This window comes from Amycolatopsis sp. WAC 01375, assembly GCF_003947325.1.
GTDB lineage: Bacteria > Actinomycetota > Actinomycetes > Mycobacteriales > Pseudonocardiaceae > Amycolatopsis.
Genome location: NZ_QHHW01000014.1, coordinates 57,672 through 113,619, shown reverse-complemented (window position 1 = coordinate 113,619; position 55,948 = coordinate 57,672). Strand labels below are relative to the sequence as shown.

60 protein-coding genes and 2 tRNA genes (2 of these 62 only partly in view) are annotated in these 55,948 nt (G+C 67.8%); 24 read left to right on the top strand and 38 right to left on the bottom strand.

Annotation, left to right across the window (positions count from 1 at the left end):
• The 4 genes in view from DL991_RS05575 to DL991_RS05560 are tightly spaced (each overlapping or abutting the next) and all read right to left on the bottom strand, a layout consistent with a single transcriptional unit that may run on beyond the window.
• Positions 1-393: the 5' portion of an AAA family ATPase gene (locus DL991_RS05575; protein ID WP_125781615.1), read on the bottom strand. It extends 153 nt beyond the left edge of the window; the window shows 393 of its 546 coding nt (coding positions 1-393); it begins with the start codon at positions 391-393; its stop codon lies beyond the left edge, outside the window.
• Positions 393-1,037: a hypothetical protein gene (locus tag DL991_RS05570; protein WP_125781613.1), complete on the bottom strand. Its 645-nt coding sequence runs from the start codon at positions 1,035-1,037 to the stop codon at positions 393-395. The genes DL991_RS05575 and DL991_RS05570 overlap by 1 nt, the downstream gene beginning before the upstream one ends.
• A complete protein-coding gene (locus DL991_RS05565) occupies positions 1,025-1,831 on the bottom strand; it encodes an ABC transporter ATP-binding protein (RefSeq protein WP_125781611.1) in 807 nt (268 codons plus the stop codon). The genes DL991_RS05570 and DL991_RS05565 overlap by 13 nt, the downstream gene beginning before the upstream one ends.
• Positions 1,828-2,472, bottom strand: coding sequence for an aminodeoxychorismate/anthranilate synthase component II (locus tag DL991_RS05560; protein WP_125781609.1), 645 nt, complete (start codon positions 2,470-2,472; stop codon positions 1,828-1,830). Before DL991_RS05560 ends, DL991_RS05565 begins: the two co-directional genes overlap by 4 nt.
• A 111-nt stretch (positions 2,473-2,583) precedes the next feature.
• On the opposite strand from DL991_RS05560, the gene DL991_RS05555 reads away from it, so the two are divergent.
• A complete protein-coding gene (locus DL991_RS05555) occupies positions 2,584-3,903 on the top strand; it encodes an FAD-dependent oxidoreductase (RefSeq protein WP_125781818.1) in 1,320 nt (439 codons plus the stop codon).
• 53 nt (positions 3,904-3,956) lie between these two features.
• Here DL991_RS05555 and DL991_RS05550 read toward each other — a convergent pair whose 3' ends face one another.
• Positions 3,957-4,625: a response regulator transcription factor gene (locus DL991_RS05550; protein ID WP_125781607.1), complete on the bottom strand. Its 669-nt coding sequence runs from the start codon at positions 4,623-4,625 to the stop codon at positions 3,957-3,959.
• Positions 4,565-6,415: a sensor histidine kinase gene (locus tag DL991_RS05545; RefSeq protein ID WP_125781605.1), complete on the bottom strand. Its 1,851-nt coding sequence runs from the start codon at positions 6,413-6,415 to the stop codon at positions 4,565-4,567. Before DL991_RS05545 ends, DL991_RS05550 begins: the two co-directional genes overlap by 61 nt.
• Positions 6,416-6,547: 132 nt before the next feature.
• Here DL991_RS05545 and DL991_RS05540 point away from each other — a divergent pair, with 132 nt between their 5' ends.
• The 3 genes from DL991_RS05540 to DL991_RS05530 all read left to right on the top strand — a co-directional run bounded on the left by DL991_RS05540 (position 6,548) and on the right by DL991_RS05530 (position 8,511).
• Complete coding sequence (locus tag DL991_RS05540; protein ID WP_125781603.1) at positions 6,548-7,258, top strand: ABC transporter ATP-binding protein; 711 nt, start codon at positions 6,548-6,550, stop codon at positions 7,256-7,258.
• Between the two features lie 15 nt (positions 7,259-7,273).
• Positions 7,274-8,008, top strand: coding sequence for an ABC transporter permease (locus DL991_RS05535; protein WP_125781601.1), 735 nt, complete (start codon positions 7,274-7,276; stop codon positions 8,006-8,008).
• Positions 8,009-8,118: 110 nt separating this feature from the next.
• Positions 8,119-8,511, top strand: coding sequence for an SCO5389 family protein (locus tag DL991_RS05530; RefSeq protein WP_125781599.1), 393 nt, complete (start codon positions 8,119-8,121; stop codon positions 8,509-8,511).
• 3 nt (positions 8,512-8,514) lie between these two features.
• Here the strand turns inward: DL991_RS05530 and DL991_RS05525 are convergent, their stop codons facing one another.
• From DL991_RS05525 to DL991_RS05515, 3 genes are read right to left on the bottom strand one after another with little or no spacing between them, the layout of a single operon-like run.
• The gene (locus tag DL991_RS05525) at positions 8,515-9,516 is read right to left on the bottom strand and encodes an LLM class flavin-dependent oxidoreductase (protein WP_125781597.1); all 1,002 of its coding nucleotides are present in this window, start codon (positions 9,514-9,516) and stop codon (positions 8,515-8,517) included.
• On the bottom strand, positions 9,489-9,644 hold the full coding sequence (locus DL991_RS05520) for a hypothetical protein (RefSeq protein ID WP_125781595.1): 156 nt from the start codon (positions 9,642-9,644) through the stop codon (positions 9,489-9,491). The genes DL991_RS05525 and DL991_RS05520 overlap by 28 nt, the downstream gene beginning before the upstream one ends.
• Positions 9,644-10,567: a class E sortase gene (locus DL991_RS05515; RefSeq protein WP_125781593.1), complete on the bottom strand. Its 924-nt coding sequence runs from the start codon at positions 10,565-10,567 to the stop codon at positions 9,644-9,646. The genes DL991_RS05520 and DL991_RS05515 overlap by 1 nt, the downstream gene beginning before the upstream one ends.
• Before the next feature lie 390 nt (positions 10,568-10,957).
• Between DL991_RS05515 and crgA the strand changes: the two genes are divergently transcribed.
• On the top strand, positions 10,958-11,224 hold the full coding sequence (crgA, locus tag DL991_RS05510) for a cell division protein CrgA (RefSeq protein WP_101613637.1): 267 nt from the start codon (positions 10,958-10,960) through the stop codon (positions 11,222-11,224).
• A 118-nt stretch (positions 11,225-11,342) separates the two neighbouring features.
• Positions 11,343-11,720, top strand: coding sequence for a PH domain-containing protein (locus DL991_RS05505; protein WP_125781591.1), 378 nt, complete (start codon positions 11,343-11,345; stop codon positions 11,718-11,720).
• A 205-nt stretch (positions 11,721-11,925) separates the two neighbouring features.
• Here DL991_RS05505 and DL991_RS05495 read toward each other — a convergent pair whose 3' ends face one another.
• A complete protein-coding gene (locus DL991_RS05495; protein WP_125781589.1) occupies positions 11,926-12,888 on the bottom strand; it encodes a rhomboid family intramembrane serine protease in 963 nt (320 codons plus the stop codon).
• A gap of 52 nt (positions 12,889-12,940) precedes the next feature.
• The gene (locus tag DL991_RS05490; RefSeq protein ID WP_199746195.1) at positions 12,941-13,501 is read right to left on the bottom strand and encodes a peptidylprolyl isomerase; all 561 of its coding nucleotides are present in this window, start codon (positions 13,499-13,501) and stop codon (positions 12,941-12,943) included.
• 89 nt (positions 13,502-13,590) lie between these two features.
• Here DL991_RS05490 and DL991_RS05485 point away from each other — a divergent pair, with 89 nt between their 5' ends.
• The gene (locus DL991_RS05485) at positions 13,591-14,307 is read left to right on the top strand and encodes a hypothetical protein (protein WP_125781587.1); all 717 of its coding nucleotides are present in this window, start codon (positions 13,591-13,593) and stop codon (positions 14,305-14,307) included.
• Positions 14,308-14,609: 302 nt separating this feature from the next.
• On the opposite strand, the gene DL991_RS05480 is transcribed toward DL991_RS05485, so the two are convergent.
• Positions 14,610-15,062 carry a hypothetical protein gene (locus tag DL991_RS05480; RefSeq protein ID WP_125781586.1) on the bottom strand — a complete coding sequence of 151 codons (453 nt, stop codon included), beginning with the start codon at positions 15,060-15,062 and terminating at the stop codon, positions 14,610-14,612.
• A gap of 167 nt (positions 15,063-15,229) precedes the next feature.
• On the bottom strand, positions 15,230-15,754 hold the full coding sequence (locus DL991_RS05475) for a DUF2020 domain-containing protein (RefSeq protein ID WP_125781584.1): 525 nt from the start codon (positions 15,752-15,754) through the stop codon (positions 15,230-15,232).
• A gap of 100 nt (positions 15,755-15,854) precedes the next feature.
• Between DL991_RS05475 and DL991_RS05470 the strand changes: the two genes are divergently transcribed.
• The 3 genes from DL991_RS05470 to DL991_RS05460 all read left to right on the top strand — a co-directional run bounded on the left by DL991_RS05470 (position 15,855) and on the right by DL991_RS05460 (position 18,587).
• Positions 15,855-16,574: a hypothetical protein gene (locus tag DL991_RS05470; protein ID WP_125781814.1), complete on the top strand. Its 720-nt coding sequence runs from the start codon at positions 15,855-15,857 to the stop codon at positions 16,572-16,574.
• On the top strand, positions 16,574-17,215 hold the full coding sequence (locus DL991_RS05465; RefSeq protein WP_125781582.1) for a pyridoxal 5'-phosphate synthase: 642 nt from the start codon (positions 16,574-16,576) through the stop codon (positions 17,213-17,215). Before DL991_RS05470 ends, DL991_RS05465 begins: the two co-directional genes overlap by 1 nt.
• A 94-nt stretch (positions 17,216-17,309) precedes the next feature.
• The gene (locus DL991_RS05460; RefSeq protein WP_125781580.1) at positions 17,310-18,587 is read left to right on the top strand and encodes a M14 family metallopeptidase; all 1,278 of its coding nucleotides are present in this window, start codon (positions 17,310-17,312) and stop codon (positions 18,585-18,587) included.
• A gap of 6 nt (positions 18,588-18,593) precedes the next feature.
• Here the strand turns inward: DL991_RS05460 and DL991_RS05455 are convergent, their stop codons facing one another.
• A complete protein-coding gene (locus DL991_RS05455; protein ID WP_125781578.1) occupies positions 18,594-19,778 on the bottom strand; it encodes a DNA glycosylase AlkZ-like family protein in 1,185 nt (394 codons plus the stop codon).
• Positions 19,779-19,831: 53 nt separating this feature from the next.
• On the opposite strand from DL991_RS05455, the gene DL991_RS05450 reads away from it, so the two are divergent.
• From DL991_RS05450 to DL991_RS05435, 4 genes are read left to right on the top strand one after another with little or no spacing between them, the layout of a single operon-like run.
• Positions 19,832-20,683, top strand: a complete 852-nt coding sequence (locus tag DL991_RS05450; RefSeq protein WP_125781576.1) for an ADP-ribosylglycohydrolase family protein — start codon at positions 19,832-19,834, stop codon at positions 20,681-20,683.
• 60 nt (positions 20,684-20,743) lie between these two features.
• Positions 20,744-21,808, top strand: coding sequence for a sensor histidine kinase (locus DL991_RS05445; protein WP_125781574.1), 1,065 nt, complete (start codon positions 20,744-20,746; stop codon positions 21,806-21,808).
• Positions 21,799-22,470 carry a response regulator transcription factor gene (locus DL991_RS05440; RefSeq protein WP_125781572.1) on the top strand — a complete coding sequence of 224 codons (672 nt, stop codon included), beginning with the start codon at positions 21,799-21,801 and terminating at the stop codon, positions 22,468-22,470. Before DL991_RS05445 ends, DL991_RS05440 begins: the two co-directional genes overlap by 10 nt.
• A gap of 59 nt (positions 22,471-22,529) precedes the next feature.
• Positions 22,530-23,504, top strand: a complete 975-nt coding sequence (locus DL991_RS05435; RefSeq protein WP_125781570.1) for an alpha/beta fold hydrolase — start codon at positions 22,530-22,532, stop codon at positions 23,502-23,504.
• Positions 23,505-23,513: 9 nt separating this feature from the next.
• Here the strand turns inward: DL991_RS05435 and DL991_RS05430 are convergent, their stop codons facing one another.
• The 15 genes from DL991_RS05430 to dnaA all read right to left on the bottom strand — a co-directional run bounded on the left by DL991_RS05430 (position 23,514) and on the right by dnaA (position 38,884).
• Positions 23,514-24,020 carry a YbaB/EbfC family nucleoid-associated protein gene (locus DL991_RS05430; protein WP_233598680.1) on the bottom strand — a complete coding sequence of 169 codons (507 nt, stop codon included), beginning with the start codon at positions 24,018-24,020 and terminating at the stop codon, positions 23,514-23,516.
• Positions 24,021-24,071: 51 nt separating this feature from the next.
• Positions 24,072-25,106: a hypothetical protein gene (locus DL991_RS05425; RefSeq protein WP_125781568.1), complete on the bottom strand. Its 1,035-nt coding sequence runs from the start codon at positions 25,104-25,106 to the stop codon at positions 24,072-24,074.
• Between the two features lie 4 nt (positions 25,107-25,110).
• Entirely contained in the window at positions 25,111-25,512 is a 402-nt protein-coding gene (locus tag DL991_RS05420) for a hypothetical protein (RefSeq protein WP_125781566.1), read from the bottom strand.
• Positions 25,513-25,578: 66 nt separating this feature from the next.
• A complete protein-coding gene (locus tag DL991_RS05415) occupies positions 25,579-26,019 on the bottom strand; it encodes a hypothetical protein (RefSeq protein ID WP_125781564.1) in 441 nt (146 codons plus the stop codon).
• Between the two features lie 76 nt (positions 26,020-26,095).
• Positions 26,096-26,168: transfer RNA gene (locus DL991_RS05410), tRNA-Ala, on the bottom strand.
• 37 nt (positions 26,169-26,205) lie between these two features.
• A complete protein-coding gene (locus DL991_RS05405; RefSeq protein ID WP_016330468.1) occupies positions 26,206-26,394 on the bottom strand; it encodes a DLW-39 family protein in 189 nt (62 codons plus the stop codon).
• A gap of 164 nt (positions 26,395-26,558) precedes the next feature.
• Positions 26,559-26,632: transfer RNA gene (locus DL991_RS05400), tRNA-Ile, on the bottom strand.
• A 47-nt stretch (positions 26,633-26,679) separates the two neighbouring features.
• The gene (locus DL991_RS05395; RefSeq protein WP_125781562.1) at positions 26,680-27,366 is read right to left on the bottom strand and encodes a DUF3566 domain-containing protein; all 687 of its coding nucleotides are present in this window, start codon (positions 27,364-27,366) and stop codon (positions 26,680-26,682) included.
• 36 nt (positions 27,367-27,402) lie between these two features.
• Positions 27,403-29,928, bottom strand: coding sequence for a DNA gyrase subunit A (gene gyrA, locus DL991_RS05390; protein ID WP_125781560.1), 2,526 nt, complete (start codon positions 29,926-29,928; stop codon positions 27,403-27,405).
• Positions 29,929-29,977: 49 nt separating this feature from the next.
• Positions 29,978-31,945 (bottom strand): DNA topoisomerase (ATP-hydrolyzing) subunit B, encoded by a 1,968-nt coding sequence (gyrB, locus tag DL991_RS05385; protein ID WP_125781558.1) that lies wholly within the window; start codon positions 31,943-31,945, stop codon positions 29,978-29,980.
• A gap of 218 nt (positions 31,946-32,163) precedes the next feature.
• Positions 32,164-32,754 carry a DUF721 domain-containing protein gene (locus DL991_RS05380; RefSeq protein WP_370305635.1) on the bottom strand — a complete coding sequence of 197 codons (591 nt, stop codon included), beginning with the start codon at positions 32,752-32,754 and terminating at the stop codon, positions 32,164-32,166.
• A gap of 175 nt (positions 32,755-32,929) precedes the next feature.
• The gene (gene recF / locus DL991_RS05375; RefSeq protein WP_125781556.1) at positions 32,930-34,084 is read right to left on the bottom strand and encodes a DNA replication/repair protein RecF; all 1,155 of its coding nucleotides are present in this window, start codon (positions 34,082-34,084) and stop codon (positions 32,930-32,932) included.
• 8 nt (positions 34,085-34,092) lie between these two features.
• On the bottom strand, positions 34,093-34,983 hold the full coding sequence (gene gnd, locus DL991_RS05370; protein WP_125781554.1) for a phosphogluconate dehydrogenase (NAD(+)-dependent, decarboxylating): 891 nt from the start codon (positions 34,981-34,983) through the stop codon (positions 34,093-34,095).
• A gap of 37 nt (positions 34,984-35,020) precedes the next feature.
• Positions 35,021-36,154 carry a DNA polymerase III subunit beta gene (dnaN, locus tag DL991_RS05365; RefSeq protein WP_125781552.1) on the bottom strand — a complete coding sequence of 378 codons (1,134 nt, stop codon included), beginning with the start codon at positions 36,152-36,154 and terminating at the stop codon, positions 35,021-35,023.
• A 1,095-nt stretch (positions 36,155-37,249) separates the two neighbouring features.
• Positions 37,250-38,884: a chromosomal replication initiator protein DnaA gene (gene dnaA, locus DL991_RS05360; RefSeq protein WP_125781550.1), complete on the bottom strand. Its 1,635-nt coding sequence runs from the start codon at positions 38,882-38,884 to the stop codon at positions 37,250-37,252.
• Positions 38,885-39,487: 603 nt separating this feature from the next.
• On the opposite strand from dnaA, the gene rpmH reads away from it, so the two are divergent.
• The 9 genes from rpmH to DL991_RS05315 all read left to right on the top strand — a co-directional run bounded on the left by rpmH (position 39,488) and on the right by DL991_RS05315 (position 45,752).
• Positions 39,488-39,631 (top strand): 50S ribosomal protein L34, encoded by a 144-nt coding sequence (gene rpmH, locus DL991_RS05355; protein WP_005154511.1) that lies wholly within the window; start codon positions 39,488-39,490, stop codon positions 39,629-39,631.
• A 23-nt stretch (positions 39,632-39,654) separates the two neighbouring features.
• Complete coding sequence (gene rnpA, locus DL991_RS05350) at positions 39,655-40,065, top strand: ribonuclease P protein component (protein WP_125781548.1); 411 nt, start codon at positions 39,655-39,657, stop codon at positions 40,063-40,065.
• Between the two features lie 4 nt (positions 40,066-40,069).
• Positions 40,070-40,375 (top strand): membrane protein insertion efficiency factor YidD, encoded by a 306-nt coding sequence (gene yidD, locus DL991_RS05345; protein ID WP_034321908.1) that lies wholly within the window; start codon positions 40,070-40,072, stop codon positions 40,373-40,375.
• A 4-nt stretch (positions 40,376-40,379) separates the two neighbouring features.
• Positions 40,380-41,483: a membrane protein insertase YidC gene (yidC, locus tag DL991_RS05340; RefSeq protein WP_125781546.1), complete on the top strand. Its 1,104-nt coding sequence runs from the start codon at positions 40,380-40,382 to the stop codon at positions 41,481-41,483.
• Positions 41,484-41,513: 30 nt separating this feature from the next.
• Positions 41,514-42,086 (top strand): R3H domain-containing nucleic acid-binding protein, encoded by a 573-nt coding sequence (locus DL991_RS05335; RefSeq protein ID WP_199753835.1) that lies wholly within the window; start codon positions 41,514-41,516, stop codon positions 42,084-42,086.
• Positions 42,087-42,297: 211 nt separating this feature from the next.
• Positions 42,298-42,978, top strand: coding sequence for a 16S rRNA (guanine(527)-N(7))-methyltransferase RsmG (rsmG, locus tag DL991_RS05330; protein WP_125781542.1), 681 nt, complete (start codon positions 42,298-42,300; stop codon positions 42,976-42,978).
• 64 nt (positions 42,979-43,042) lie between these two features.
• Positions 43,043-43,972 (top strand): ParA family protein, encoded by a 930-nt coding sequence (locus DL991_RS05325; RefSeq protein WP_125781540.1) that lies wholly within the window; start codon positions 43,043-43,045, stop codon positions 43,970-43,972.
• Positions 43,969-44,985, top strand: coding sequence for a ParB/RepB/Spo0J family partition protein (locus DL991_RS05320; RefSeq protein ID WP_125781538.1), 1,017 nt, complete (start codon positions 43,969-43,971; stop codon positions 44,983-44,985). Before DL991_RS05325 ends, DL991_RS05320 begins: the two co-directional genes overlap by 4 nt.
• A gap of 347 nt (positions 44,986-45,332) precedes the next feature.
• A complete protein-coding gene (locus DL991_RS05315; RefSeq protein WP_233598679.1) occupies positions 45,333-45,752 on the top strand; it encodes a hypothetical protein in 420 nt (139 codons plus the stop codon).
• Between the two features lie 48 nt (positions 45,753-45,800).
• Here DL991_RS05315 and DL991_RS05310 read toward each other — a convergent pair whose 3' ends face one another.
• A complete protein-coding gene (locus tag DL991_RS05310; protein ID WP_125781536.1) occupies positions 45,801-46,751 on the bottom strand; it encodes a D-alanine--D-alanine ligase in 951 nt (316 codons plus the stop codon).
• Positions 46,752-46,786: 35 nt separating this feature from the next.
• Complete coding sequence (locus DL991_RS05305) at positions 46,787-48,106, bottom strand: PLP-dependent aminotransferase family protein (protein WP_125781534.1); 1,320 nt, start codon at positions 48,104-48,106, stop codon at positions 46,787-46,789.
• Between the two features lie 195 nt (positions 48,107-48,301).
• Here DL991_RS05305 and DL991_RS05300 point away from each other — a divergent pair, with 195 nt between their 5' ends.
• Positions 48,302-48,946, top strand: a complete 645-nt coding sequence (locus DL991_RS05300) for an N-acetyltransferase (protein ID WP_125781532.1) — start codon at positions 48,302-48,304, stop codon at positions 48,944-48,946.
• A 371-nt stretch (positions 48,947-49,317) separates the two neighbouring features.
• Here DL991_RS05300 and DL991_RS05295 read toward each other — a convergent pair whose 3' ends face one another.
• From DL991_RS05295 to murJ, 7 genes are all read right to left on the bottom strand, one after another.
• Complete coding sequence (locus DL991_RS05295; RefSeq protein ID WP_125781530.1) at positions 49,318-50,466, bottom strand: N-acetylmuramoyl-L-alanine amidase; 1,149 nt, start codon at positions 50,464-50,466, stop codon at positions 49,318-49,320.
• Between the two features lie 251 nt (positions 50,467-50,717).
• Positions 50,718-51,041 carry a thioredoxin gene (trxA, locus tag DL991_RS05290; protein WP_007032253.1) on the bottom strand — a complete coding sequence of 108 codons (324 nt, stop codon included), beginning with the start codon at positions 51,039-51,041 and terminating at the stop codon, positions 50,718-50,720.
• 40 nt (positions 51,042-51,081) lie between these two features.
• Complete coding sequence (trxB, locus tag DL991_RS05285; RefSeq protein WP_125781527.1) at positions 51,082-52,077, bottom strand: thioredoxin-disulfide reductase; 996 nt, start codon at positions 52,075-52,077, stop codon at positions 51,082-51,084.
• 215 nt (positions 52,078-52,292) lie between these two features.
• Entirely contained in the window at positions 52,293-53,081 is a 789-nt protein-coding gene (locus DL991_RS05280) for a hypothetical protein (RefSeq protein ID WP_125781525.1), read from the bottom strand.
• Positions 53,078-53,737: an RNA polymerase sigma factor SigM gene (gene sigM / locus DL991_RS05275; protein WP_125781523.1), complete on the bottom strand. Its 660-nt coding sequence runs from the start codon at positions 53,735-53,737 to the stop codon at positions 53,078-53,080. The genes DL991_RS05280 and sigM overlap by 4 nt, the downstream gene beginning before the upstream one ends.
• Before the next feature lie 31 nt (positions 53,738-53,768).
• On the bottom strand, positions 53,769-55,328 hold the full coding sequence (locus tag DL991_RS05270) for a protein kinase family protein (RefSeq protein WP_199753840.1): 1,560 nt from the start codon (positions 55,326-55,328) through the stop codon (positions 53,769-53,771).
• Between the two features lie 120 nt (positions 55,329-55,448).
• Positions 55,449-55,948, bottom strand: partial view of a murein biosynthesis integral membrane protein MurJ gene (murJ, locus tag DL991_RS05265; RefSeq protein WP_233598685.1) — the 3' end only. 1,237 nt of this gene lie beyond the right edge of the window; only the last 500 of its 1,737 coding nucleotides appear in the window; its start codon lies beyond the right edge, outside the window — the gene reads right to left on this strand; it ends in the stop codon at positions 55,449-55,451.

The following is a 55,948-nucleotide window of genomic DNA, read 5'->3' as shown; positions in this document are numbered from 1 at the left end:
GTGCGCTTCGACGTGTTCGGGCTCGGCCGCCGCGCGGGTGCGTTCGGCGAACCGCCGGAGCACGTTGTCCTTGGTGTCGAGCAGCACGATCTCGTGGAACTCCGCGTCCGTCTCCCCGGCGAGCGCTTCGAGTCTTTCGAGAAAGCCTGCGCGGCCGAGGAATTGCGGGACGATGACGTCGTGGCCCGCGAGCAGATGGGTCCGCGCGGCGTTCACGGCGAGGTCGCGGGCGAGCAGGCCCGCTCGCGCGGCGTTGTCCCGCCAAGCGCCGAGCAGGCCGCGGATCCGGTCGATGTCGAGGTTCAGCGTCAACGGGTGGTCTTCGGCGTACAGCCGGGCGAGTGTCGACTTCCCGCAGGCGGGCGGGCCGTTGAGTGCGATGAGACGCGGCATCAGGCGTTGCGGCGGAGCAGGTATCCGACGGCCGTCGCGCTCAGCAGCAGGGCGGCGACCGCCGCCACCACGGCAACCGTGAACGGACCGGCCAGCGGTAGTTGCGAGGTCAGGGCACGCAGCAGCGGGTTGGCCAGCGGCAGCCATTTCACCAGGAGCACGGCCGCGAGCGCGAAGACCGCCGCCAGGACGGACCAGCCGACGCGCGGCACCAGCAGCCGCGAACAGGGCAGGCCGATCGCGATGCCGAAGAGCGCGCACAACGCGTGCGCCGCGGCGCCGAGGGCGAGGCTGCCGATCGGGAAGCCGCCGGAGCGGAGGCCCGACCACGCCAGCGTCACGACGATCAGCACGGTGGCGCAGCCGAAGACGGCCAGCGTGGCGCCGGCGAGGACAGATCGCCAGCGTCGTGCGTGGCTGAAGGTGACGAGCCGCTGGACCGGATCTTCGACGTCGAGCATCGCGATGGTCAGCCAGCAGGAGACCACCAGGAGCGAACCCGCGCTGATCCCGTACTGCGGCAGCAGTGGTGACTTCGGATCCGTGTAGAGCACGGTGTTGACCGCGAGGTAGGCGAGGATCGCGGGGAGATAGCGCTGGGAATGGCCGAGCAGCGCGAGGTAGTAGCGGGTCATCGCGAGCACGGCGCCACCTCCCGGACCGAGAAGCCGCGGTTGAGCGCGCGAAGCAGGACTGCGTCCGTGTGCCCCGCTTCGACCGTCAGGACGACCTTCTCGCCCTCGGTCTCGGCCTGGCGGACGCCGGGTTCCGAAGACCAGTCGCCACCGGGTCCGTGAAGGACGATCCTCGTCGCGCTTTCGGCTTTCGTTTCGACGCGAGTCAGGAAGCCGTCGTCCATCCGGTAGACGTCGTCGGCGTGGGCGTGCACGACGGCCGCGCGGTGGTCGGTGAAGACCACGCTCGCGCCCCGCTCCTTGGTCTCGGCGACGATTTCGCCGAGCACCGCGTGGGCTTCGACGTCGAGACCGGACCAGGGCTCGTCGAGGATCAGCAGTTCCGGCTCGGCCAAGACGGCCTGGGCGAGGCCGACCTTCTGGGCGTTGCCCTTCGACAGGGTCCGCAACGGCGCGTCCGGCCCGCCGACCAGCGCCAGCCTGTCCAGCAAGGGGTCGATTGCCGACAAGTCGACAAGACCGTCGATGCGGGCCATATGCCGCAGGTACGCCCTGGCGCTCATCCGCTGCCCCGCCGGGAAACGGTCGGGCAGGTAACCGACGCGCGGGCCGCCCACGACGGCTCCCGAGGTCTGACGGGAAAGGGCCGCGAGGATCCTGAGCAGCGTCGACTTCCCCGAGCCGTTCGAACCGAGGACGCCGACGACGCGGCCCGCCGGGACGTCGAGGTCGACGTCGACGAGCACGGGTTCACCGCGGCCGTAGCGCTTCCCGACTCGTTCGAGCCGGATCAGCGAGGTCACGCAGCAGCGGCCTTCTGCAGCGCGCGAGTCGCCTGTTCGAGTTCGTTGACCGTGGCTTCGGGGACCGGGTGCCCGGCGGAAGCCATCCAGTTCGCCAGCATCCGATGCCCGCCCTGGGTGAGCACGGACTCGGGGTGGAACTGGACGCCTTCGAGCGGCAGTTCGCGGTGCCGCATGCCCATCACGACCCCGGACTCGGTGCGGCCTGTGATCTCGAACACGGCCCCGTCGATGGTTTCGGGCAAAACGGTCAGCGAGTGGTACCGCGTGGCGGTGAATTCCGCGGGGAGCCCGGCGAGGATCCCTTCGCCCGAATGGTGGACTTGACTGGTCTTGCCGTGCAGCAGTTCCGGGGCACGATCGACGGTGGCGCCGAAGACGACACCCAGGGCCTGGTGACCGAGGCAGACGCCCAGCATCGGGATCCGCTTCTCGGCGCATTCGCGGACGACGTCCATGCTCTGACCAGCACGTTCCGGGGTCCCGGGGCCGGGAGAGACGAGCACCGCGTCGAACTCGGCGAGCTTGTCGATCTCCACCACGTCGTTACGCCAGACGGTGCAGTCGGCGCCGAGCTGGGCCAGATACTGGACCAGGTTGTAGACAAAACTGTCGTAGTTGTCGACGACGAGCACGCGCATGGAGCCAGCTTAGCGGCTCTCACCAGGTGGACCGTACGCCAGATCACAATGATTGTTAGGGCTGCCTAACTTACCGTGGTAGGAGTGAGCCGTTCTCTTCGTGTAGCCATCGTGGGTGCCGGTCCGGCCGGCATCTACGCCGCCGACATCCTCGACAAGTCCGACGCTGACGTGACGATCGACCTGTTCGAGCGCATGCCGGCGCCGTTCGGGCTGATCCGATACGGCGTCGCACCCGACCACCCCCGGATCAAGGGCATCGTCACCGCCCTGCACAAGGTCCTCGACAAGCCGAACATCCGCCTGCTGGGCAACGTCGACTACGGAACCGACCTCAAACTCGACGACCTCCGCCAGTTCTACGACGCGGTGATCTTCTCGACCGGCGCCATGGCCGACCGCGCGCTGGACATCCCCGGGATCGACCTCGACGGCAGCTACGGCGCCGCGGACTTCGTTTCCTGGTACGACGGGCACCCGGACGTGCCACGCACCTGGCCGCTGAACGCGACGTCGGTCGCCGTCCTCGGCGTCGGGAACGTGGCGCTCGACGTGGCGCGGATCCTCGCGAAGACCGCGGACGAGCTGCTCAGCACCGACATCCCGGACAACGTCTACCAGGGCCTGAAGGCCAGCCCGGTCACCGACGTGCACGTGTTCGGCCGCCGTGGCCCGGCGCAGGCGAAGTTCACGCCGCTGGAGCTGCGCGAGCTGGACCACTCGCCGAACGTCGAGGTCATCGTCCACCCCGAGGACATCGAGTTCGACGAGGGCAGCATCGCCGCGCTGCGGGCGTCGAAGCAGATCGACATGGTCGTGAAGACGCTGCAGGAGTGGGCGATCCGCGATCAGGGTGACCGGCCGAAGCGGCTGCACCTGCACTTCCTGCACTCGCCCTGCGAGATCGTCGGCGAGGACGGCCGGGTCACCGGCCTCCGTACCGAACGCACCGAACTGACCGGCGACGGCAACGTGCGCGGCACCGGCGAGTTCCACGACTGGGACGTCCAGGCCGTCTACCGCGCGGTGGGTTACCTGTCGTCGCATCTGCCGGAGATCCCGTTCGACCACACCACCGGGACCGTGCCGAACCAGGCCGGCCGGGTGCTGGACATCGACGAGGACCAGGTGCCGGGCGTCTACGTGACCGGCTGGATCAAACGCGGCCCGGTCGGCCTCATCGGTCACACCAAGGGCGACGCGGCCGAGACGATCGCGAGCCTGCTGGCCGACGCCGACGCCTTGGCGGCCCCGGCCATCGAAGACCCCGACGCGATCCTCGGTTTCCTGACCGAACGCGGCGTTCCCTTCACCACTTGGGAAGGCTGGGGCAAGCTCGACGCCCACGAGAAGGCCCTCGGCGTCCCGCACGGCCGGGAACGCGTGAAGGTCGTGGAGCGCGACGAGATGACCCGCATCTCAAGGGACTGAAAACTGCGCGTGAAGGCCCCCCTTCCCTCGGCTGAGTCGAGGGAAGGGGGCCTTCACGCGCTTTGGTCAGGAGCGCCCAGGTAGGCCAAGACCGCGAGCACGCGGCGGTTCGTGTCGTCCGAAGCGACGATGCCGAGTTTCGCGAAGATGTTCGCGGTGTGCTTCCCCACCGCCCCTTCGCTGAAGTGCAGCCGTCCGGCGATGGCGGCGTTGGAACAGCCTTCGGCCATCAGGCCGAGCACCTCGCGTTCGCGTGGGGTCAACGCCACGAGTGGGTCGGATGCGTTGCCGGCCACCAGTTTCGCGATCACCTCGGGGTCCATCGCGGTCCCGCCGCCCGCCACTCGCCGCACCGCGTCGATGAACTGGTCCGCGTTGAAGACCCGGTCCTTCAACAGATAGCCGATCGCGCCGGCGCCGTCGGCCAGCAGTTCCCGGGCGTAGAGCTGCTCGACATGTTGTGACAGCACCAGAATCGGCAGTCCAGGGATGTCGCGCCGCACCGCCAGCGAGACCTGGAGGCCCTCGTCGGTGAGCGTCGGCGGCATCCGGACGTCGACGACCGAAACGTCCGGCCGGTGCGTGCGCAGCGCGTGCTCCAGTTCCGGCCCGGTCCCGACCGCCTCGACGACGTCGAAACCGTGAGCGGTCAGCAAATGCGTCAAGCCGTCTCGGAGGAGGTACTGGTCCTCGGCGACGACGCATCGGGGTCGAGCTGGCACGGGATCTCCACGGTCGCCTTCGTCGGCCCGCCGGGCGGGCTGGTCAGGGCAAAAGTACCGTCGAACGCGCCCAGCCTGCGTTCGATCCCACGGATCCCGCTTCCACGGGCCGCGTTCGCGCCGCCCTTGCCGTCGTCGGTCACCTCGATCCGCAGCAGACCGTCTTCGTAGCCCAGTTCGATCGACACTCGCCGCGCCTCGCCGTGTTTCGCTGCGTTGCCAAGCAACTCGCTGACCGCGAAGTACGCGCACGCCTCGGCGGGCTGCTCCAGCCGGGGCAGGACGCCGTTCACCGAAGCCCGCATCGGACTGTCCAGCGCCATTGCCCGCACCGCGTCACCGAGACCCCGCTCGGACAACACCGGCGGGTGAATCCCGCGCACCAGCAGCCGCAACTCGGTCAACGTCTCGGACGACGTCTGCCGGAGCTCGGCGGCCAGCCGTTTCGCCGCGGCCGGATCGCTGTCGATCAGCGCTTCGACCGCGCCCAGCTTCATCCCCAGCGCGACCAGCCGCGACTGGACCCCGTCGTGCAGGTCCCGCTCGATGCGCCGGAGCTCGGCGGCCTGCGCGACCGACGCGTCGGTCCGTGTCTGCTTCAGCCGTTCGACGCGCTGCGCCAGCCGCGAAGCCTCTGTCGGCCCCAGCAGCAGCTTCGCGAAGCGCGCTCCTTGACGGGCGAGCCACGGCGTCGCGATCAGCCCGGCGACGAAGGCCGCCACCGCGACGGGAGTCAGCGCGAGCGCTTGCCCGTGCGTGGTCGCCTCGGGCAATCCGACCATCGAGAACCAGTTCGTGGTCGACCACGAGGTGCCCGTCCACTGGCCGATCGGCCGCCAGGCCCACAGCGCCAGCACGCCCCAGAAGCCGAAGAACACCAGCGCCGCCGTCGGCACCACCATCAGCAGCAGCACCACGGAGTTGACCACCGCGGCCGCCAGGTCGCGCCAAGTCGCGCGGTCGGATATCGCCCAGCGGAAGCGCGCCAGCCGCGCCGGCCACCACGGCGTGTCGTACAGCTGCCGTCCGTGCTGGTACATCCCGTCCGCCCGCGGGACGGGGAACGGCGGCTCCGGCAGGTACGGGCGGTCGATCCGCACGCCGGTCCAGTTTTTGGCCTCGCGGCGCAGGGTGTCGGTCACCGTACGACCGGCGACGACCATCGTCGGGAACAGCGGCGACGGCCAGATCAGGGCGAACAGCGTCGGGAACGCCATCCCGAGCTGTGCGGCCGAAAGCGCGAACAGGCCCAGCTGGAACCCCAGCGCCTTCAACCTGCTCTTGACCCAGCCGTCCCGGTCGCGGGCCGGGCGGGGCCCGAGCCACCAGCGCGTCCACTTCCCGTACAGCCGGAGCGCACGCGGCCCGGCCACCAGGACCGCGGGCACGAGCAGCAGGCCCGCGAGCGGATTCCACAGCTGCCAGCCGAGATCGCGGCCGGTCGCCGGATCGTCGGAAATCCACTCGAACCGTTTGGTCCACCGGATGAACCAGGACCGCTTGAACAGGCTGTTCCCTTCGCGGTACCAGCCGTCGCGCTCGCGTTCCGGCTCCGGCGGCGCCGGCCGATAGGGCGGCTCGACCTCGATCCCGCACCAGCGCCCGGACAGTCGCCGGGTGAGAGCGGCGCGCGGACGCGTCCCTTCGAGCGCCAGCGTGTAGGCGAAGACCAGGCCGACACAGAGCAGGCAGAAACCCACCAGTTCGAGCAGCAGGTCCAGCCAGCTCACCAGCGCCAAGGCCGCGAGCACGAAGCCACGGCGCACTGAAGTGAGGTGGGTGCGGATCATGCGACGAAGTCTTCCCCACCACCCCGGCAGGCACAGTGACCGCAGGCCCCCGATCAGGGTGGGTCCAGCACCACCCCGGTTGTGGGTTCAGCACCATTCTGGCCAAGTCCCTTGCGCCATAACGTTTTTCGCATGCCACTCATCGAAGTCACCAACCTCCGCAAGACGTACGGGGAGCGCGTCGCGGTCGACGACGTTTCGTTCCACGTGGAACAGGGCGAGATCTTCGGGATCCTCGGGACCAACGGCGCGGGCAAGACCACCACCGTCGAATGTCTCCAGGGACTGCGCTCGCCGGACTCCGGCACCATGTCGGTCCTCGGCCTCGACCCCGGCAAGGACCGCGGCGCCCTCAGGCAGCGCGTCGGCTCGCAGCTTCAAGAGAGCAGCCTTCCGGACAAGATCAAGGTCCATGAGGCGCTCGACCTCTACGCGTCCTTCTACGCGAACCCCGCCGACACCGGCGACCTGCTCGCGAAACTCGGTCTCACCGAGCAGCGGAACCAGTACTTCGGCAAGCTTTCCGGCGGGCAGAAGCAGCGCGTTTCGATCGCGCTCGCGCTGGTCGGCCGCCCCGAGGTCGCCGTCCTCGACGAGCTGACCACCGGTCTGGACCCGCATGCCCGCCGCGACACCTGGAAGCTCGTCGAGACCGTACGCGACACCGGCGTCACCGTCCTTCTCGTCACGCACTTCATGGACGAGGCCGAGCGCCTTTGCGACCGCCTCGCGATCTTCGACGCCGGGCGCGTGGTCTCCACCGGCACCCCCGGCGAACTCCGTGACCGCGCCGGTAAATCCACTTTGGACGAAGCCTTCGTGACCCTGACCGGCCGCGACTGATCGAGGAGACGAAAAATGAACACCCTCGCCAAGATCACTCTCACCGAAACGAAACTCGCCCTCCGCACGCCGGGCTTCGTCATCGGCGGGCTCGTCCTGCCGACGGCCATCACGGCCGTGCTCGGGGTGATCCCCGGCATTCGCGCGGAGAGCGGAACAACGTCGGGCATGCGCTTCCTCGACGCCTGGGTGCCGTCGATGATCGTGCTCACCATGGCCATGATGGGTCTGCAGGCGATCCCCGGCATCATCGCGTCGTACCGCGAACAGGGCATCCTCCGCCGCTACGCCACCACGCCGGTACACCCGGTCCAGCTGCTGGTGGCGCAGCTGATCATCAACGTCACCGTTACGATCGGCGGGGTCGGCATCCTCCTGGTGACGGCCGGCGTCGTCTTCGACGTTCCCAGCCCACGTCACCCGCTCGGCTTCCTGCTGACGTTCGTCCTCGGCACGATCGCGATCTTCGGCCTCGGCCTGATCGCCGCGGCGGTCGCCAAGACCAGCCGCGCCGCGGGAGGGATCGCGTTGATCGCCTACATCCCGGTCATGTTCCTCGGGGGCGTCTGGCTGCCGCGTCCGTTGCTTCCGGAGGCGATCCGGGACATCGGCGCGTACATCCCGCCGGGCGTCAAAGCCCTCGAAGACGCCTGGACCGGAACGGGCGCGCAGCCGCTGCAGCTCGCCGTTCTGGCGGCTTTCGCGGTGGGCAGTTGTGTCGTGGCGGCGAAGCTCTTTCGCTGGGAGTGACGACGGCTTCCGCCAAAGTGGTGATGATGATCGTTTTCTCTTGTGGCTTGGCCCGCGGGTGAGTAGTCAGGAAGACGGCCCACGTTCACTGTGTCTCTCTCGGAGGTCCGATGTCTCTGGATGTATCGCCCGCGCTGCTGGAGAAGGCCGAGCGCGGGGAGGTCTCCGACGCCGAATTCGTCACCTGTGTCCGGGAATCCCTGCCGTACGCCTGGACCGTGATCACCGGTGTCATCGCGGAGGCCGATGGCGCGGCCGACGGGTTCGCCGACAACGAGACGCCGCCGCCGAGCGAGGCCGAACGCGGGCAGCTGCTGCGGGCGCTGGCCTCGGACTCCATCCGCGGCGGACTGGAACGGCACTTCGGTGTCAAGCTGGCGTTCCAGAACTGCCACCGGGTCGCCGCGTTCAAACCGTCCCAAGTGGACAGTGACCGCTACCGCGCGTTCGTCTCGGTCCGCGGGCAGCTGCTGAACCAGAGCCCGGAACTGCGTGACTGCTGAGATCTAGCGCAGCGCGGGCAGCACTTCGGCGCCGATCCGCGCGATGTTCTCGAGTGTTCCCTCCGGCGTACCGGACGCTTCCACCATCATGATCACGTGGGAGACCCCGGTACGCCGGATGCTCGTTCCCAGCCGGTCGACGCAGTACCCCACGCCGCCGATCGGGTGCATCTCGCACAGCTTGTCGGTGTAGGACACCGGATCCTTGTCCAGCCCGCGTTTGCCGTCGAGGTACACGTGTCCGGCGAATCCCTCCTTCAGGGAACCCGGCAACGCGGACCGCACGACGTCCAGCGCGTCGTCCCCGACCTGGCACATCACCGTCGAAATGTGCTCGGCGGGGGAATCCCCGTACGCGGCAAGGGTTTCGATCTTGAGGTCGTCGTCGGCGTGCAGGCCGAGCAACATCGGCAGCCCGCGATCGGCGGCGAGCCGGACCGCTCGCGAGCCGGCGTCCCCGCAGGCCACGACCAGGCGCGGAGCACGCTCGGGCCGCGGCACCATCGGCACCTCACGGAACCTGAAGTGGTCGCCGCCTGCCGAGACGGTCTCCGACGTCATCGCCGCGAGCAACAGGTCGAGACTCTCTTCGAACCCCGTTTCGTAGCGGGACGCGCCGGTGCCGAAGACCTCGAGGTCCTGCCACGGCCCGCCCCTGCCGACGCCGATCCGCAGCCGTCCGCCGGAAACCGCGTCGAGCAGCGACCACTGTTCGGCGAGCGCCACCGGATGCGCGATCGACAGCACGCTCACCGCGGTGCCGACCGCGATCCGCTCGGTGCGGCCGAGGACGTGCGCGGCGAGGGTGATGGCGGACGGGCAGACGCCGTACGGCATGAAGTGGTGCTCGGCGAACCACACGTCGTCGAACCCGGCCCGCTCGGCGGCGATGGCGGCGTCGACCGACCGGCGCAGGACATCGGCGTCCTCCTGCCCGGGAAACCGCCCGGAGACGAGGAAGACGCCGAACCGCGCGGCTACTGGACGCTCACTTCGTTGAACCACAGCCTCGGTTCCAGCCAGGGGAAGACGACGAACATCAGCAGCGCCACGACCCCGAGAGCCAGTACGACCGCCGTCGCGAGCTTCACCGCGAAGGGGCCCGGCAGCTTGCGCCAGATCCAGCCGTACATCAGCGCGCCTCCGAGATCTTGGGCAGGAGTTCGGCGTAGGAGCCGACCTGGTTCTTCGGCACCTGCTGGGCCAGCACCGCGTGGATGATGAGCCGTTCCTTCGCCGAGAACTTCGGGTGACAGGTCGTCAGCGTGAGCAGCGAGACCTGCTCGGCCTTCGGCAGGATCTCCGGGTCCTTGTACGGCACCGGGTTCACCGTTTCGCCCTTGCTCGGGAACACGATGCGGCGGCCGTTGGTCTCGCCGTAGGCGCCGCCGTCGACGGCGTTCGGGTCACGCAGCGTCCCGACGTTCTTGCACTTCGGGTCGGCGCCCTTGCCCGCGGCCCAGCCCTCGACCTCGTCCTTGTAGGGCAGCACCTTGTAGATGTAGAAGTCGGTCTGCGTCTCGATGATGATCTGGTCGCACGAGCTGAGGTTGTCCAGGTCGTTGAACGGCGCGCCCTTGCCGACCCGGTGGCCGGCGATGGCGAAGTTGCCCGGCTCGCCAGGTAGCGCCGTGCCCTTGTAGTGGCCGGGGCCGACTTCTAGCGCGGCCTCGGTGGTGCCTTCCTGGATGGTGAAGTTGAAGTCGGCGCCGAACACCGGGATGTGGATTCTGGCGAACGCCTTCCCGTCGACGAGGTCGGGGTGCAGCTGCCGGTCCTTCGACCAGTCGCCGTCCAGCTCCGAACTCGCCTCGGACTGCTTGCCCGCGGAGAACAGGTCGGTCACGTAGACCTCGTAGACCATGAACAGCAGCACCACGAGACCGGCGGTGATGAGCAGTTCGCCCACGGACCGGATGGCGACGCCGCCCTTGCCCAGCTCGCGCGGCGGACGTTCCTCGGTCGCGGTGCCACCGCCGACCGGCTCGAACATGACGGTCTCTTCGGTCGATCCCGGCGGCGGCGCGGGGCGACGACGCGGTGGCGGCCCGTCCATCCGGCGGCGCGGCGGCGGACCTTCCGGCGGCCTCCGGCGCGGCGTGGGCGCCTCTCCAGGGGCGCGTCCCTCGTCCGGCCTACGCCGAGGGGCCTGGCCGCCTCCACCGGGGGGTCGTGGGGAGTACCGCCGTCGGTCCCCGCCCGGCTCTTCCCGCTCAGCCACGCAAGCTCCTCAGTCTCGAACCAAGCCGCAGTGTCGAACCAGCACATGTCGAACCAGCACAGTGTCGAACCGTGTGTGACACCATTGTCACAGTGCGGGAAATCGACCGGTCCCGGACGGTGCCCAGCGGCGCTCGTTTACGTTAACGTGTGCACGTGGCGCTGGTTGCGCACCCGAAAGCGGGTCATCGCCACCAGGGAAGCCGAACAGTACGCGAGGAACACGATGCCGAAGTCCAAGGTCCGTAAGAAGACGGCGTACACCCCGCCGACCGACCGCCGCACGCCGGTGAAGGTCAAGGCCGCGGGCCCGTCGAACCTGTTCTACAAGATCGTGATGTTCGGTCTCATGCTGGTCGGCCTGATGTGGCTGGTCGTCAACTACATCGCGGGCGACAAGATCCCCTTCATGGCAGATCTGGGCAACACGAACTTCGCCATCGGCTTCGTGCTGATGATCGCCGGGTTGCTCATGACGATGCGGTGGCGGTGAGCATTACCCCGGATGGCGGCTTGACGCCTAATTACACCGGTGTGACTCATCCCCAGTGTGGATAACCCCTGTGGATAACTACCCCACCTCGTGGGCGCCGCAGCGGAATGTTGTGGTAGTGGCCTGGGTGATCACCCTGTCGCTGCTGGCAGGAGCGCTGTGGCTGGCCATCGACGGCGACGTCGGCGGCACCGTGCTGACAGGGCTGGCCATGCTCTCCACTGGCGCGCTCGCACTCCACGGCACCCTGATCCGTCCCCGGCTGGCGGCCGGTCCCGGCGGAATCCTGGCCAGGACCGCCGGCGGCACGCACCGCTACTCTTGGACCGAAGCCCGGCTCCGGCTGCGCACGACGCGACGACTCGGCCGGGACAGCCTGACCCTCGAGGTCGAATCCGGCGAACACCTGCTGGTGTTCGGCCGGATCGACCTCGGCGAGGACCCCAGGGACGTCCTGGACGTCCTCACCGCCCTCAAGGGTCAGGCGTTGTCGTAGTAGTGGACGTCGCCGTTCGGGCCGGGTGACCAGCCCGGAACGGCCGGTCCCGCCGCGGGCGGCGCGTACTCCCCGAAGATCTCGTACGGCGAGGCCGGCGAGCAGATCGGGTTGATCTTGACGACGCACGTCCGCAGCGAACCGCTGAACTCGCCTTGACGTGCCGCGGCCGCTGGGCTTCCACCACTCGGTGGAAGCGCGCCTGCTACCGGTAGCAGAGGTACGCGGTCTGGCCCTGGAACGAGGTGAGCTGGCAGTACGCGGCGGACACCGTCTGCGCGTCCTTCCAGACGATGAGCCCGACCATCGCCACCACGACGATCGCCATGCCGCCGATCTGCCAGCGCAGCCTGTTCTTCTCCGGGGCGTACAGCAGGGCGAACGTCGCCAGCAGGCCGGCGGCGAAACCACCCGCGTGGGCGAGGACCGAGATACCCGGCACCTGGAAGGTGATGAAGATGTTCAGCCCGAGGATGACCAGGAGCCAGGTCGGGTTGAGCCTGAGTTTGATGACGATGACCGTGTACGCGCCGATGAGCCCGAAGATCGCGCCGGAGGCACCGACCACCGGGACGGCGTCGAGGTCCGTGAAGACCAGGTTCGCGGCCGAGCCGCCGAGCATCGACACGAAGTAGAGCGCGGTGAACGGCACGCGCCCGAGCGCGGTCTCCAGCGGGCGGCCCACGAACCACAACGAGAAGGCATTGCTCGCGATGTGCAGCAGGCCGTACTGCAGGAAGCCCGAGGTGAAGACGCGCCACCACTCGTTGTTCGCGAGCGTCGGCGGGTTCGCCAGCTCACCGAGCTGGAAGAGCGCGGAGAAGTTGTTGTCCGAGATGCTGCCGGACTGGGCGACGGTGATGAAGAAGATGATGACGTTGAGCGCCAGGAGCACCGGCGTGACGACAGCCGTGCGGACCGGCTGGGCGCCGGCGAGGGTGGTCGCGCCGTAGCCCGCGTCGCGGTACTGCTTCTGCTGGACGCGGTCCTGCTGGCGGCCTGCCTGGATGCAGTCGGTGCAGTGGAAGCCGACGGCGGCTTCGCGCAGGCAATCCGGGCAGGCCGGACGCTCGCAGCGTGAACAGCTCAGCCCGGTCGGCCGGTTCGGATGCCACCAGCAGCCGGGCATGGCGGCCTGCTGGTACTGGGGATTCGGTGGTTGGCTCACGATGCCACCAACCTACCGAAATCCCCCGTATCAGGCCGTGTGATCAGTGTGGTCAGCCTTCGCGGCTGATGCTGACCTTCTCGATGACGATGTCGTTCAGCGGCTTGTCGGCGGGACCGGTCGCCGTGCGGCCGATCGCGTCGACGACGTCGCGGGAAGCCTGGTCCGCGACCTCGCCGAAGATGGTGTGCTTGAAGTTCAGGTGCGTCGTCGGCGCGACGGTGATGAAGAACTGCGAACCGTTGGTGCCGGGTCCGGCGTTGGCCATGGCCAGCAGGTACGGCTTGGAGAACTGGAGCTCCGGGTGGAACTCGTCGCCGAACTTGTAGCCGGGGCCGCCGCGGCCGGTGCCGGTCGGGTCGCCGCCCTGGAGCATGAAGCCGTCGATGACGCGGTGGAAGATCGACCCGTCGTAGAACGGGCCCGAGTTCGCGCCCTGCGCGTTGGGCTGGGTGTACTCCTTGCTGCCCTCGGCGAGCCCGACGAAGTTCGCGACCGTTTTCGGCGCGTGGTCGGGGAACAGGTTCAGGTTGATGTCACCCTGGTTGGTGTGCAGAGTGGCCTTCAGCGCGCCACCAATGAGGGATCCCTTGCTTTCAGTCACGAGCTTCATCGTGCCATCTGCGGCAAGATCTGGGGAAAAGGGGCACGATAGGTTACAAGCAACGAAGCAGAATCAAAACGATTGATGAGGTGAAGGCCATGACCCGGGCCGCAGATTCGGTGAGCGAGTCGGCGAAGGCCGGCGCGCTCGGCCTGCGCAAACGTGCCGTCGAGGCGGGTAAGGAAGCCACCGCCCACGCCGTAGAGGTAGCCGAGCAGAAGCTCTCCGAGAGCGCCGGTGAGATCGCTAAGACCAGCCGTCGCGCGCGCAAGAAGCTCGCGAAGAAGACGGAACTGACCCGCAAGGAGCTCAAGCGGAGCTCGAAGGCGGCTCGCAAGGAGGCGCTGGCCAGGATTTCCGAGATGCGGAAGCCGGGCCGCAAGGCACGCAAGGCCGCCATCCAGGCCGCGAAGTCCGCCGGTGAGTCCAAGCGCCGGGGGAAGAAGGACTTCAAGGCGGCGAAGAAGGACTTCAGGGCCGCGCTCGTCGAGGCGAAGTCCGCCGCCAAGGGGACGCGCAAGCGTCGCCGCTGGCCGTGGGTGATCGGTATCGCGGTCGTCGGTGCCGGTGCCGCCTACGCCCTGCGTTCCAAGCAGGAGCCGCCGGTCGCGCCCGCGCCGCCGAAGGCTCCGCCTGCTCCTCCCGCTCCGCCCGCGAAGCCGGCCGCTCCGGCCGCGGCTGCTCCGAAGCCTCCGGCCCCCGCGAAGCCCGCCGCTTCCGGTCCGGCTCCGGTGAAGCCCGCGGCTCCGAAGCCCGGCACCCCTAAGAACGGGCACCAGGCTCCGAGCACCAGCTCCGCCGACAAGAAGAACTGACGCCTCACACTCGTCTTTCTGCTTGTCACGAAAGGGCCGTCCAGCGACCCCCAAGGTCACTGGACGGCCCTCTCACGTCCCGGTGCCGAAGATCAACGCACCCAACAACAGCACCGGCGGACCTGTCTCGCCGAAAGCGCGCCAGCGCGACGGCGAGACTTCACCAGTCGCGCGCCCTCTTTCGGGCCGAAGGCCCACGTAAACGCGATGAAGGGGCGCCTCCCCGCCCACGTGAGTGGGAAGCGGGTCGACGCCCCTTCGGCGCTTTTACGTCAGCGCGCGATCAAATCAACACAGCGCGATTAAACAGCAGCAGCGTGCTTGTCGATCAGCTGGCCGAGGCGGGGAAGGGCCTCCTCGACGTTCTTCTTGCCGTTCGGGCGCAGCTTGCCGTAGACCTTCTTGATGCTGTCGCGGCTGCTCTTGTCGGCGCGCGCGTCGGTGACCGACAGGAGCGCGTCCGAGGCCTCGTCGCCACGGGTGACCAGGTAGGCGCCGAAGTCGTTGCCACCCTTGGCCTTGTAGTCGCCGTAGAACGGCTCGAGGGCACCGGTGAAGTCGTCGAGCAGGGCATCGACGGCCGAGGGGATGATGCCCGGCTTGATCTTCTTGACGGCCGCGAAACCGGTCTTCACGACGGCACCGGAAACGCCGCCCTTGTCCGAAACCTCAGCGTCGACGAGACCTTCGAAGTCGCTCACGACCGCCGGGCGACGGCTGGAGTCGAGCAAGATTTCCTTGAGGGTGTCAGCCACGAAACCTGTCCTTTTGTCTTATGGGGAGAAATGATCTTTTGTGCCGCCGAGCCACACCGCAAGGCGGCCTCCGCCGGATCCGGCGTTGCGCTGGTCCCGCGAACCGTCGCGCGTGCGGCACAGGGTAGTACAAGATCAACTTCACTCTGACGTGTGGATACCACTACCTAGAGCTGCAGCTCACCGATAGCCTCCTTCGCCACCGTACGTGCCTTGATGCTCTGCTTCTGGTTGGTGGTCACGACTACCGCGTTCCCGGCCTTCGAAACGGCGTAAACGGCGCCTTCTCCGGTCGGTTGGTAGCCGCCCTTCCAGCCCGCCGGTTCGTCGGCGGGGTTGGAGGTGTCGATGGGTGCCGCCTGGTCCACGAGTGCCTTGGCCACCGCGGGTTCTCCGACGTACACGCGCACCGTGAGCTGCAGTTTCCCGCTGAGCGCGTAGAAGAAACAGGTCGGATGCGGCTGATCCGCCGAGGTTTTGACCTTGGAGACCTTCTGCCCGTTGGCCTCCGAGACGAACTCGGTGCCCAGGTACGGGCAGGGACCTTTGCCGGTGGGTTCCGGGGCGGGCGGGATGCTGGGCGCCGCGGTGGTCGACGGCGCCGGCGAGCTCGCCGCGGACGGCGGCTGTTCCGTCGGCCCGCAGGCCGCCAGGAGCGGCACGGCGAGCGGCAAGATCAGAAGACGTCGCATAGTGGCGTCCAGTGAAGCAGATCGGATCGCCGCGCCGGTGCGACCATCCGCCCTGTTCGTGCGACGATGGCGCAGCGTGAGGAATCTTCGGGAGGCATCGGTGCTCACCAAGGAGCAGTATCTGGGTGCGGTGGCAGAGCGTATCCAGCGCAGCGGGGGCAGGCTGAACACCGTCCAGATCGGTCCGAGCACTGCCGTAGTCGGCCTGTTCACCGAATCCGTGATGATGTCGACGATGAACTACTGCGTGGTCGCCGCGGCGATCCCGGAGGTGACCGCGCCCGCGTTGTACGACTTCACCGGGCTGGCGACGCAGCACGCGCGTGCGAACGTGATGGGCACGGTCGGCTGGACGGCCGCTTCGGTGGTGATCGCCGGTCTGATCGGTGACCGCGTGTATCCGGACGCCGCGCAGGCCGCGTCGGCGAAGTCCGGGAACCAGTTCGGCGGCGAGACGCGCATGGTGGCCGTCGATGTTTCGGCGGCGCAGATGTACGCGTTCGTCGGCGGGAAGCTGTGGGGTGCGGCGGTACAGGGTTCGGTGAACGCGAAGCTGACTTTCTGTTTCCCGCAGCCCGGCGAGGTTTATCAGCAGGTGCAGTGGGCGCAGTCGCAGGGCCAGCAGCCGCCGATGCCGCCGGGTCCGCCGATGCCGCCGCCCGGTCAGCAGCCGCCGCCCGGCTGGCAGCCCCAGCAGCCTCCGCCGCCGCAGTACCCGGTCGGGCCGCCGCCAGCGCAGGGTCCGCCGCCGGGTCAGCATCCGCCGCACTATCCGCCGCCCGCGCCCGGTTATCCGCCGCAGCGTCCGCCGGGGTACTGATGAACCGCACGCTGCGCGGCTGGCCGTCGTTCCCCGAAGAACTGCCGGAGTTCGACATCGAGGCCACACCGTCGACCCCGCGCGAGCTTTTCCTGGCGTGGCTCAACGAAGCGGGAGAGCACGTCCTCGCGCCCCACGCCGTCACTCTGTCCACAGTGGACGCCGATGGCGTGCCGGACGCGCGGGTCGTGATCCTCAAGGACGTCGACGGGGACACCTGGGCGGTCGCGACGAGTTCCGAAAGCCCGAAAGGTGTTCAGCTGGCGAAGAATCCGTTCGCCGCGCTGACCTTCTTCTGGCCGGGGCGAGGCCGTCAGGTCCGCCTGCGCGGCCCGGTCTCGCTCGCCGATCCCGAGGTGTCCGCGGCCGATTTCACCGCCCGGCCGCCGGCGTCCCGGGTGGAGGCGTTCATCGGCAGGCAGTCACAGGTGCTCGAAGATCCGGCCGATCTCGACCGCGCGGCCGCGGAAGCGGAGCGGTGGGTCGAGGAGAATCCCGGCGTGGCACCGGAAACCTGGACCCGGTATCTGGTGACGCCGTCCGAAGTGGAGTTCTGGCAGGCAAGCCACGACCGGCGGCACCGGCGGCTCCGCTACCGCCGCGAGAACGGGACCTGGCACAAAGACCGCCTCTGGCCGTAAACGGTAACTGGGAACGACGATCGTCGGGTTGTCGTGGATGATTCACTTCGGCGACGGTGAACGCCACCTTGTCCCCAGATCGTTCGGAGGCGAAATGTCCACACGCCGTCGCATCGGGGGCGCCTTGGCCGCCACAGGGCTCGCCCTGCTGGCCGTCACGACGCCCGTCGCGAGCGCCCAGACCGGCGACCCGGCGAGAGGGCTGTACTCGGTGGAGGGCGCGTCCACCCCCGACAAACGCACCGAGGTCGCCCGCACCGGTGTCGACGTCGCGGGCTCGCGCGGCGGCGCGCTGACCGTCGTCGCCACGCCCGATCAGGCCGCGAGCCTGCGCGCGAACGGCTTCGGCCTGAAGCCGCTCGGCGACTTCGACAGCATGCTCAAGCAGCGGAGCGGCCGGGCGGGCACCGCGGCCGTCGCGGGCGACTTCCCGCCGGGCGACGAGGCGTACCACACCTACGCCGAAACGACCGCGGAGCTGCAGAAGGCCGCGAAGGACCACGGAGACATCGCGACGCTGTCCAGCGTCGGCAAGTCCTACGAGGGCCGCGAGCTGAACCTCCTGAAGATCAGCGACAACGCGGGCACGGACGAGAACGAGCCCGAAGTGCTGTTCACCTGCAACCAGCACGCGCGCGAACACCTCACCACCGAGATGTGCCTGCGGATCGTGCAGCGGTTCACCAGCGGCTACGCGTCCGACCCCGCCATCAAGAAGATGGTCGACGAGCACGAGATCTACGTGATCCCGAACGTCAACCCGGACGGCTCCGAATACGACATCACCGGCGGCGAGTACCAGGGCTGGCGCAAGACGCGCAAACCCGCGCCGGGCAGCAGCGCGGTCGGCACCGACCCGAACCGCAACTGGGACTACAAGTGGAACTGCTGCGGCGGGTCGAGCAACAGCCCGTCCGCCGAGGACTACCACGGTCCGTCGGCGTTCTCCGAGCCGGAGACCAAGGCCGTCGCGGAGTTCATGAACTCCCGCGTGGTCGGTGGCGCGCAGCAGATCAAGACGCACATCGACTTCCACACCTTCTCGGAACTGGTGCTCTGGCCGTACGGCTACACCAAGGCCGACACCGACACGGGCCTGAGCGAGGAAGAAGCGAAGCGCTTCGCCGACGTCGGCAAGAAGATGGCCGCCACCAACGGTTACACGCCGGAGCAGTCCAGCGATCTGTACGTCACCGACGGCGACGTCAACGACTGGGCGTGGGGCAAGCACAAGATCCTCAGCTACACCTTCGAGATGTACCCGAAGGACGGCGGGATCGACGGCTTCTACCCGCCCGCTTCGGTGATCCCGGAGCAGACGGCCCGCAACGACAAGGCCGTCGACATCCTGATCGCCGAGGCGGGAGCCTGACCCCGCTCAGTTCCTGAGATCGGCCACTCGCGACGCCCGGCTCTTCGGCGAATCCAAGCTGAAGCTCCGGGCGTCGCCCAGTCGGTCACGGACGAACTCTTCGGTCTCCGCGACCGTCTGGCGCAGCGCGGCGTCCTCGTCGCCGAAGAACCGGTGGACGATCTTGTTCGTCTCGGTGTCGAACTCCCACAAACCGGCGATACGACCCCGGTCGACGATGACGTGACTGGGCGGATCCGCCTGTCCGCCCAGCGTCTCCCCCGCACGACCACCGGGCACCGGCCGTCCGGCGTCGGCGTCGTCGAGCAGCCGCGACATCTCACGGTGCAGCAGATGGATGCCGTCGATGCCGGCGAGCAGCGCGTACGACGGCTCGGACGGCACGGTGAACGCGGCGAACTCGTCGGCGATTTCCTTGGGCATCAAGAGCTCGGTGCCGTCGAGCGACACGAGTTCCAGCTGTTCCGCGATCTTCTTCGCACTGGCCGCGGTAAAGCCGGAGAACCAGCGGAAATGCTTGAGTGACGCCGGGGCCGCCCACGAGAAGTACCGCCTTGCCAGTTCGGTCCGCGCGGTGTCCATATCGGACAGCCCGCCGCGCGGCGACGGCGTCCAGCGGACATAACCGTAGCGCTGCTGGTCCAGCCGTCCGTTGACCGGCACCCGGCGGATGTCGCCGCGGGCCTGGAGCAGGCCGAGCGCGAGCGGCAAGGTCGTGGTGGTGCCGCGTTTACGGCCGGCTTCCCCGAGGTTGCGCACCGCCGATCCGGCGGCTTCCTTGATCGCGGCCGGGTCGAGCGGTTCGGCGGACGCGTCGAGCAGGTCGGCGACGGTGACGCACAACTGCTCGATCTCGGCCTGCGTGACGCCGAGGTACTTCTCCGCGGCCGCGAGCTCACCGGCGGGCGCCCCGGCGCCGACGGTCAGCCCGAGTTCGAAATCCGCCGACGGCAGGACGTAGGCGCAGCCCCGCGCCGACGGCAGTTCGTGGATGGCGAGCCGGGCGACGTCCGCGTCGACCGTCTCGCGATCGAGACGGGCCCTGGCGAACAGCCCGAGATAGGGCGCCGAACCACCGACCGAGCGCATCCAGCCGGTCCGCTCCAGCACCTCGGCCGACGGCGCCCCGCGCAGCGAGCCGTCGAGACCTTGTCGATGTGCCCACCACGCGCGCAGCTTGTCGGTCGCCATGACTCCACGGTATGGGTATCAGGCGGCAGCCCGCAGCCTGGCACGATGACCGGATGCTGGTCGAACTGGCCATCGGCGACGCGTACGGAGGCTCCTTCGAGCACGCGTACCCGAGCTTCGTCGCCGAGCACAACACGCTGGCCGGTTACGTGCCGCATCCCGGCCAACTCGGGGTCCCCGCAGGCCGCTACACCGACGACACGCAGATGACGATCGCGATCGCCGAAGTGCTCGTGTCGGGACGGCGATGGACGCCGCTGCTGCTCGCCGAGCACTTCGTGCGGGTGTATCACCGCGATCCGCACGACGGCTACGCGCCGCGTTTCCATCAGCTGCTCAGCGAGGTCCGGGACGGCGAAGAGCTGCTACGACGGCTCCACCCGCAAAGCGACAAGAGCGGGGCGGCCATGCGCGCCGGGCCGATCGGGCTCCTGCCGACCGTCGACGACGTCCTCTACCACGCGAAACTGCAGGCCAGGATCACGCACGACACCCCGGCCGGGATCGCCGCGGCGCAGGCCGCCGCGCTGGCGGTGCACTACTGCCACCATCGGGTGGGTCCGCTTTCCGAGGTCGCGAGGTGGATCGAGAGCGTCCTGCCCGCCGACGTCGGCCATGGCGGCTGGGCGCGACCGTGGTCGGGCAAGGTCGGGCCGCGGGGCTGGATGAGCGTCCGTGCCGCGCTGACCGTGCTCGCGACCGGCCGGAGCCTGAGCGAAATGCTCCAGCGCTCGGTCGCGTTCACCGGCGACGTCGACACCGTCGCGACGATCGCGCTGGCCGCCGCGTCGCGTTCGCCCGAGGTGGCGCGGGATCTGCCGCCGGTGCTGTGGCGCGATCTGGAGAACGGCGAGTACGGCCGCGACTACCTGGCGAGGCTCGACGAACGGTTGCTGCACATCTGACGTAGGCGGGATCCACGGAACGCGGACGTGCCCCTGGCCCGATTTCGGCAGACTGGGCCGGTGAAGTGGCTGTTCAGAAGCGGAATCGTCGTCGCTTGGCTCGCGGTGAGCGCGTTGCTCGTCGTCGGCACCGCGAACCTCGAGCCGGATCACGGAGAACGCCCGGTCGACACGTTCGGGTTCGCCGTCGTCGCGCTCGCTTGTCTCGCACTCGTCGTCGCTTGGCGGCTGCCGGTGGCGGCGGCGGGCACGGAAGCGTTTGCGCTCCTGCTCTACCTGGGGTTCGGCTATCCCGACGGTCCGGTGTTGTTCGTGGGTCTCGTGCCGTTGTTCGCGCTCGGAACCCTTCGCCCGCGACGGCTCGCGTACGCCTTCGCGGGCGGTATGGCGGCGGTTGTCGTCGGCGCGAATGTGGCCACCGGCGGGGCGGGCGTCCTCGATCTGGTCTTCGTCGGCTGGGCAGGCGTAGCGGTCTTCGCGGCCGACGCGCTTCGAGGACGTCGTGAGCGGACCGCGGCCGCCGAGCGGGCGGAACGCGATCGCGTCCTCGGCGAGCGGCTGGACATCGCGCGGGATCTGCACGACAGTGTCGGCCACGCGATGGCGGTCATCAACGTCCAGTCGGGCATGGCCGCGCACGTGCTCGACGATCACCCGGAAGTGGCGAAGGAAGCGCTCGAAGTCGTCCGCGCGGTCAGCGGCACGATCCTGGACGAACTGAACGCGATGGTGCGGCTGCTGCGTGACGACTCCACCCCGCTCCGGCCGGCACCGGGGGTAGCGGACATACCCGCGTTGGTCGCGTCGACGAACCAGGCGGGCCTGGCGGTCACGCTGGACCTCGACGCTCCCGGCATCGGGCAGCCGGTCGGCGGCGCGGTGTACCGGATCGTCCAGGAATCGCTCACGAACGCCGCGAAACACGGCACGTCGGCCGCCGAGGTGACGGTGCGAGCCGACCGGAGTGGCCTGCGGCTCGACGTGGTCAACGAGGCCCACACGCCTGGTCCGGATGTCCCCGGGGCCGGGATCAGGGGAATGGGTGAACGTGCCAGGGCGACCGGCGGCACACTGAGCACGTGCCGTGAGGGCGGGAGGTTCCGGGTGAGCGCGCGATGGCCGTGATCAGGGTGGTGCTCGCCGACGACCAGCTTTTGGTGCGGTCCGGGTTCGCGGCGTTGCTCCGGGCGGAAACCGGGATCACCGTGGTGGGGGAAGCGGACGACGGCGAGGCGGCGGTGGCCGTCGTCGCGGAAACCGTGCCGGACGTGGTGCTGATGGATATCCGGATGCCGGGGATGGACGGCCTGGAGGCCACCCGCCGGATCATGGCGGACGAACGGCTTTCCGGCGTCCGTGTCCTCATGCTGACGACGTTCGACCTCGACGAATACGTCTTCGACGCGCTACGCGCCGGAGCGAGCGGTTTCCTGCTCAAACACACCAGGCCCGTCGACCTGATCCAGGCGGTCCGCGTCGTGGCGGCGGGAGACGCGCTCCTTTCCCCGAGTGTGACCAAGCGGCTGATCGCGGAATTCACCGCGCGTCCGTCGAGGCCGATGCCCCGTCTCGGCGGCTCCGCGTTCACCGAACGGGAGCACGAGGTGGTCCTTCGCGTCGCGCAAGGAATGTCGAACGAGGAGATCGCCGCCGAGTTCGTCATCAGCGCGGCGACCGTACGGACCCACGTCAGCCGGGCGATGACCAAGGTCCATGCCCGCGACCGGGCGCAGCTCGTGGTGTTCGCATACCAGACCGGCCTCGTCCGCGCCGAACATCAGGCGTAGCCCGCGATCTCCACACTCGACGGACGACGCGACCCGGCCGCGGCCCCGACGCTGGAGCCATGACCTTCACCGCAAGAGCGGCCGTTCTCGCCGCGCTGCTCACCCTTTTCGGGACGACGACGGCGGTCGCCACCGAACGACCATCGACGGCCAGGTGCCAGGAACACCGTTTCCAGGTCCGGGTCGGCACCGAAGACCACACGATCGCGGGCGAACTCTGTGCCCGCGGGAAACTCACCTCGCGCACTCCGGTCCAGGTCCTGCTGCACGGCGGGACCTACGACCGCTCCTACTGGGACTGGCCGTACCAGCCGCGTCGATACTCCTATGTGGACAGTGCGACGCGAGCGGGCTTCGCGACGCTCAACATCGACAGGCTCGGGTACGGCCGCAGCAGCCGCCCGAATCCGGAGACCCTCGACTTCGCCGCCGGCGGAGAGGCCGTCCATCAGGTCGTCCAGCGGTTACGCCGGGGCGCGGTGGGACCTCGCTTCCGGACCATCGTCCTCAACGGACACTCGATGGGAGGCCTCGTCGCCGAACGGGCGGCGGCGCGGGGCGGGATCGACGCCGTGATCGTCAGCGGGATCCCCCGCGATCGGCCCGGCGAGCGATCCGCGTCCTCGGCTTCACCGTTCTACCCGGCGGAGCAGGACCCGAAGTTCGCCGGAAAGCCTTGGGCTCCCGGCTACCTCACGACCCGGCCCGGCACACGCGCCGAAACCTTCCACTACGAAGGGGCCTACGACCCGGCGATCATCCCGGTGGAAGAGGCGCTGAAGGACACGCTCGCCTCCGCGGAACTCCGCGCTGTCGGCCCCGGCTCGATGCGCACCCGAGCCGCTAAGACGCCGACGGCGTACGTGCTGGGCGAGCACGACACCCTGATCTGCGGAACAAATGCCTGCACGGGCCAAGACGCCGACCACGTCGTGCGCGGCAGTGGTCATTCCCTCAACACCGGCCTGGCCGCACAGGGTTTCTATCGATGGACGTTCGCCTGGCTGGCACGTCAGGGGATTCACGGCCGGTAAAGCACCGGATCACCAGGAAGGCCGGTACCGCAGCCCTTGCTCGTAGTACTGGTCGTCGGATTCCGCCGGTTCGGGCTGTTCGTCCTCTGCGGGCCCGGCCGGTTCTTCCGAACGGTCCTTGAGCACCACGTTCTCGGTGACCGCCGGGATCCGGCGCGGCACCGGCGGCGTGACGGTCTCCCCTGTCTCCTGGAACGAAGGGGTGAACCCGACCCGCCAGCGGAGCCTGTCCGTGATGTACCCGGCGTTGCCGATCGGCGCCATCAGCTTCGCACTGCGCTTCGCGGATTCTTGCTGCGCTTCTTGATAAGTCCGCATGACGGCGTCCGCGATCTCAGCGGGCGACATGCGCGACACGGCTTCGGTCACCCTGAGCCGTGTCATCACGCCGTCGGTGTTGACCGAAACGGAGACGGCGCCGTCCGGTGAGGACGCGTCCACCGACAGGGCGGCCAGGGCCTCGAGCATCGCTTGCCGGTCGTTGGCCGGTTTCTTGGGCGCCGGTTTTTCGGCCACGTTCGCTCCTTGGGCGGTGGGGTCTCCCGAACCGGAGACCCCACCCGTCCGCTATTCGAGTGGGGACAGTTCCCGCGGCGGTTCCTGGATCTTGCCGTCGTTCGAGATGTCGACGTTCTGGTCCCGGACCCGCTTTTCCGTTCCCTTGTCGGTGTTCTCCGTTTCGAAGTTGCCGGGATCGAAGGTCTCGCCAGGGCTGACGTCCGGCGGCTCGGGAATGATCGGCAGGTTGTTGATCTCGGTGTGGATCTTCGAGACCAGCGACTCCGCCGCGCGGAACATGCTTTCCCTGATGTTGACCACACCGTCGTGGAAGCTGTTGTAGATCATTTCGGGGCTGTCCCCGACGATGTCGGCCTGCACGGTGGCCGCCGTGGCGAGCCCGGCCCCGGCCGCGGCGCCGGCGACCTGCACCCCGTTCGCGGTGGTGAAGAACGCCGCCGCGGTGAGGCCACCGGCCGGTGGCACGGCCGCCACGAGCAGAGCGGTGACAGCGGCGGCGAAGGTCGCGGCCAGCGCCTTCTGCAAGGCCGATTCGTCCTGCCGTTCCTGGTCGTCCCGGTACTTTTCCGCGGCGGTCAGGAAGGAAGCGGCGAGATTGCTCAGGTCGGCCCGGGCGGTCGCGATGGCGTCCCGCGCGGCCACGATGTCGGCTTCCAGCACGGTGAGTTTGGTGCCCACGCGGGCATAGGTGTTCACGAGACCCTGGATGTAGCTCTTGGCGGTCTCAGCGCCTTCACCACGCCACTTGAGAAGCAGGACCAAAGACCGGTCGAGCGGCGCTTTCGTGTCCTGGAAAGCGTTCCAGAGACCTTCGTAGGCCTCGATCATGGTCTGCAGGCTGTTCTCGCCGACAAGCTCCGCCTCGGAGAACTCGAGGAAGAAGTCGCGGACCTGTTCCTTTCGCCCGCCGCTCATGTCCACGTCGCTGCCGAACGTCCAGTCAAAGAAAAGGAGGTCCACCGCCGCGAATGCCTTTTCGGCGCCCGCTGTGAGGTCGTGGGAGATTCCCTCGAGAAGCTCGGTGTTCTTGTCATCACCTTCGGCGGTGGTCTCCGCGTCCAGTGCGTTGAAGTACCCGTCCACGCCGCTACCCCTGTTCCCCGTACGCCGCGCGGTTCACTCGCTGCTTGTTGTCCTCATCGACGGATTCGTACAGTTCGGCGACCTTCGCCAGTGCCCGGGAGGCGTCCTGCGTGCTGCCGTGCAACCGCGCGAGCATCTTCTCGACGGCCTGACGATGTTCCTCATAAGCCGCCGAAACCCCACGCATGCCCAGGGATTTCCCGAACGCGGTGTCCGGCGCGAAAAGGCCGGGGAGAAGGCCACCCGTGACGGGGTCGGGAGCGGGCACGTCCTGCCCGCCCACACCGGTATGGGCGGTACTGACTATGTCGGCGGCCTTCTGCAGTTCCTTGCTCGACAACCTGAGATCGTCGAGGTCGGTTTCGAAACTGACCATGTTCACCTCGCTGTCCGGATTCCACCCCATGTAAGCAGCGTTGACTTGGCTGAGCGCGAGACTTTGTCATCCGCGTACGGTGACGAACGTCACCGCTCAGACGCAGACGTGGCAGTAGAGGCGATCGCCCCTGGTGGTGGCGGTGCGGGCGAGTTCCGCGAGGCCGGTCAGCACGTCGGCCAGCTCGGCAGGGTCGGCCTGGCCACCGAACTCGTCGGTTCGTGACCAGGGCTCGGCGACCTCGCGCAGGCGCGCCTCGTCGGCGTCGGACAGCGCGGCGGCCAGCTCGTCGGTCAGCGCGACGACCAGAAGCGCGCCGCCGTCGGCCATGGCGACGGGGCCGAGATCGCGTTCGATGATGGTCTCGTAGCCGACACCGGTGAGGAGGGACTCCAGCGTGCCCAGCTGCACGAACGGATCCACACCTTTGAGCGCGACGGTCGGGAAGGAAGCCTCGGCCGGGCCGCCGACGAGGTCGATCGTGGTGGCCGCGGTTTCGTTGTCCGACGCGGCGAAGTAGTGGAAGAGCACACCCATGCGCGCATTCTTACAGGGAGCTACGGCCCGGAAACGAAAAGGCCACCCGCGGTGCGGGTGGCTTCGTGGACCAGAGTGGAGCTGAGGGGAATCGAACCCCTGACCCCTGCCTTGCAAAGGCAGTGCTCTACCAATTGAGCTACAGCCCCGGGTCGCAGGCGATCATGATAACCGCCTGCGCCGAAATCAGTTGTTGCGGGACGCGTCCGCCGCCTTGGCCGGGGCGCTTCCGTTCGTGGAAGCGGTGCCCAGCGGACGTTCGGTGGGCGCGGTCGCCTCACGCCAGAGGTCGGCCTCGGCCTTGGCTGCCTTGTTGCGCTTGATCACGAACAGCACGCCGCCCGCGATGACCGCGAGTGCCAACAGCTTCTTCATCAGAAGCCCCCTCTTTCCGCCGAGTTGCTCCGCTTCCCCACCGATGCTACTGCACGCGGTTCTCCGGACGCCTGGTGCCCGACGTTCCACGTGGAACCACCGAGCCTGCCGGAAATCCGCAGCAAAAAAGCCGACTCGCGATGATCGCGAACCGGCTTTCGGAGTGGGCCCACCAGGACTTGAACCTGGGACCTCTTCGTTATCAGCGAAGCGCTCTAACCGCCTGAGCTATGGGCCCGAACGAGGAGAAGATTACAGGACGCCTTTCGGCGTCCTGCAACCGGGTCACTCTCGTTCGGAAAGGGTCACTTCCAGGCCTCCGGCAAGGTCTGCGGAGACGTTGTAGATGAACGCGCTGACGGTGGCGAGCGCCGAGATCAGCACGATGTTGATGGCGCCGAGGATGGCCGCGATCCCGAAAACGCGGCCGGCGCTGATCAACGGGTCGGCCGGCGCGTCGGCCCCTTCGCCGCCGACGAGCGACGAGTAGGTCCCGTTGAGTTTGTCCCAGACACCCATGCCGTCGAGCACGGTGTACAGGACGCCGACGGCGACGAGCCACACGAAGAACAGCGCGACGCCGAGGACGAGGGACAGTTTCAGCACCGACCAGGGGTCGAAGCGTTTGATCTGCAGGCTGGCGCGACGCGGTCCGCGGCCGGGGCGGCGGAGCGCGGTGGGCGCGGCACGGGTGCGGGAGGCCGACGGGATGGCGGAGGGGGCGGGTTCGCCCTCTCCGCTGTCGCCGAAGAGCCTCTTCGCTGCTGTGCCGCTTACCCCGTGATAGTCGGTCACGGTTGTCGCGTCCCGCTTCGGGTCCGAGTGGGCCACGTCGTCGGTGGCGACCGAAGACACCGAGACCGTCTGCTCACTGGCGCCTTCGGCCTCCCCGGCACCGCTGTCGCGCTGCCAAGGCGGGCTCGACGACCCCGCCTGCGCGCCGCCTGCTTCGGGCTTCTCGGATGGTGTCACGAGGTGTCAGTCCTTACCCAGTACGTGGGGCGTCGTCTACTCCTGCTCCGACGCCGGGGTTTCTTCTCCTTCAGTACTACCTGCAGTGGCGACGTCCGAGGGCTCGTCCGCGTTGCGTGCGACCGCGAGAAGAGTGGTTCCTTCGTCGAGATTCATCAGCCGCACTCCCTTCGTCTGCCTGCCTGCCTTGCGCACCTGTCCGGCCGAAGTCCGGATCACCCCGCCGCTGGAGGTGATCGCGTAGAGCTCGTCTTCGGCGTCGACGATGACCGCGCCCACCAGCCTGCCACGTTTCTGGTCGTACTGAATGGTGAGCACACCCTTGCCGCCGCGGCCCTGGACCGGGTAGTCCTCGGTCGGCGTGCGCTTGGCGTAGCCGCCCGCGGTGGCGACGAGGAGGAACCTGTCGGGCTGGACGACGTTGATGCCGAGCAGTTCGTCGCCGTCGTTGAACCGCATGCCCAGCACACCGGACGTCGCGCGGCCCATCGGGCGCAGGGCTTCGTCGGTGGCGTGGAAGCGGATCGACTGGCCTTCCGCGGACACGAGGAGCAGGTCGTCCTCGGCCGCCGCGAGGACCGCGCCGACCAGTTCGTCGCCTTCGCGCAGGTTGACGGCGATGAGGCCGCCGGCGCGGTTGGAGTCGAAGTCGGTGAGCTTGGTCTTCTTCACCAGGCCGCGACGGGTCGCGAGCACCAGGTACGGGGCGACCTCGTAGTTCGGGATCTCGATGACCTGGGCGATCTTCTCGTCCGGCTGGAACGCGAGCAGGTTCGCGACGTGCTGGCCGCGCGCGTTGCGGTTGGCCTCCGGCAGGTCGTAGGCCTTGGCGCGGTAGACGCGGCCCTTGTTCGTGAAGAACAGGATCCAGTCGTGCGTCGAGCAGACGAAGAAGTGCTGGACGATGTCGTCCTGTTTGAGGGTCGCGCCCTGGACGCCCTTGCCGCCGCGTTTCTGCGATCGGTACAGATCGGTTTTCGTTCGCTTGGCGTAACCCGTGCGGGTGATCGTGACGACGACGTCCTCGACCGCGATGAGGTCTTCGACCGAGACCTCGCCGTCGAACGGGATGATCTTGGTGCGCCGGTCGTCGCCGTACTTGTCGACGATCTCCTGCAGTTCCTCGGCGATGATCGCGCGCTGCCGCTCGGGCTTCTCGAGGATGTCCTTGAGGTCGGCGATCTCGAGTTCGATCTCGGCGAGGGTGTCGATGATCCGCTGCCGCTCCAGTGCGGCGAGGCGGCGGAGCTGCATGTCGAGGATCGCGGTCGCCTGGATCTCGTCGACGTCGAGCAGGCTCATCAGCGCTGGCCTGGCCTCTTCGGCCGAGGGCGACCGCCGGATGAGGGCGATGACCTCGTCGAGCATGTCCAGCGCCTTGACCAGACCGCGCAGGATGTGGGCGCGCTCTTCGGCCTTCCGCAGCCGGAAGCGGGTCCGGCGGACGATGACCTCGATCTGGTGCTTCACGTAGTGCCGGATCATCTGGTCGAGACGCAGCGTGCGGGGCACGCCGTCGACCAGTGCCAGCATGTTGACACCGAAGTTCTGCTGCAGCTGGGTGTGCTTGTACAGGTTGTTCAGCACGACCTTCGCGACCGCGTCGCGTTTGATCGTGACGACGATCCGCATCCCGCTGCGGCTGTTGGACTCGTCGGCGATGTCGGAGATGCCGGTGAGCTTGCCGTCGCGGACCAGGTTCGCGATGTTCTCCACCAGGTTGTCCGGGTTGACCTGGTACGGCAGCTCGGACACGACCAGGATCGTGCGGCCCTTGGCGTCCTCTTCGACCTCGACGACCGCGCGCATGCGCACGGAGCCGCGGCCGGTGCGGTACGCGTCCTCGATGCCGGAGTTGCCGAGGATCATCGCCTTGGTCGGGAAGTCCGGGCCCTTGATCCGGACCAGCAGCGCGGCGAGCAGTTCGTCGTCGCTCGCCTCGAAGTTCTCCAGCGCCCATTTGACGCCGTCGGCGACCTCGCGCAGGTTGTGCGGCGGGATGTTCGTCGCCATCCCGACCGCGATCCCGGAACCGCCGTTGACCAGCAGGTTCGGGAACCGCGACGGCAGGACGTCGGGCTCCTGGGTGCGGCCGTCGTAGTTGTCGGAGAAGTCGACGGTGTCTTCTTCGATGTCCTGCAGCATGTGCATCGCGAGATGCGCCAGCCGGGACTCGGTGTACCGCATGGCGGCGGCGGGGTCGTTGCCAGGGGAACCGAAGTTGCCCTGGCCGTCGATCAGCGGGTACCGCAGCGCCCACGGCTGGGCGAGCCGCACCAGCGCGTCGTAGATCGCGGAGTCACCGTGCGGGTGGTAGTTGCCCATCACGTCGCCGACGACGCGGGAGCACTTGTTGTACCCGCGGTCGGGGCGGAAGCCGGAGTCGAACATCGAGTACAGCACGCGGCGGTGCACCGGCTTGAGGCCGTCCCGCACGTCCGGCAGCGCCCGCGACACGATGACGCTCATCGCGTAGTCGATGTAGGAGCGCTGCATCTCCTGCTGGATGTCGACCGGTTCGATCCGGTCGTGGTCCGGAGCAGGCGGCAAGGTTTCCGTCATGAGGTCCTTCTCGTGAGAGCAGTCCTAAGGGGACAAAGAGCGGGGACGCCTAAACGTCGAGGAAGCGCACGTCCTTGGCGTTACGCGTGATGAAGGAGCGGCGCGCTTCGACGTCTTCGCCCATCAGTACGGAGAACAGGTCGTCGGCCTGCGCGGCGTCGTCCAGGGTGACCTGGCCGAGCAGCCGGTGCGCCGGGTCCATCGTGGTCTCCCACAGCTCTTCGGCGTTCATCTCGCCGAGACCCTTGTAGCGCTGGATCGCGTCGTCCTTGGGGAGGCGCTTGCCCGCCTCGACACCGGCCTGGATGACGGCGTCGCGTTCCCGGTCGGAGTACGCGTACTCCGGATCGGCACGCGGCCACTTGATCTTGTACAGCGGCGGGCGCGAGAGGAACACGTGCCCGTGCTCGATCAGCGGGGGCATGAACCGGAACAGGAAGGTGAGCAGCAGCGTGGTGATGTGCTGGCCGTCGACGTCGGCGTCGGCCATCAGCACGACCTTGTGGTAGCGCAGCTTCTCGAGATCGAACTCTTCGTGGATACCGGTGCCGAGCGCGGTGATCAGCGACTGGACCTCGGTGTTCTTGAGGACGCGGTCGATGCGGGCCTTCTCGACGTTGATGATCTTGCCCCGGATCGGCAGGATCGCCTGGTACATCGAGTCGCGGCCTTCCTTGGCCGAACCACCGGCCGAGTCACCCTCGACGATGTAGAGCTCGCATTCCGACGGGTTGGTCGACCGGCAGTCCTTGAGCTTGCCGGGCAGCCCGCCGATCTCCAGCGCGCCCTTGCGGCGGACCAGGTCGCGCGCCTTGCGGGCGGCCATCCGCGCCTGCGACGAGGAGATCGACTTGTTGATGATCGTCTTCGCCTCGGTGGGATTGCGCTCGAACCAGTCGGCCAGCCACTCGTTCGACGTCTGCTGCACGAACGTCTTCGCCTCGCTGTTGCCCAGCTTGGTCTTGGTCTGGCCCTCGAACTGCGGTTCGGACAGCTTGATCGAGACGATCGCGGCGAGACCCTCGCGCACGTCGTCACCGGTCAGGTTGGCGTCCTTCTCCTTGAGCAGCTTCTTTTCGCGCGCGTACGCGTTGACGACGCGGGTGAGCGCGGCGCGGAAGCCCTCTTCGTGCGTCCCGCCCTCGTGCGTGTTGATCGTGTTGGCGAACGTGTACACCGACGGCGTGAAGCCGTTGTTCCACTGCATGGCGACCTCGACCTCGAGGCCGACGCCCTTGGCCTCGAAGGAGATCACGCTGGCGTGGATCGGGTCCTTGCTGCCGTTGATGTGCTTGACGAAGTCCTCGAGACCGCCCGGGTAGCAGTAGGTCTTTTCCTTGACCCGCGCCGCTTGGCCGGAGGCGTCCTCTTCGGTCTCTTCGTCGGCGACGCGCTCGTCGCGCAGCGAAAGGGTCAGGCCCTTGTTGAGGAACGCCATCTCCTGAAGACGCCGGGAGATCGTCTCGAAGTTGTACGTCGTGGTCTCGAAGATGTCGTCGTCGGCCCAGAAGGTGATCGTCGTTCCGGTCTCGTCGGCCGGACCGAGATCCTGCAGCTCACCGGGAAGCTGGTTCGTGTACTCCTGGCGCCAGCTGCGGCCGCCGTACTTGACCTCGGCGAGCAGTGTCTTCGACAGCGCGTTCACCACGGAGACGCCGACGCCGTGCAAGCCACCGGAGACCGCGTAGGAGTCGCTGTCGAACTTGCCGCCCGCGTGGAGCACGGTGAGCACGACCTCGAGGGTCGGCTTCATCTCCTTGGGGTGCATGTCGACCGGGATACCGCGGCCGTCGTCGACGACCCGCACCCCGCCGTCGGCAAGCAGGGTAACCTCGACCTTGGTCGCGTGACCTGCCATCGCCTCGTCGACGGAGTTGTCGACCACCTCTTGAACGAGGTGGTGGAGGCCGCGTTCACCGGTGGAACCGATGTACATACCGGGACGCTTGCGGACGGCTTCGAGGCCTTCGAGCACCGTGATCGACGACGCGTTGTACTCGCTCTTGTTCTCGGTCACAGGTGTTGATTCTCCTCGTCTCGCCCGAGCGGACGCTCGCTCATCTCCAGTGTACTTGGCCGTGCCCGCTGGCATGCGGCAAGGACACCCCTGATTTGCTCACAGGCGCGCTAATTCGTTCGAAACAGAGTCTTGACGTTCGCGAAGCACCCTGAGCGCGTTCTCGGCGCTTTAATGGGCGCTGTCGATGGCATAGACGCGGCGAAGCGCAACTCGGATCAGCCGTACGTGTCACGCGGACCACGTCCCGGGACGTGCCGCGGCCCTTTCCGCCAGCTCGGCGCCGTCGGCCCTTGGATCCGCATCCTCTTCACCACACCGTGCCCGACGCCTTTCGCGATCTTCGCCAGCAGCTGCCCCTGCAACAGGCGCAGCTGCGTCGCCCACGCCGTCGAACTCGCGCGGACGGTCAGCTCGCCGTCCTTCAAGGCGACCGGCTGGGCGTGTTCGGCGACCTCTTCACCCACAAGGCGTGCCCAGCTGCCGAAGACCTGACCGTTGGCGAGCCGCGTGTTCCAGCCGCGGTCGACCGCGATCCGGGAGGCGAGCCTGCCGAGCGGTTGCGGGTCGCGGGCGTCGGCACCCGGCCCTGACCAGCGACGACGTCGCGAGCTCTGGCCGGACGAACCGGCTCCCCCACCGGTGATACGGCCGCGGCGCACGCCTGGTTCAACTCCGCGGGCCTTCGCCTTGGCCTTCGCGGCGTCCAGGGCGGCGAGAGCGAGGTCACGACCGGTAGTCGGCTCCTTGCCTTCGGTATCGGTTGCGCCGTTCGATACCGAAGGCCGCTCACTCTTCGTGTCGAACAAAGCTCCCTCACTCGGGTTACCACCCGAGTGAGGGGTGTCAAGCCGCTTATCAGGCCCCTTGGTCACGCGGGGCGATAACGCGTTCACGGTGTTATCCACACTGTCCACAGGTTTGTCCCCAGATCGGTGGGCAACTGCTGTGGCGCCGATCACTCGGGGTGTCCGCTCCACCGGATCACCCTCGGTTGATCTCACCATCCGCCACGAGGAACCGATGTCCGGCCAGTTCGGCGGGCACGTCCTCGTCCACGGCGGCGGTCACCAGCACCTGCTCGGCGCCTGCCGCCACCTCCGCCAGCCGGGCCCGGCGACGCCGGTCCAGCTCGGCGAACACATCATCCAGGAGAAGTACCGGTTCCCCGGCCTCGCCACGCAGAAGCTCGTAGCTTCCCAGACGCAAGGCGAGGGCGAACGACCAGGACTCCCCATGGCTCGCGTAGCCCTTCGCCGGCGCTTCGCCGAGGATGAGATCGAGCTCGTCCCGATGCGGGCCGACCATGCTCACCCCGCGCTCCAGCTCCAGGTTCCGGGACCGTTTCAACGCCTCGACCAGCACATCCTTGAGGACCGCCTCGTCGGCGCGAGCACCGTCCGGAACGCCGTAGCCCGCTGGCATCGCTTCGCCGACGCTCGACTTGTACGCGATCTTCGCCGGTCTCGAGTCGGGCGCGACCCCCATGTACGCGGCGGCCGTGTACGGCGCGAGATCCGCGATCAGGTTGAGCCGGGCGGCCAGCAACGCGGCCCCCGCCACCGCCAGGTGGTCGTCCCAGACGTCGAGCGTCGACAACGCGTACGGGTCTTCGCGCCCCGTCCGACGCTTGCCCGCCGTCTTGAGAAGGGCGTTCCGCTGCTTCAGCACCTTCTCGTAGTCGGCGCGGACCCCGGCGTACCGCGGCGCGCGCAGCACGAGGAGTTCGTCCATGAAACGTCTGCGCTCTCCGGGATCCCCGCGCACGAGTGCCAGGTCCTCCGGTGAGAACAGCACCGTGCGCAGGATCCCGAGCACGTCACGGGGCTTGCCGACCGCACCGCGGTTGACCCGCGCGCGGTTCGCCTTGCCTGGCGTGATCTCCAGCTCGACCGTCAGCTCGCGGTCCTCGTTGACCACCGCGACCCTGATCAGCGCGCGTTCGCACCCGTGCCGCACCAGCGGCGCGTCGGTCGCGACGCGATGCGAGCCCAGGGTCGCGATGTAGCCGATCGCCTCGAGGAGGTTCGTCTTGCCGCGGCCGTTCTGTCCGACGAGGACGGTCGGGCCGGGTTCGAGCGCGAGATCGGCTTGTGGCCAGGACCGGAAGTCGGTGACCTGGAGATGTCTTAGGTACAACCCACTACCTAGTCGCCGGCCTTCTTGACCGAGTGCCCGCCGAACTGGTTGCGCAGCGCGGCGACGGCCCGCATGGCGGCGGAGTCCTCCTGGCGCGAGGCGAACCGGGCGAACAGCGCGGCCGAGATGACCGGCGCCGGGACAGCGTTGTTGATCGCCTCTTCGAGGGTCCACCGGCCTTCGCCGGAGTCCTCGACGTAGCCCTCGAGGTCGTCCAGCTCCGGGTCCTCGTCGAGTGCGCGGACGAGCAGGTCGAGCAGCCACGAGCGGACGACGGTCCCCCGCTGCCAGCCCTTGATCACCGCGGGCACGTTCTCGACGACCTTCGCGGCTTCGAGCAACTCGAAGCCTTCGGCGAAGGCCTGCATCATGCCGTACTCGATGCCGTTGTGGATCATCTTCGCGTAGTGACCCGAGCCGACGGCGCCGGCGTGCGAGAAGCCCTCGTCACGCGGGCCTTCGGGGCGAAGCGCGTCGAAGATCGGCATGGCCTTCTCGACGTCCGAAGCCACGCCGCCGACCATCAGGCCGTAGCCGTTGTCCTTGCCCCACACGCCACCGGAAACCCCGCAGTCGAGGTAGCCGATCTTCTTCGTCGCGAGCAGGTCCGCGTTGATCCTGTCGTCGGTGTACTTCGAGTTGCCGCCGTCGATCACGAGGTCGCCCTCGGACAGCAGGTTGCCGAGCTCCGCGACGGTCTGCCGGGTGGGTTCACCGGCGGGCACCATGATCCAGACGATCCGAGGACCGTCCAATTTGGACACCATGTCCTCGAGTGAGGTGGAGTCGGTGACGTCGGGGTTGCGGTCGTAGCCGACCACCTCGTGACCGGCCGCGCGCAGCCGCTCACGCATGTTGAACCCCATCTTGCCGAGGCCGATGAGTCCCAGCTGAGCCATGAAGATCCCCTTTGGTGCGAACAGAAGTGGCGGCCGGTCAGCCCGGGAGGCGGACCGGCATCAGGAGGTACAGGTAGCCGGGGACGACGTTGCCCTCCTCGTCGGCGGGCTTGATCAGCGCCGGCCGGTTCGGGGTGGTGAACGTCAGTTCCGCCCGGTTCGCGTTCAGCGCACCGAGCCCGTCGACGAGGTAACCCGGGTTGAACGCGATGGTCACCGGCTCACCTTCGTAGTCGACCTGAAGCTCTTCTTCGGCCGAACCCTCGTCGTCGCCGCCGGCGGAGAGCCGCAGCGAGCCGTCCTTGAACTCCAGCCGCACCTGGGTGCCACGTTCGGCGACCAGCGAAACACGCTTGATCGACTCGGCGAGCGCCGAGACCTCGAGGACCGCGCGCGACGTGTGCTGCGCCGGCAGCAGCTGCCGGTACGGCGGGAACTCCGCGTCGAGGAGGCGGGTCGTGGTGTAGCGGCCGGAGCCGGAGAGGCCGAGGAGACCCTCGCCGCTGGCGAGCGCGAGCCGGATCTTGGCACCGCTGGCGCCGAGCGTCTTCGCGGCTTCGGCGAGCGTGCGCGCCGGGACGAGCACGGCGGCGTCGGACAGGCCCTCGGCGGGCTCCCAGGTGAACTCGCGCATCGCGAGCCGGAAGCGGTCGGTGGCGACCAGGGTCAGCGAGGAGCCCGAAATCTCCAGCCGCATACCGGTCAGCATCGGGAGGGTGTCGTCCTTGCCCGCCGCGACGACGACCTGGGTGACGGCCTGGCCGAAGGCGTCGCCGGTGAGCTCGCCGGCGAAAGCGGGCTGGGACGGGAGTTGCGGGTAGTCCTCGACCGGCATGGTCGGCAGGGAGAAGCGCGCGGAGCCGCAGGTGATGGTCGCGCGGGCGCCGTCGACGGAGATCTCGACCGGCTGCGCGGGCAGCGACTTGGTGATGTCGGCCAGCAGACGGCCGGAGACCAGCAGACGGCCGCCGTCGGCGATCGTGGCCGGGACGCCGACCGTGGCGGAGACCTCGTAGTCGAATCCGGAGACGGTGAGTGCGTCACTCGTCCCGTCGGATCCCGCATCGAGCAGGACACCGCCCAGAACCGGGACCGGAGGCCGCGACGGGAGGCTTCTCGCCACCCACGCGACGGCGTCGGCCAGCCCGTCACGCTCGACGCGGATCTTCATGCGCGCTTCCTTTCGACAGCCGAGCCCCTGACGGCTCGAAAGCTCAACGGGTCACCGCGGCCGGAGAGCGCGATGGCCAGGTGCCTCGCAGGTTCGTTCGGTCCGAGCGAGGACGCGAACGCACGTCGACACGCAGACCAGGTGCAGGGACCCACGTTAGGCCGTCCCCGGGGTCCACGTCACCTCGGCCTCCCCTTGCTTTTGTCGACAAGACGACACGGCTGAGCAGCTGTCCCCAGATTCGTCCTTCGCCTGTTTTTGTTTTGTTCTCTTCTAGAGAAGAACTAAGAACAGCAGTAGTAATAGGCGTTGTGGATTGTGTGGACAAGCCTTGTTCGCGCAGGTCCGGATGCCTGCAGGGCTGTGGACTCCGGGTGTGTACGGACGGTGGACAGCTCGGGCCGTCGGTGGATGGTTTCGAGCGGCGCTCGATCTGTCCACAGTCATCCACAGTTTTCCCCACAGTTATCCCCAGTTGTGAGCCGGTTTGTACCCAGGCTTGTGGACCTGGTTCGTGACCGGAATCGCTCGGGAGAGTGACTCGGGCAGCACCGTTCACCCTTGTGCACAAGATGTGGGCAACCTGGGGACAGCGTGTGGATCATGGTGTGGAAATGCTGTGGATTCCCTGTGAGTGCGATGTGGACGGAAACCCGATCGCCGCAGCTCTCCGACCCATCGGAGTTGTGCACAAACTACCCACACCCTGTGGATTCCCTTTGTACACAAGGAAAACGCGAAGCACCCTCAAGCCCCCTTCGCCCCCTTCGCGCCCTTCGCGCCCTTCACCCCTTCTTCTCCTCCACACGCGCTTCGGGCCACTTTGGACACGAAAACGGGCCCCCACCCGACCGGCGGAGGCCCCAAACCCCTTGTGCGCTAAGGGATCGAGCAAAGAGAGCTATGGTGGCGCTGGCCTGGTGACTACGGGGTCTCCCCAAGGGCGCCCCGCGCCCGACGGAGACTTCACCGTCGAGCGCCCTCCCTTGGGCCGAAGGCCCACGTAAACGTGATGAAGGGGCGCCTCTCCGCCCAACCTGAGTTGGAAGCGGAACGACGCCCCTTCGGCACGTTTACGTCAGCGCTCGACAGAAATCACTGCCGCGCTCGTTGTTTGATCCTCGAAGTCAGTTCCTGGACCTGGTCGTAGATGCGCCGTCGTTCGGCCATTTCCTTGCGGATCTTCTTGTCCGCGTGCATGACGGTCGTGTGGTCGCGGCCGCCGAAGGTCTGTCCGATCTTCGGCAGGGACATGTCGGTGAGTTCGCGGCAGAGGTACATGGCGATCTGGCGTGCGGTCGCGAGTGCCTTCGTCTTGCCGGGGCCGCACAGGTCGTCGAGGGTCACGTCGAAGAACTCGGACGTGACGCCCATGATGGTGGGCGCGGTGATCTCGGGCGCGTGCGAATCCGGGATGAGGTCGCGGAGCACGATCTCGGCGAGCGCCACGTCGACGGGCTGCTGGTTCAGTGACGCGAAGGCGGTGACGCGGATGAGCGCGCCTTCGAGTTCCCGGATGTTCGCCTCGACGCGTGAAGCGATGAACTCCAGGACTTCGCCGGGGACGGCGAGCCGGTCCTGTGCCGCCTTCTTGCGGAGGATCGCGATCCGCGTTTCGAGTTCCGGCGGCTGGATGTCGGTGATGAGGCCCCACTCGAACCGCGTGCGCAGCCGGTCTTCCAGCGTTTCGAGGCGCTTCGGCGGGCGGTCGGAGGAGACGACGATCTGCTTGTTCGCGTTGTGGAGGGTGTTGAAGGTGTGGAAGAACTCTTCCTGCGTACCTTCTTTGCCTTCCAGGAACTGGATGTCGTCGACGAGAAGGATGTCTATGTCGCGGTAGCGGCGCTGGAAGGCGACCTTGCGGTCGTCGCGCAGCGAGTTGATGAAGTCGTTGGTGAACTCTTCGGTCGACACGTACCGCACGCGCATGCCGGGGAACAGCCGCTGCGCGTAGTGCCCGACGGCGTGCAGCAGGTGGGTCTTCCCGAGTCCGGATTCTCCCCAGATGAACAGCGGGTTGTACGCGCGGGCCGGTGCTTCGGCGACGGCGACCGCGGCCGCGTGCGCGAAGCGGTTCGACGCGCCGATGACGAACGTGTCGAACGTGTACTTCTCGTTGAGCTTCGTCTTCGACGTCTGCGGCTGCGCCGGCGCGGTGTAGGGCTGGCCCGCGATCGGCTGTCCGGAGAACGTCGGCCAGATCTCGGTCACGGCGGCGAGGGCCTCGCCCTCTTCGTCGACTTCTTCATCGCTGTCGTCGCCATCGTTGAGGCTGTTGTCCACGGGCTGCTGCCTCGGGGGCCTCGGTTTCGGAGGCTCGGGCCGTGGCCTGTTCGGGGACAGCATGCCGTCACCGTCGGGCAGCGGAGGAGTACCCGGCACCGGTCCGGAACCGTTTTCCACCCGGCCGGGTGACGTCGGTTCATAGCGGGGGCCGGGCGAGGGCGGCGGCGGAGGCATCGAGGGCTCGGTGCTGTCGACCTTCACCGCGAGGGAGACCGCGCGGCCGAGCCGGCGCGAAAGGGCTTCGGTGATTGCGCCGCGAAGGGCGCGTTCGATCGCTTCTTTGGCGAAGTCGCTGGGAGCGGCGAGGAGCGCGGTGCCGTCGAGCAGGCCGATCGGCCTGGTCACCCGCATCCAGGCGCGCTGCTGCGGGGAGAGGGTGCCGTCCGACAGTTCGCGTACGACCTGTTCCCAGATGACGCCAAGATTGTGCTGGTGATCGGACACCTGCCTGACTCCCCTCCCCTCATCGGTGCGCTGCGGCGAGATCGCTCAGCGGCCCGAAACGCCGGGTCGAGCGTCATCCTGGCCCGATCGGCTCATGTGCACAGCAAATATCCACATGGTTGTCCACAGCTGTGCACTAATGTACGGCGGCCCGCGGTGACGCCACCTGCGGGCTCGACGTATGCCGACGGGATGCCTCCACATCCCCAAGGACACCCGGGCGCCTGCACCGTTCCACCTCGGCGAAAACCCGGGAGGGGCACGCTAACAAGCCCCGCTCGTTGCCACAAGGCATCCTCGCGCGCAAGCATTTCACGGTGTACGGCGTGTTGCCATTCGATGCCCTCGCGTCGTCGGTGATCACTCTCCACGTACTGTCGCGGTCCGTGGTCGAGGGGGTGCCTGCCGGGCCCCGGCGGTGGGTGCGTACCCTCGTAAGGTCTCCCGTATACAGCGGGGGCGTTTCGCGTGCCCACGTTGTCGTCGCTCGACGTGACGAGGCCACACGTTGGTAGGAGACACCAGAGACTGCCGTGCGTCAGCACGACACGCCAGGAACGGGTCGAACCGTTCCCGGCGGCCGAGAAACAGGAGAAGTTAGTCGTGAGCAAGGGTAAGCGCACCTTCCAGCCGAACAACCGCCGACGCGCCCGGGTCCACGGATTCCGGCTGCGGATGCGGACCCGCGCCGGCCGGGCCATCCTGGCGGCTCGCCGTCGCAAGGGCCGCGGCGCGCTGTCCGCCTGATCCGGCCGCCGTCGAGGGACGTCGTGCTGCCGGCCGCCGCGAGGTTGCGGCGCAGTGAGGATTTCCGTGCCGTGATGCGGCGTGGGGCCAAGGCAGGCAGGCGCCGCCTCGTCGTCCATGCGTTGACCACGGACCCGCCCGATGCCGCCGAAGCGGCGCGGGCGGGTTTTGTGGTGAGCAAGGCCGTGGGGAATTCGGTGGTCCGCCATCGGGTCACCCGCCGATTGAGGCATCTTGTTTCCGCCAGGCTCGGAACACTGCCGCCGGGCAGCTCGTTGGTGATACGGGCACTACCTCCGGCCGCGGACGCGTCCAGCGCGGAACTCGGCTCGGACCTCGACGCGTCGTTGAGGCGCCTCGGGCTCTCCGGTCATTCCGCCGTCACCGGGAAGTCCGATCAGGCGCGACCCCCCGACAACGGATCAGCGGTGTAACGGCATGCGAGCCACCGAGAACGAGACCACCGAAGACGCCCGGCCAGGCCCGGTGGCATGGGTGCTGCTCCTGCCCATCAAGCTGTACCGCAAGGCGATCTCCCCCTTCTTTCCTCCGGCGTGCCGGTTCTACCCGAGCTGTAGCGCGTACGCCGTCGAGGCACTGACCCGGCACGGCGCCGGCCGCGGCAGCTATCTCGCGGTCCGGCGTCTGCTGCGCTGTGGCCCGTGGACCATGCCCGGCCGCGACCCGGTACCCGAGACGTTCTCGTGGCGCCACCGCCGACCTGAAACACCGATCGAGGAGTAGCTCAGTGCTCGACTTCATCTACTACCCCGTGTCCTTCATCTTGTGGTGTTGGCACAAGGTCTTCGGGCTCGTGTTCGGTGAGGCGAACGCGATTTCCTGGGTCCTCGCGATCATCTTCTTGACGGTCACCGTCCGCGGCATCATGTTCAAGCCGTTCGTGAACCAGGTCCGGTCGATGAAGAAGATGCAGGACTTCGCGCCGGAAATGAAGAAGATCCAGAAGAAGTACTCCAACGACCGGCAGCGCCAGGCGATGGAGATGCAGAAGCTCCAGAAGGAGCACGGCGTCAACCCGCTGGGCAGCTGCCTGCCGATGCTGCTTCAGATCCCGGTCTTCATCGGTCTGAACCACGTCCTGCGGATGTTCACCATCAACCCGTACGGCGGGCCGAAGACCGAGAACTACTTCTTCGACCAGGCCGGCGTCGAGTCCTACGTCCACGCGAAGCTGTTCGGCGTGAACCTCGGCGACGCCATCTACACCGGCGTCGACATGGTCAGCGGGGGCAACACGGCCGCCGGGTTCCACTGGGGCGTCGCGCCGGTCGCGATCCCGCTGATGATCATCGCGAGTATCGCGACGCACCTCACCGCGCGTCACTCGGTCCAGCGCCAGAACCCCGAGTCGGCCACCCCGCAGACCGCGATGATGAACAAGCTGACGATGTACGTCTTCCCGATCGGTGTCCTCGTCTTCGGTGCGCTGTTCCCGATCGGTCTGCTCATCTACTGGCTCGCCAACAACGGCTGGACCCTGATGCAGCAGCGCCTCGTCTACACGAAGATCGACAAGGAAGAAGAGGCCCGCAAGGAAGCCGAGAAGGAGAAGCGCGCGAACCTCGGCCCGAAGCCCGGCCAGAAGCCGACCGCGCCGCGCCCCGGCCAGAAGCCGGTCCAGCAGAAGAGGAACAAGCAGTCCTCCGGTGGTCAGGTGAAGAAGGCGGGCTCGCCCCACGGCTTCGCCCAGACCGATCCCTCCACCACGGAGAAGAAGGACGCCAAGAACGCATCAGCCGAGCCGTCCACCAACGGCTCGAAGGAGAACGGCGCGGACGCGACCGAGCTCATCTCTGACTCGACTAAGAAATCGGGCCGGAAGCGTCGCTGACGCCGATCCGGGCCGGAGAGGAGACCAATAATGGCGGAGACGATCGACACGATCGACGCCGAAGAGAACAGCGCGGCCGAGGTCGAGACTGGTGACGTCGAAGACACGGCTGCAGAGACCGCTCGCAAGGGAGGTGTCGACGACGACGTCCTCGTGAAGGAGGGCGACATCGCCGGCGACTACCTCGAGCGGCTGCTCGATCTTTTGGACTACGACGGCGACATCGACCTCGATGTCGAAGCGGGCCGCGCGATCGTCAGCATCGACGGCGGCGAGGATCTGGAGAAGCTCGTCGGGCCGCGCGGCACCGTGCTGGAGTCGCTGCAGGAGCTGACGCGGCTGGCGGTGCAGCAGGAGACCGGTTCGCGGAGCCGACTGATGCTGGACATCGCGGGCTGGCGCGCGGACCGTCGCGAGGAGCTCCGCGAGCTCGGTCGCTCGACCGCCGAGACCGTGGTCTCCTCCGGCGAGCGTGTCCGGTTGCAGCCGATGAGCCCGTTCGAGCGGAAGGTCGTGCACGACGCGGTCGCCGCGGTCGACGGGGTCAAGAGCGAGAGCGAAGGAGAGGACCCGAAGCGCCGGGTCGTCATCTTCCCCGCCTGACGGTTACTCGAACGAAGCGGCTCGCCGGTCATCCGGCGGGCCGCTTTCTTTGTGTCCGGGGTGAATTACAGCCGTGGCGTTTCACGTGAAACGGGCGAGACGGGTGGAGTTGTCCACAACTTCGGACTGTCTCCCCGTTTTGCGGTCGGCGTCATGGACAATCAGTGGAGCGCGTTTCACGTGAAACGGCGTCGAGGGTTGAGGAGCAAGAGTGGGCTTGGACGGGGTCGCCGCAGCGGTTCGGAGTGCGGCGTCGGAAGTATTCGGAGACCGCCTCGAGCAAGCTGTCGGCTACGTCGAACTCTTGGAGCGGCATGGCGTGGAGCGCGGACTGATCGGGCCTCGCGAGGTCGACCGGCTGTGGGAGCGCCACGTCCTCAACTCCGCCGTCATCGGCGAACGCATCCCCGACGGCGCCCGCGTGGTCGACGTCGGCTCGGGCGCGGGGCTTCCGGGTGTACCGCTCGCGATCAGCCGACCGGACCTCGATATCGTTCTGCTCGAACCGATGGCCCGCCGGGTCGACTGGCTGGCCGAGGTTGCCGAGAAGCTGGAACTCCCCATCACCGTTGTCCGCGGGCGCGCGGAGGAGCGGCAGGTACGTGAGGAGCTCGGTGGCGCCGATGTCGTCACCGCCCGGGCGGTCGCTCCGTTGGCCCGACTCGCGAACTGGTGCCTCCCGCTCGTGCGTTCCGAAGGTGCTCTGGTCGCCCTCAAAGGAGCGAGCGCTGGAGAAGAAATCGAACGCGATCGCGTCGCCGTCCGGAAGGCCGGCGGCGGCGAGCCGGAAGTCTTCGAGTGCGGTACCAAGGTGCTCGAGATTCCGAGCACGGTCGTCGTGATCCACCGCCTGCCTCCGAAGCAGTCCCGATCGCGCGGCAGGCGCAGCTAACCCGGTTCCACGTGAAACAACGTGGAACGACTCCCACGTCTAATACAGAGGAGGCTCGAGACCGGTGACTCCCCCGCCGTCCGACCCTGCGAGCGCCGGCCAGGAACTCGGCTGGACGCCCATCGCCGAAGAAGCCGTCCGCGCCGCCAGCGTGCTGCACCCCAAGGAAGGTGCGCTCCCCCGGCCGACTCGTCGGCGAGTGCTGACGGTCGCCAACCAGAAGGGCGGCGTCGGCAAGACGACCAGCACGGTGAACCTCGCCGCCGCCCTCGCCGTCCACGGGCTCAAGACGCTCGTGATCGACCTCGACCCCCAGGGCAACGCGAGCACCGCGCTCGACATCGACCACCGGTCCGGCACCCCCTCGATCTATGAGGTGCTGATCGGCGAGGTGTCGCTCGCCGAGGCGGCGGCGCAGAGCGAGCAGTCGTCGAATCTCTACTGCGTGCCCGCGACCATCGACCTCGCCGGTGCCGAGATCGAACTCGTCTCCATGGCGTCCCGCGAGATGCGGCTCAAGGAGGCGCTCTCGTCCGAGATCCTCGATGAGATCGGCGTCGACTACGTCTTCATCGACTGCCCGCCGTCGCTCGGTCTGCTGACCGTCAACGCGATGGTCGCCGCGCAGGAGGTGCTGATCCCGATCCAGTGCGAGTACTACGCGCTCGAAGGTCTGGGGCAGCTGCTGAGCAACATCGAGCTCGTCCAAGCACACCTGAACCGCGAACTCAGCGTCTCCACGATCTTGCTCACCATGTACGACGGCCGGACGAAGCTGGCCGATCAGGTGACGAACGAGGTCCGGAACCACTTCGGGGACACTGTTCTGAAGACGGTCATCCCCCGCAGCGTGAAGGTGTCCGAGGCGCCCGGCTACGGGCAGACCGTCCTCGCGTACGACCCGGGTTCCCGTGGTGCCATGAGCTACGTGGACGCGGCGAAGGAGATCGCACAACGGGGTGCGGAGATGAAGGAAAGGAGCGGTACGGCATGAGCGAGCGCAGAGGAGGGCTCGGGCGCGGGCTCGCCGCCCTGATCCCCACCGGTCCGCCACCGGGCTCTGCGGCCCCCGTCGAGAACGGCTCCGCCACGGTTCCCGTTCCCGCGGTCAAGCCCGCGGGGCCGGACGACAAGGGCTGGTTCGCGGCCAACGGTGAGGCCGGTTCGCACGGCGGCACCGTCGCCGGCGCGGTCTACCGCGAGGTCCCGGTCAGCCAGATCAAGCCGAACCCGAAGCAGCCGCGGCAGGTCTTCGACGAAGACGCGCTCAGCGAGCTGGAGCACTCGATCCGCGCGTTCGGGCTCATGCAGCCCATCGTGGTCCGGGAGCTCGGCACCGACGAGTACGAACTCGTCATGGGCGAGCGGCGGCTCCGTGCGTCTCAGCTGGCGGAGCTGGAGGCGATCCCGGCGATCGTCCGCCAGACCGCCGACGAGGCGATGCTGCGTGACGCGCTGCTTGAGAACATCCACCGCGTTCAGCTCAACCCGCTCGAAGAGGCGGCCGCGTATCAGCAGCTGCTCGACGAGTTCGCGGTCACGCACGAGGAGCTGGCAAGCCGGATCGGGCGCAGCCGCCCGGTCATCACGAACACGATCCGCTTGCTCAAACTCCCCCTCGCGGTCCAGCGACGGGTCGCCGCCGGGGTGCTTTCGGCGGGTCACGCGCGGGCGCTGCTCTCCCTCGAGGACGCGGAGAGTCAGGAAGAGCTGGCCGCGCGGATCATCGCGGAGGGCATGTCGGTCCGTGCGACCGAGGAAGCCGTCACGCTCAAAAAGAGCGAGAAGCCGGCCAAGCCGAAGCCCGCTCCTCGCAAGCCGATCCAGGCGCCCGGACTCCAGGAACTGGCGAACCGGCTTTCGGACCGGTTCGACACTCGCGTGAAGGTCGACTTGGGACGCCGCAAGGGGCGGATCACGCTCGAATTCGGCTCGGTTGACGATCTTGAACGCATCGTGGCGCTCATGGATCAAAATCAGGCAAATCAGACATCCGAAACCGATTAGGGATCACCCCGGGTCGTTTTGTCACGGTGACGATAGCTGTGTGCTGACGATTCGGTGACGCTGAGTGCTTGAACTGAGGGCAAGTATGAAGGCGCTCTTCGACGGTCGTCGGTCGCCGAGACCGAACTGTTCGCACGGCGAGGTCTGCCGTTCGACCCCGGCGGCGGCGCCGTGATCGCGGACGAGTTGCTGAGGTCGGTGACCGAGGTCGTCACCGCGAGCAACTCGCCCCGAGCCCTGTTGGACGCCGCTCTCCTTCGCGGCGGACTTTTGGCGATGTTTCCCGTGAAACTGGCCGCCGATGAGGCGGCCGCGCCAAAGCCCGATCCGGAGATTTACTTGACCGCGTGCCCGCCGGGACGCTGGCGTTCGAGGACTCGATGACCGGCTTGCCCTTCGTCCGCTTCCAGAGTCCGGTCCGCAATGAGCGGGGAACCTTCACCGGGGTCTTCGGTCTCGTCAACGGTCTCGCCCGGGCCGGGCGCCTCACGGTCGAGCAGGAAGCCTTTCGCCGGGCGAGCAACGATTGGTTCGACACGAACTTCACCAACCCGGCGCACGTCGACCCGAGCGTCTACGACGTGGACGTGAACCCCGGGGCCGCGGCGTGGTTCAAAGCGACCGCTCGTGTCTTCATCGAGCGGGTCGACGGCTACCTGTCGATCCTGGAGACGCACGAGGTGCCATGCGAGGCTGTCTGGTCGGCGAACCCTGGTCGGGTCGTCTGCGAAGATGAGCACCAGGTCGTCGCCGTAGCCTGGAAATGAAAAAGGGGACTCGCCCGCACCGGGCAAGTCCCCTTCGTCGAACCAGACTCAGCTCTTGCGCGCGATCGCTCGTCCGACGAGGCCGGCGAAGACCGATCCAAGGGTGGCACCGGCCGCCTCGATCGCGACCGGAACGATCGAAGTCTCGGTCAGGCCCGGTGACAGGTTCACCGCGAGGAAATAGACCGTGCCGTCTTCGGCGACCACGGCGTCGGTGCGTGAGATGTCGCGAAGCCCGAGTTGCCGGTGCACGGCGACGGCCAGTTCGCCGACCGCCTTGGCGGCGTCGTCGGGTATCCGTGCGGGAGTGAAGAAATCGGTCAGCCCTGCGGTATAGCGGGCGGTGTAGTCGTACACGCCGCTCTCCGGGACGATCTCGACCGCGGGCAGTGCCTCGGGACCCTCTTCGCCTTCGATGACCGTCACGGCGACCTCGACGCCGGATACGAACTTCTCGGCGAGGACGGTGTCGCCGTACGCGAAGCAGCCGACCATCGCCCCTGGCATTTCCGCGGCGTCCTTGACGACCTGGGCGCCCAGCGCCGAGCCGCCCTGGTCGGGCTTGAGGATCAGGGGCAAGCCCAAGGTTTCGACCATCGCGTCCAGTACGGCTTGCGCGCCGAGTTCGCGGAAGGTGCTGTGCGGCAACACGACCCAGTCCGGCGTGGTGAAGCCCGCGTCGGCGACGAGCGCCTTGGCCGTCGGCTTGTCCCACGCGCGGCGGCAGCCCTGCGAACTGGTACCGACATAAGGCACGTCGAGCATCTCCAGCACCGTCTGCACCGCGCCGTTCTCCCCTTCACCTCCGTGAAGGGCGACGATGGCCGCATCGGGGCGCTGGGTGCGAAGACGTTCGAGCAGGCCCGCGTCGGTGTCCCACTCTTCGACGATGAGACCTTCCGACCGCAGCGCGACCGAGAGCCGGCGCCCGGAGCGGAGAGAGACATCGCGTTCGTGGGAAAGTCCGCCTGCGAGTACGGCAACGGTGCGGTCGACCACCGAGGACTCCTTTGTGCTTGGGGACGTCCGGCCGATCAGACCGTGTCCGGAGAGGGGTTCTGCGGCCCCGAGATCGAACGGGGGCTCGCGTTACCGAAGGTACGCGCCAAGTCCATTTCGGACTCGAGCACCGCCGCGAGGCGCCGGACGCCTTCGCGGATCCGCTCGGGTGTCGGGTAGCAGTAGGAAAGACGAAGTTGTCTGCTGCCGAATCCGTCGGCGTAGAAACCGGTTCCGGAGGCGTACGCGACCCGGGCCGTGACGGCTCGCGGCAGCATCGCCTTCGTGTCCACGCCTTCCGGGACGGTCATCCAGACATAGAAACCGCCGTCGGGTTTGGTCCAGCTGCACCCGGCGGGCATGTGCTGATCGAGCGCGGACAGGATCGCGTCCCGGCGCTCCCGGTAGTTCTCGCGGAAGGTCTTGATCTGACCCATCCAGTCATGAGTCGAGAGGTATCGCGACACGATCAACTGGTTAAGCGTGGGCGGGCAAAGGGTCGCGGACTCGGCCGCGAGCACGAGTTTCTCCCGGACGGCGTGCGGTGCGAGCACCCAGCCGACCCGCAGACCGGAGGCGAAGGTCTTCGAGAACGAGCCCAGGTACACGACGTTGTCGGGGTCGATCGAGCGGAGCGCCGGATACGTCTGCCCGCTGAAGCCGAGCAGACCGTACGGGTTGTCTTCGACGATGAGGATATCGTTCTCACGGCAGATCTCCACGATTTCCGCACGTCGCTCGACGGCCAGCGTGACGCCGCCGGGGTTGTGGAAGTTGGGGATCGTGTAGAGGAACTTGACCCGGCGGCCCGCTTTCCGGGTCTCCGCGAGCGCGGCACGCAGCCCCTCGGGGACCAGGCCGTGGTCGTCCATGGCGACGTGGACGACGTTCGCCTGGTAGGCGGCGAAAGAGCCGAGCGCGCCGACGTATGAGGGGCCCTCGGCGATGATGACGTCACCCGGGTCGCAGAACAGCCGGGTGACCATGTCGAGCCCCATCTGGGAGCCGACCGTCACGACGACGTCGTCCGGATGGGCCTTGATGCCTTCGAGGGCCATGATCTCGCAGATCTGCTCGCGCAGCGACGGGACGCCGTGCGCGGACCCGTACTGGAGCGCGACCAGGCCCTCTTCGGCGATCAGTTCGCCGACCTGCTCGGACAACGTGTCCAGCGGGAGCGCGGCGAGGTTCGGCATCCCGCCGGCGAGCGACACCACCTCGGGGCGACTGGCGACCGCGAACAAGGCCCTGATCTCGGAGGCAGTCATCCCGGCCGTACGCGCGGCGTAGCGGTCGAGATGAGGGTCGAGGTTGTGTCGGCCGGGCTCCGGCCGGACAGGGCGATTCTCGGTCATCAGGCGCTTCACCCGTGCTTCGAAGTGGACATAGTCGCTACCGACTGGTAGTTCCATCGAGTGTAACCACCCTCCCTTGAGGGGCCCTGGCCTTCCGGTGTTCATCACATCGGCCTATCCTCGGTCAGGTCCCCTTCAGTGAGTCCTGCTCGGGACAGGGCTGCGTCGGGTGTCGTCGTTCAGGGAGGTTTGTCGGTGTCGCGTCGCGTCGTGGGCGTAACCCTGGACAACCTCGAGCATCTGCCCAAGAGCTGCCGCCGCTGCGTGTACTGGGAGCTGGCGCCGCATTTGAAGGCGCAGGCCGAGGAGTACGGCGCGACGGAGGTCGAAAAGGAAGCCTGGGTCTCCAGCGTGCTGCTGGAGTGGGGCTCCTGCGGCCGGATCGTCTACAGCGACACTCTGCCGGTCGGTTTCGTGCTGTACGCGCCGCCGAACGCCGTGCCGCGTTCACTGGCCTTCCCGACTTCACCGCCCGGTCCGGACGCGGTTCTGCTGACCGCCTTCCAGATCCTCCCCGAATTCCAAGGTGGCGGACTCGGCCGGATGCTGGTGCAGGCCGTCGCGAAGGATCTGACCAAACGCGGGGTCCGCGCGATCGAAGCCTTCGGTGACGCCAAGCCCGACGAGACCGATCCGGACGGCGGGCACAGCTGCGTGCTGCCCGCCGCGTTCCTGCAGAGTGTCGGCTTCAAGACCGTGCGGCCGCATCCGCGGTGGCCGCGGCTGCGACTGGAACTGCGGTCGGCGATCTCGTGGAAGGAAGACGTGGAGGCGGCCCTCGAACGGCTGCTCGGCCAGGTCTCCATCACGACGGCCGAGCCGAGCATGGGCCGCGCCTGACCTTCTTCGCCTTTTCGGAGGCTTGAGCCGGTTGAGATGAAAGCGTCCTTCATTGCGAAATTTGCAATGAAAGGCCCCTTCATCTCACGGCCGCCGAGCCGCCCTAGCAGAGTTTCCGGGTACGCGCAGCAGCCATCCCCTGCCTTGGGGATGGCTGTGGGTAACCCGCCGAGTTATCCACAGATCGCTGATAGGAGCGGTGGAAAATCTGTGGATGGGTAGGCTGGACCTGGGGACGCCCCCCGGGAAGGGCGGGGGCTGCGCGCCGGGTGGGGCTAGGGGTGGCGTGGTCCGGCGAGGGGTGACACAACCGGTTGTGCCGAGAGTGTCGGCAGAGGGATGTGCGCTCGCGTGCGGGTGTGGAGGAGTGGCTACTCCGCTTTGGCGAGTTCGTGGGCAAGGACGTCCGCGAAGGTGAACGTGCCTGTCGGCTGGTCCCCTTCGCCGAGGAGATACAGACGCTTCACGGCGACCAGGATGCCTTCGGCGACGACGTCGCGGAAAGCAGGGTCCGCCAGTTTGCGGCTGTCTTCCGGATTGGTCAGGTAGCCGATCTCGATCCGCACCGCCGGGCAGCGGGTGCGGGTGAAGATCTCCCAGGTCTTGTAGTGCGTGCGGCAGTCGAGCATGCCGGTGCGGGCGGCCAGCTCGCGCTGGATGAAGCCCGCCAGCAGCTCACCGACGGTCGACGTGGCGCCGTTGCCGGTACCGAAGTGGAAGCTCGCGACCCCTTGCGCCTTGGGCGAGGGGTTCTTGTCGTTGTGCAGCGAAAGGAACAGGTCGGCGCCCGCCTCGTTCGCGAACTTCGCCCGCTCACCCTCGGTCGGACTCTGGTTCGGGCCGCGCGAGATCAGCGCCTCCATACCCGTGGCCTGCATCCGGCCTTCGAGCCGCCGCGCGAGGTCCCAGGCGATGTCCGCTTCACGCAGACCGCTGGCGACGACACCGAGGTCGTCGCCGCCGTGGCCGGGATCGATCACGATGCGCTTGCCGCGCAGCCGCGGACCCGCCTGTCGCACCTGCTCCTGCTCGCGCAGGAAAACGGGACGGCCGCCGCGCGCACGCGGCGAGGAGAGCCGGTGCAGTTCGCGGATCGTGGCCGGGCCGCACATGCCGTCGGAAACCAGGCGCATGTCGCGCTGGAAGGTCTTGAGCGCGCGTTCGGTCTGGGGGCCGAAGTGCCCGTCCGGGCGGCCGGCGTCGAAACCGAGTTCGGTCAGCCGCTCCTGAAGCGCGAAGACGTCGTCGCCCTGCATGGGGGCGGAGAACATGTAGGTCAGCGGGCGGCTGCCCAGGTGGAAGCCTGCGCCGCGAAGCGCCTGGTAGGTCGCGGGACCCACCAGACCGTCGGTGATGAGCCCACGGCGCTGCTGGAACGCCCGCACGGCATGTTCCATCGCCGTGTCGAAGACCTCGTACTCCCCGGATTCGGTCACCGGCGGGAGCAGCTCCATCGCCGCCAGCGTGGACCTGATCTCGGCGACGTCCGGTCCGGCGTCACCGCGGCGGAGTACCCGCATGCACTCCTCGCTCTTCCCTTTGGGGCACCGATCGAGCTCGATGCACGACTCTGAAAACCCTGCGGGGCGAACCCCGGTGCTCTATTGTGCCCTGTGAACTCTCGGTGAGCGCGGAGGCCCGGTCGGTGCGTCAAGCGCCCGTTCGTGGAACTCGTCCAGGCGTTCCCGTAACGATGAGATTTACCCAGTCTGCCGAACGACGAAACCCGGAGCCTGGGCAGGCCCCGGGTTTCGGCAGGTGAAACGCGAGATCAGAGGACGTCGGCGAGGTCCGACAGCAGCGCGGCCTTCGGCTTGGCGCCGACGATCTGCTTCACCGGCTTGCCGCCCTGGAACAGGATCAGCGTCGGGATCGACATCACCTGGTAGTCACGCGCAGTGTTCGGGTTGGCGTCGATGTCGAGCTTCGCGATGGTCAGCTTCTCGCCGTTCTCCGCCGCGATCTCCTCGAGCACCGGGGCGACCATCTTGCACGGACCGCACCAGGTGGCCCAGAAGTCGACCAGCACGGGCTTCTCGCTCGTCAGCACGTCGTCGACGAACGTCTTGTCGGTCACCGTCACGGTGTTGGCCATGGTGTCTCCTTCTGGGTGATGAAACTCCGGTGTGGGAAAGTCAGTTGGTGGTGGCGCCGTAGCCGCCGCCGACCAGCTCAGGGGTTTCCTGGGCGGTCTCGACACCGGCGTGCTCCGCCAGCCATCGTTCCGCGTCGATCGCCGCCGCGCAGCCCGAACCCGCGGCGGTGATCGCCTGCCGGTACGTGCGGTCGACCAGGTCGCCCGCCGCGAAAACACCCGGAAGGTTCGTGTACGAGGTCCGGCCCTGGGTGAGCACGTAACCGTCCTCGTCGAGGTCGACCTGACCACGCACCAGTTCGCTGCGCGGATCGTGACCGATCGCGACGAAGAACCCGGTCACGTCCAGCTTCGACTCTTCGCCGGTCACCGTGTCTTTGAGCTTCAGGCCTTCGACCTTGCCCTCGCCCTCGACCCCGGTGATCTGCTTGTTGAGCGCCCACTTGATCTTCTCGTTCTCGCGGGCACGCTCCAGCATGATCTTCGAGGCGCGGAACTCCTCGCGACGGTGGACGATCGTGACGGACTTGGCGAACTTCGTCAGGAAGGTCGCCTCCTCCATCGCGGAGTCGCCGCCGCCGGCGACCACGATGTCGTGGTCGCGGAAGAAGAAGCCGTCGCAGGTAGCGCAGGCCGAAACACCGCGGCCGAGCAGCTCCTGCTCGCCGGGTACGTTCAGGTAGCGGGCCGCGGCGCCCATCGAGAGCACGACCGCGCGGGCCGCGTAGCGCTTGCCGTTCGCGAAGACGTACTTGACGTCACCGGTCAGCTCGACGGACTCGACGTCCTCCTGGCGCAGGTCGGCGCCGAAACGCTTGGCCTGCTCGCGCATCTCTTCCATGAGGTCGGGGCCCTGGATGCCTTCGCGGAAGCCGGGGAAGTTCTCGACCTCCGTCGTCGTCATCAGCGCACCGCCGAACTGAGTGCCCTCGAACACCAGCGGTTCGAGCTGCGCTCGTGCCGCGTAGACAGCGGCGGTGTAACCCGCAGGACCAGATCCAATGACGATCAGGTTCCTGATCTCCTCGGCAGCCACCCGTGACCTCCGCTCGTAGTGACCTGTTCACCAGGCTCAACACGATCGTAGGGGCCGGTGTTCCCGTGGTGACCGGCGCTACTTTCTCCCGCCTTGCGCCACGGCGGAGATCCGACCTCTAGCGCCGCTAGGAAAGCTAGCGCGATAGCAAAGGTCCCTCGCTCCCCCCGAAATGGGGCTGGTGGGGAGCGAGGGACCAGTGAGGTTTCGGCCGGCTACTTCTGTCCGATGATTTTGTCGAAGAGGATCGCCGGGTTGCCCGGGCCGCAGTCGGCACCGAAGGCGACGATGCGGAACTGGGCGAGTTTGCCTGTGGTGTAGATCACCATCACGCCGTCCTTGCCCGCGACGTTCACCGGCCGGATTCCCTCCGGCCGCACGTCGGCGTCCATTCCGGCCGCGGCGACACAGGCGTCGAGCCGCTCTTCGGTCTTCAGCGAGCCGAAGTCGCGGACGCCGATCGCCTTGCCGACCAGGGCTTCGGCTCCTCCGCCGTCTCCGCCGACCGAAGGGCCGTTGGGGGCGGGAGGAGGCTGCGCGACGCCGCCGCCCGGCGTCGACTGCTGCGTGGTGGGCACGACGATCGCGACGGCGGCGATGGCCGCCGCGGCCACGGTCGCTATCCCGGCGCCCCAGCCGATCCGCTTGTTCCGCCGCCGCCGTGCGGCCGCGAGGTCCACCACCGGGGCGACCTGGTCCTGCTGCCCTTCAGATGCGCCTTGAAACGCAGGCGACGCCCGCATCTCGGCGGCCAGCGCGGCGTCGATCCGTGCCGCGAACTCCGCGGGCATCGGAGCGACCGGCTCGTTCGCGAGTTCCGCGAGGTCGGCCGTGGTCGCTTCGAGTGCTTCGATGATCGCCAGTGCTTCGGGGTCGGCGTTCACCAGCGGCCACAGTTCGGCCGCCTCCCGCTCGTCCAGCACACCTGCGTGCAGGTCGGCGAGCACATCGACAGACCACGGCGGACCGACGGTCCCACCGATCCCCCTGCTCTCGTCTGTCATCGTCCCTCCCCGTCACCCGGCGTGCCCTGAGGACGCCTGGCACCCCGTTTCGGGGTAGCGCGCTCTCGTTTGCTTTCGTGAGTTGGGACGTTCGCAATCGCATCGGGGTTCCGTAGATGTCCGAGAACCTTCGCGAGCTTTCCGCGACCTCGGGCACATCGGCTCTTGACCGTGCCTTCCGCGATGCCGAGCATCTTCGCCGTCTCGGCTACGGAGTATCCCTCCACGTCGACCAACACGATCGGGGCACGTTGCTCTTCGGGGAGCAGGTCGAGGGCTTCCTTGACGACGAGGCTCGTCTCGCGTTCGGACATCGAGTCACGCGGGGAGGCGGGCTCGTTGAACTGCCCGGTCTCGGGCAGCGGAACGGTCGGTCTGGCCTTGCCCCGCCGGATGCGGTCGAGGCAGGCGTTGACGACGATGCGGTGCAACCACGTCGTCACCTGCGATTCCGCTCTGAAATTGCCCGCTGCTCGGAACGCGGAGATGAACGCGTCCTGCAGGGCGTCCGCGGCTTCTTCCGGATCCCGCAAGGTGCGCAGGGCTACCGCCCACATGCGGTCTCGATGTCGCTGGACCAGTTCACTGAACGCGCGCGGGTCGCCGGCGGCATGCGCCGCGATGAGATCCGCGTCCGTTGGAGCTGCAGCTGTCACCCGGGAGAGCCTACTGACCCGGTGTCCGTGGTCACCCCGCAGGCAGGAAGGTCAGCTCTTTGAGTTCGGTGACGAACTTTCCGCGGTCGTCTTCACCCAGCTGAGTGATCCAGATGATGAAGTACTGACCCTGCTGAGGCTGCTGCAAAGCGATGGTCGACTCGCCCGCCGCGAGGTCCCCCGTTCCGACGACCTTGGTCTCGTCGAGCTTCGGGTTCTTCTTCTCGGCGGAGCGGATCTCGACCTTCGAGCCGGGGCTCGCCGAGTCGATCTTGAGCTGGCTGAGGGTGATCGGGTCCTTGAAGGTCACGACCAGTCCGACGCCGTCCTTGAGCACTGGGAACTGCTTGTCGTACTGGTCGGTCTTCCACGAAGTGCCGGCGTCGCCGTCGGTGGTGTTCTTGGCGCGGCTGGGGCTGTCGCCCTTGCTGCCCGGGTTGAACACGGTGACGGCCGACGACTTCACCGCGGCACCCACGGCCGGGGACGGCTTCTGCTGGGCGGGCGGCGGCTGCTCGCCCGAGGGCGGCGCGACCTGTGAGGACGAGGGCGCGGCGACGTTGATCTGCGGGCCGCTGGACTTCGATTCGCCCTGGAACAGGTTGATCAGCATCATCCCGCCCCAGGCGAGGATGACCACGGTCGCGACGACCAGCACGGTCACGCCGAACGCCAGCTTCTTGCGCCGCGCGACGTCCTTGACCGGCTTCTTCGTCGTCCAGACCGTGCCGTCCGGTTCGGCCACGGCCTCTTCCTCGCCGACGGCCTTGATCAGCTGCGTGCGCTCTTCGGCTTCGGCGACCTGGTCCAGCACGCGCAGGATGGCCGCGCTGGTGCGGATGCCGCCGTGGCCGCCGTCCTCGATGGTGCGGACGGCGAGCGAGGACAGCTCGACCGGGACCGTTGGGACCAGCGAACGCGGCGGGATGACGCGGCCGGTCGGCGCGTGCGGCGCCGCCGGGATCGCGGCCGGTCCGCCGGGAAGGGCCCAGCGGCCGGTCAGCAGCAGGTACAGGACCGCGCCGAGCGCCTTGACGTCGTCGCGAAGGGTCGCTTCGGGCAGGGGGCCCGGGAAGGCGAGCTTCAGCGCGCCGTCCGGGGTGAGCCGCAGGCGCTGCGGATGGTCGAGGCCGAGGACGAGACCGTTCTGGTGGGCGTGGTCGACGGCTTCCGCCAGCGCCTGCACCATCCTGGCCGCCGCGGCGGGCGCCACCGGGCGCTGCGCCACTAGGTCGACCAGGTCGCTGCCCTTGGTCCATTCCGCCACGACGACACCGAGCAGACCTTCGCTCGAAGTGACGCCGCTGCCGAGGCTCAGCACGTCGAGGACGCGCGCGACCCCGCCGTGGCCGAACTTCGACGCGTGCGCGGCACGCTCCAGCGTCCGGCGCGCGAGCCTCGCGGCCTCCGCGTCCGCCGGATCGCCGACCAGCAGCGTCAGCGCCACATCACGCTTCAGCTGCCCGTCGCGCGCTCGCCAAAGATGCGCGGCGGCTCTTTCGTCCACCCCGAACTGTGCGAGCAGGCGATACCGGCCGTCTCCGACGACCCGGCCAGGGGCCAGCGACCCGCCTTGGGCCCGGATGCCCACCTGGCTCGCCTCCCCTGCCTGTTCGCTCCGTCTCGTATCCACCGCACTCTCCCGCGTAGCTCCCGCCCCGAGGGTACCCAGAATACGACCCGTGAACGCGCGCCATCCGTACGTGAATCGTTACCCGCGCTTGATCAACCGGGTGATCCTGTCCGTGGCGGGCTTCAATTCCTCGACCTTGAGGGCCATGAGCACGCCGAACGACACCGCGATCCCGACCACCGTCTGCAGGAGAAGTTTCACCCAGGCATGGAAAGTAGGCCCGAACGAGTCAGGGACGACCTGCCCGGCGAGCCACGCCGCGCCGACCCCGAGCACACTCGCGGCGACCGTGAAGAGGATCACCCCGAGAATCCGCTTGCTCCGGAGATTTCCGAGGGTCACCCACAGCCAGACCTGGCCGAGGATCGCGCCGACGACGAACGTGAGGCCGTTGACCATCATCACGCCGAGCACGATGTTGTCCTTCGACAGCAGTACGGGGCACAGGTAGAGCAGCGGCACCTTCACCACGGTCATCACGATCATGATCAGCACCGGCGTCCGCGCGTCCTTCATCGCGTAGAACACCCGCATCTGCAACATGACCAGCGCGTACGGCAGCAGCGCGAACGCGGAGA

What these genes read in the sequence shown, in the direction of transcription:
- DL991_RS05490 (WP_199746195.1), bottom strand. Translation starts at nt 13,501, where the DNA reads ATGAAGCTCGTGACTGAAAGCAAGGGATCCCTCATTGGTGGCGCGCTG.
- DL991_RS05305 (WP_125781534.1), bottom strand. Translation starts at nt 48,106, where the DNA reads ATGACCGAGAATCGCCCTGTCCGGCCGGAGCCCGGCCGACACAACCTC.
- crgA (WP_101613637.1), top strand. Translation starts at nt 10,958, where the DNA reads ATGCCGAAGTCCAAGGTCCGTAAGAAGACGGCGTACACCCCGCCGACC.
- DL991_RS05320 (WP_125781538.1), top strand. Translation starts at nt 43,969, where the DNA reads ATGAGCGAGCGCAGAGGAGGGCTCGGGCGCGGGCTCGCCGCCCTGATC.
- DL991_RS05540 (WP_125781603.1), top strand. Translation starts at nt 6,548, where the DNA reads ATGCCACTCATCGAAGTCACCAACCTCCGCAAGACGTACGGGGAGCGC.
- DL991_RS05515 (WP_125781593.1), bottom strand. Translation starts at nt 10,567, where the DNA reads ATGGACGGGCCGCCACCGCGTCGTCGCCCCGCGCCGCCGCCGGGATCG.
- dnaN (WP_125781552.1), bottom strand. Translation starts at nt 36,154, where the DNA reads ATGAAGATCCGCGTCGAGCGTGACGGGCTGGCCGACGCCGTCGCGTGG.
- DL991_RS05415 (WP_125781564.1), bottom strand. Translation starts at nt 26,019, where the DNA reads ATGGGTGTGCTCTTCCACTACTTCGCCGCGTCGGACAACGAAACCGCG.
- yidD (WP_034321908.1), top strand. Translation starts at nt 40,070, where the DNA reads ATGCGAGCCACCGAGAACGAGACCACCGAAGACGCCCGGCCAGGCCCG.
- DL991_RS05460 (WP_125781580.1), top strand. Translation starts at nt 17,310, where the DNA reads ATGTCCACACGCCGTCGCATCGGGGGCGCCTTGGCCGCCACAGGGCTC.
- DL991_RS05450 (WP_125781576.1), top strand. Translation starts at nt 19,832, where the DNA reads ATGCTGGTCGAACTGGCCATCGGCGACGCGTACGGAGGCTCCTTCGAG.
- DL991_RS05440 (WP_125781572.1), top strand. Translation starts at nt 21,799, where the DNA reads ATGGCCGTGATCAGGGTGGTGCTCGCCGACGACCAGCTTTTGGTGCGG.
- DL991_RS05535 (WP_125781601.1), top strand. Translation starts at nt 7,274, where the DNA reads ATGAACACCCTCGCCAAGATCACTCTCACCGAAACGAAACTCGCCCTC.
- DL991_RS05295 (WP_125781530.1), bottom strand. Translation starts at nt 50,466, where the DNA reads ATGCGGGTACTCCGCCGCGGTGACGCCGGACCGGACGTCGCCGAGATC.
- DL991_RS05520 (WP_125781595.1), bottom strand. Translation starts at nt 9,644, where the DNA reads ATGTACGGCTGGATCTGGCGCAAGCTGCCGGGCCCCTTCGCGGTGAAG.
- DL991_RS05545 (WP_125781605.1), bottom strand. Translation starts at nt 6,415, where the DNA reads ATGATCCGCACCCACCTCACTTCAGTGCGCCGTGGCTTCGTGCTCGCG.
- gyrA (WP_125781560.1), bottom strand. Translation starts at nt 29,928, where the DNA reads ATGACGGAAACCTTGCCGCCTGCTCCGGACCACGACCGGATCGAACCG.
- DL991_RS05475 (WP_125781584.1), bottom strand. Translation starts at nt 15,754, where the DNA reads ATGCGACGTCTTCTGATCTTGCCGCTCGCCGTGCCGCTCCTGGCGGCC.
- DL991_RS05280 (WP_125781525.1), bottom strand. Translation starts at nt 53,081, where the DNA reads ATGACAGACGAGAGCAGGGGGATCGGTGGGACCGTCGGTCCGCCGTGG.
- trxA (WP_007032253.1), bottom strand. Translation starts at nt 51,041, where the DNA reads ATGGCCAACACCGTGACGGTGACCGACAAGACGTTCGTCGACGACGTG.
- DL991_RS05405 (WP_016330468.1), bottom strand. Translation starts at nt 26,394, where the DNA reads ATGAAGAAGCTGTTGGCACTCGCGGTCATCGCGGGCGGCGTGCTGTTC.
- DL991_RS05455 (WP_125781578.1), bottom strand. Translation starts at nt 19,778, where the DNA reads ATGGCGACCGACAAGCTGCGCGCGTGGTGGGCACATCGACAAGGTCTC.
- DL991_RS05435 (WP_125781570.1), top strand. Translation starts at nt 22,530, where the DNA reads ATGACCTTCACCGCAAGAGCGGCCGTTCTCGCCGCGCTGCTCACCCTT.
- DL991_RS05420 (WP_125781566.1), bottom strand. Translation starts at nt 25,512, where the DNA reads ATGGGGTGGAATCCGGACAGCGAGGTGAACATGGTCAGTTTCGAAACC.
- DL991_RS05485 (WP_125781587.1), top strand. Translation starts at nt 13,591, where the DNA reads ATGACCCGGGCCGCAGATTCGGTGAGCGAGTCGGCGAAGGCCGGCGCG.
- DL991_RS05465 (WP_125781582.1), top strand. Translation starts at nt 16,574, where the DNA reads ATGAACCGCACGCTGCGCGGCTGGCCGTCGTTCCCCGAAGAACTGCCG.
- gnd (WP_125781554.1), bottom strand. Translation starts at nt 34,983, where the DNA reads ATGGCTCAGCTGGGACTCATCGGCCTCGGCAAGATGGGGTTCAACATG.
- DL991_RS05530 (WP_125781599.1), top strand. Translation starts at nt 8,119, where the DNA reads ATGTCTCTGGATGTATCGCCCGCGCTGCTGGAGAAGGCCGAGCGCGGG.
- DL991_RS05335 (WP_199753835.1), top strand. Translation starts at nt 41,514, where the DNA reads ATGGCGGAGACGATCGACACGATCGACGCCGAAGAGAACAGCGCGGCC.
- DL991_RS05560 (WP_125781609.1), bottom strand. Translation starts at nt 2,472, where the DNA reads ATGCGCGTGCTCGTCGTCGACAACTACGACAGTTTTGTCTACAACCTG.